A 55,660-nucleotide genomic window follows, 5' to 3' on the forward strand; every position below is an offset into this window, starting at 1 on the left:
GATGAGCCGAGCGTGGGCTCGGCTCTACAGGGGTCATCGGCGGCCATGCACATTCCCTGGTGGGTGCGGACCGTTGGTCCGCACGCCTTTGACTGTGTAGAGCCGAGCCCATGCTCGGCTGCTCTTCGTTCCGCGATCGGCAAACCCTCGCGCTGCGCGCGATGAGCCGAGCGTGGGCTCGGCTCTACAGGTATTCCGCCGCCCGATTCAACGCATCAGCCGGCAAGCAATGCGACAATCGCGGTCCTTTCCTGCAGCAACGAGGCCCACATGGCCAAACTGACCCTGGCCAGCGTGGATGCGCTGCGTGCCCGCTTCGCTGATGACGCTGCCTGCGATGCGGCCCTGGCCGCCTTCGCCGATACCGCTGCACTGCGCACGCCGCTGCGCGAACTGGTGGAAGCACAGCACCGCTACCTGCAGGCCGAATTCGAAGTGGCGCAGGTGGCCGACGTGCTGCGCCGCGACCAGAAGTACGCACCGGTGGGCCGGCCTTCGATCAACATCGTGCAGCTGCGCAAGCAGCAGGCCGCGACCAAGCAGGCGGCGCTGATCGCACGCCAGGTAGTGGCGCAGGCAGCGCAGACCTTCGTGCGCGTGAGCGGGATGACGGTGAAGGCCAAGCAGAGCCCGAGCGAGGCGTGCGTGGCATGGTTGGGCGCGTTGCGCTGAGGGATCGTGCGGACCAACGGTCCGCACCCACCAGATGCCGGTTGGCACCTACCGGGTAGTGCCGGCCGCTGGCCGGCAACCCCATCGGCATCGGGCACCTCGCATGCAGAGCCCAAAAAGAAGGCCCGCTCTTCAGCGGGCCTTCTGCCTTCTCACGACGAGTGAGCTGGGTGCATCAAGCGGCCGGCTTTTCGCCGGTGGCTTCGGTGGTGATGCGGATCTTCACTTCATCGCTGACGTTCGGGGCATACGCGCCGACGCCGAAATCGCTGCGCTTCAGGGTGGTGGTGGCATCGAAGCCAGCCGCCGGAACCTTGGCCATCGGGTGCTCGCCGCCGCCGTTGACGGTGACGTCCAGGGTGACCGGCTTGGTGATGCCCTTGATGGTCAGGTCGCCGGTGACGGTCAGCTTGTTGGTGCCGGCCGCTTCCACCTTGGTGCTCTTGAAGGTGGCATCGGCGAACTTGGCGGCGTCGAAGAAGTCGGCGCTCTTCAGGTGCTCGTCGAACTTGGCGGTGAAGCTGTTCAGGCCGCTCAGCGGCAGCTTCACTTCCACGGTGGACTTGGTCACGTCTTCGGCGTTGTACACCAGGGTGCCTTCAACATTGCCGAAGTGCGCGCTGGGGTTGGAGAAGCCGAAGTGGCTCCACTGCGCCAGCACGTCGGTGTGGCTCGGGTCCAGCTTGTAGGTGCCCGAAGCGATCTTGATCGCTTCGGCGGCCGGGGCAGCGGCAGCGGCGTCGGCAGCCGGGGTGGCGGCCTGTTCGGTGGTGGCCGGGGCGGCAGCATCGGCGGCCGGGGCAGCGGTGTCGGCCGGCTTCGAGCAGGCGGCGATGGCCAGGGTCAGGGCCAGCGGCAGCAGCAGTTTACGGGTGGCGCTCATCTGAGGAACTCTCCGGATCGTAGGGTGGGTACACGGTGCAGCAATGGCCCGCCGCGGAACAGCGGGCCCGAAACCGATACAGCGACTTACGCGATGCGCGCCGCTTCGTCGAACGACAGGCGCGGCAGGCGCGGGAACAGGCCCGCCGGATCACCGTAACCCAGGTTGACCAGGAAATTCGACTTGATGGAGGTGCCGGCGAAGAAGGCTTCGTCGACCTTGGCCGGGTCGAAGCCGGACATCGGGCCGGCATCCAGGCCCAGCGCGCGCGCAGCCAGGATCAGGTAGGCACCCTGCAGGCTGCCGTTGCGGATGGCGGCTTCGTGGCGGCCTTCCTGCGGGCCATCGAACCAGGCCTTGGCATCGGTGTGCGGGAACAGGTACGGCAGCTTCTCGTGGAAGTCCAGGTCGAAACCGATGATGACGGTGACCGGCGCAGCCATGGTCTTGGCCAGGTTGCCTTCGGACAGCGCCGGGGCCAGCTTGTCCTTGGCCTCCTTCGAGGTGACGAAGACGAAGCGCGCCGGCGTGGTGTTGGCCGCGGTGGGGCCCCACTTCACCAGGTCGTACAGTTCCTTCAGCAGGCTCTCGGGGACCGGCTTGTCGAGGAAGGCGTTCTGGGTGCGGGCCGTACGGAACAGCTGATCAAGGGCGGCGGCGTCGAGCGCGTGGGACATCGGTGGATCTCCAGGGCGGCGAAAGGAAGTCAGTGCCCGCGGGCGGCGCGGGGCGAAACGACGAGCCGCAGTGTAGAGTGTCGCGACTGTTGCAACACCCAGCAGGGCTGAAACGAATTAATGCCAATGGTGAAACGATCGAGCGCGCCATGGACGGTCACCGACGGCCGTGCGGGCAATGTCCGCCAGGCGGTCGCGCTGGCCTCGGCACTGCGCCAGGGCACCCACCGACCGCTGCTCCTGCAACCGCGCGCACCCTGGCGCTGGCTGTCGCCGCGGCGCCTGCCCGGCGATGTGAATGGCTATGGCGAGGCCTTCGCGACACTGGCTGCCGAGGCCCCGGCGCTGGCGATCGGCTGTGGCCGCCAGGCCGCCGGTGCCCTGCGCGTGCTGCGCGCACGCGGCAGCCAGGTGGTGCAGATCCTCGACCCGCGCATCAGCGCCCGCCATTGGGACGTGGTGGTGGTGCCCGAACACGATGCCCTGCGTGGCAGCAACGTGCTCACCCTGCTCGGCAGCCTCAACCCGGTGGACGACGACTGGCTGGCCTGGGGCCGCGCCGCGTTCGCCGGCTTCAGCACCCTGCCCGGCCCGCGCACCGCACTGCTGGTCGGTGGGCCGACGCCGCTGGCACCGTGGGACGAGACCGCGATGGTCGGCGTATTCCAGGCGCTGGCCGAGCAGATCCGCAATGAAGGCGGCAGCCTGCTGGCCACCACCTCGCGACGCACGCCGCCGGCCCTGGCCGAGATCCTGCGCGCGAAGTTCGCCAACCTGCCGCACGTGATCTGGGGCGATGGTGGCGACGGTACCAATCCCTATGGTGGCCTGCTCGGCTGGGCCAACCGCGTGGTGGTCTCGCCCGATTCGGTGAACCTGCTCTCTGAAGCCTGCGCCACGCGCATGCCGGTGATGGTGGCGCTGGCCGAGACCGCGCAGGGCCGGCTGGCCCGCTTCCAGCAGCAGCTGCGCGAGCGCGGGCGCCTGCAGCCGCACTGGCTGGACTGGCAGTACGACCGCATCGAGCCACTGCGCGAGACTGCGCGGGTAGCGGCGGAAGTGAAGCAGCGCCTGGCATTGGGGTAGTGCCGGCCGCTGGCCGGCAACGCTGTGCGCATTACCGAACACCGCCGATGCCGGCCAGTCGCCGGCATCTACCGGGATGCACAGCGATTTCTGAACATTTCAATCTGCCCATACCGTTAGAGTCCGGTGCCCCCCACCGGACCGAATGCCTTCATGCGTACCCTGCTCCTGCTGCCCTTGGCCCTGCTCGCCGCGTGTTCGACCGCGCCCACCGAGCTGGACCCGATCTCCTATCAGTGCCAGCAGCAGCTGGACGCGTACCGCGAGCAGCCGGCGCTGCGCGATCCGAAGACGGGCGAGCGCCCGCCGCTGCCGATCGCCCCGATCAGCGATGCCTGCGACAGGGAACTCCAGCGCAAGGGCGTGGATCGCCCGCTGCGCTGAGCAGCGTATGATCGGCGCGCGGGCCTGCCCGCCGCTGAAGGTACCGACATGGATCGTTTTGCCCGCCTGCCCCGTGCCGCGCTGCTGATCGCCAGCCTGCTGGCGACCGCACCGGCCTGGGCCGACAGCACCGCCTGCCGCGAGCGCTACCCGAGCGTGGCCTCGCAGGCGGCGATGCTGGACGTGGCCTGGACCACCGCCGAACGCCTGGACGCGCTGCCCGATGTGGACGTGGTGGTGGCCGCGCGCGGTGGCCAGGACCTGAGCCGCTACGGCCTGCGCCACAGCCACCTGGCCTTCCTGCTGCGCGAGGACGACGGCCGCTGGCGCGCGATGCACCTGCTCAACCGCTGCAAGACCGACAGCTCGCAGCTGTACCACGAGGGCCTCGGCAACTTCGTCGGCGAGAGCGGCGGCCATACCGACCTGCGCATCGGCGTGCCGTCGGCCCCCTTGCGTGCAGCGCTGCGCGCGATGCTGGTGCCGCCCTCGATCCAGCCCAAGGCGCTGCACGAAACCAGGTACAACGTGGTCGCCTACCCGTTCGCCACCGACTACCAGAACTCCAACCAGTGGGTGCTGGAGGTGCTGGCGGCGGCGATGGCGCAGGCCGAAGGCGCGCCGGCCATCGTCAAGCGCGAACAGGCACAGCAGTGGCTGCGCCAGCAGAAGTACCAGCCCAGCGTGCTGCATATCGGCCTCGGCAAGCGCGTGGGTGCGCGCCTGTTCGTAGCCAACGCCACCACCACCGACCATCCAGCCGGCGAACGCATCTCCGGCAACTATTCGGTGGTGACGGTGGAATCGGTGTTCGACTTCCTGCACCAGCGCAGCCAGCTGCAGCAGGAACTGGTGATCCCCCATGTGCCGGTGGCCGGTGCCACTGCCGCCACGCCCTGAATCCCGCAAGGAGAACGACATGCGTCCGCTGCTTACCTCTGTGTTGTCGATGGTGATCGTCACCGGCCTGGCCTGGTCCACGGCCGCCCACGCCGAACGCCGCATCGTGATCATCCACGACCCGGGTCCGCAGGGACCAAGCCTGGAAATGTCCACGCAGATGGTGGCCTCGGCCCGCGCTGCAGCGGCCAAGGAAGCGCAGGATGCCGCCGACGCAGGCCAGCCGCTGGCCCGCCCGCAGCAGATCAAGCTGCCGCAGATGGAGGTGAGTGCCATCTCCACTACCGTGGATGGCCGCCGCGAAGTGCTGCTGCGTGATGCCAACGATCCGCAGAACACCGCATCGATGCAGTATCCGCGCGGCGTCGGCGACCCGGCCGTGCAGTTCACCGTGGGCCAGACCGTGAATTTCGAGCCAACCGGCAACGACCAGGGCTGGCAGCTGAAGGACAACCAGGGCCGCCCGCTGGAGTACCTGCCCGAGGCCACCGGCCCGCGCGATATCTTCGATACCCGGCGCTGAGCCGCCGTCTCCCCCCCCTGACCAGGAGGTCTCCATGTTCCGTTGCCTGCGCGTTCCCGCTTCTGCATTGCTGCTCTCCGCGCTGCTGGTGCCCACCGTCCATGCCGGCGCCGCGCCGCAGTTGAACAGCAGCGAGGCCAGCGTGCTGATCACCTCGCTGATCGTGGTCTCGGTGCCGCTCGCTGCATCGGCGGGCCTGTCCGAACTGTCCAAGGCGCCGTTCAAGGCCAGCGAACGCAACGGCCGGGCCACGCGCACCAAGGCAGTGCCGCTGCCGCCGATGGAGGTGAAGAAGGTGGAGACCACGCCGGAGGGCGAGCGCCAGGTACAGCTGCAGGTGCCCGACAAGGCCGATCAGACCGCCACCCTGCGCTGGCCGGCGCGCGTACATGAAGACCAGACGGCGGCCTTCGTGGTCGGCCAGCGGGTGCATTTCGAGCCCACCGAGGCCGGTGCCGGCTGGACCGTGAAGAGCGCGCAGGGCCAGGCCCTGGCTTACGTCCCCACCGCCTACGCCGCCGGTGACGTGATGAGTGAAGCGCTGTAAAGCTGAACGACCGTTTTTGGTTTTGCCACGGCCGGGGCGGATAATGGGTGATCCCCTTTCTCCCTCTGGCTCGCCATGTCCGTGCGTCCTGCCCCTCTGTTTGCCCCGCTGACCCCGCGCGCCCTGGTGCTGGCGGTACTGGCGATGGGCGCGGTGGTGCTGCTGTCCAACGTGCTGGTGCAGTACCCGATCAACGATTGGCTGACCTGGGGTGCCTTCAGTTATCCGGTCGCGTTCCTGGTCAGCAACCTGATCAACCGCCGCTTCGGCCCGGGCCCGGCGCGCCGCGTGGCGTGGATCGGCTTCGCGGTGGCGGTGTTGTTGTCGATCTGGGTGGCCACCCCGCGCATCGCCATTGCCTCCTGCTCGGCGTTCATCGTGGCCCAACTGCTGGACATCACCGTGTTCGACCGCCTGCGCCGTGGCAGCTGGTGGCGCGCACCGATGGTGGCCACCACCTGCAGCGCGACGGTGGACACCACCATTTTCTGGTCGATCGCGTTTGCCGGCTCCGCGCTGCCGTGGGTGAGCTGGGCCGCCGGCGACCTGGCAGTGAAGCTGGCGATCGGCGTGTGCCTGCTGGCCCCGTTCCGCGCGCTGCTGTGGAAGATGGCGCCGCTGCGCGCCACCAGCTGACCGCCATTGCCCTGGTAGGTGCCAACCTTGGATGGCACATGAGCACGGTAGGTGCCGACCGTTGGTCGGCACGCTCCATCAGAGTTCATCACCGCTGACAGATTGTGCCGACCAGCGGTCGGCACCTACCAACAGCGGATCATCCCCGGGCAATTGCTCTAATGGGTGCACCCACTCACCCGAACGGCAACGCCGCCGCTCTGCACGCCGCCGTAATCGCCGCACACGCGTCTTCAATCGCGGGCGTGGTCGGTGCCAGTCGCGGGCGCCGGTCCAGCGTGCAGGCCAGGCCTACGTCGAGCAGCGTGGCATGCGCGGTATGCAGTGCCTGCGCGGTGGCACCGGGCAGGAAGCCCGCAACCGCCAGCGCATCTATCAACGACGGTGTATCGCGCGGCTGCAGCAGCGCGGGATGCTGCGCACTACGCGCCAGCACGCCGGTCTGCAGCAGGAACTCCAGGTCCACCACGCCACCGGCACCCTGCTTCAGGTCCAGTCGCGCAGCATCGCTGCGGTCCAGTTCGGTGCGCATGCGGCCACGCATCTTCAACACATCGGCATACAGCGTGGCCGGATCGCGTTCGCGGCCCAGCGTCTGTGCACGCACCTGTTCGAAATCGGCCAGCAGGCTGGCATCACCGGCCACGCCGCGTGCACGTACCAGGGCCTGGTGTTCCCAGGTCCACGCGCGTTCGCGCTGGTATTCGGTGTAGCTGGCCAACGAAGACACCAGTGAACCCTTGCCGCCATCCGGGCGCAGGCGCACGTCGATGTCGTACAGACGGCCGGCGGCGGTGACCGCACCGAGCAGCGCCATCACCTTCTGCGCCAGCCGCGCATACCAGCGCCCCGGTTCCAGCGGACGTGCGCCATCGCTGGCCTCCACGCCGGCCGGATTGTCGTGCAGGAATACCAGGTCCAGGTCGGAACCGAAGCCCAGCTCAAGCCCTCCGAGGCTGCCGTAGCCGATGATCGCGAAGCGCCCACCAGGAATCACGCCGTGTGCCGCGCGCATGTCCGCTTCGGCCATCGCCAGCACGGTGGTGACCACCGCCTGGGCCAGCTCGGCCAGTTGCCGCGTGCTGTCCACTGCGCCCTGTCGACCGTCCAGCGTGGCCATCGCCATGCGGAAGCTGAGCGCCAGCCGCGTCTCGTTGAGCCAGCGCAGTGCGGATTCGGGGTCTTCCACCGCCAGCACCTGCTGGCACTCGGCCAGCATGCCGGCCGCATCGGGCATCGGTCCGGACACGCGCACGTCCAGCAGTTCGTCCAGCAGCAGCGGGTACGCGGCCAGCCGCTCAGCCAGCAGCGCGCTGCGCGCCAGCACATCCACCAGCCGCGCCAACGCGCTCGGTTGTTCGTCCAGCAGCGCGAGATAGCTGGTCCGGCGCAGCACCGCCTGCAGCAGGCCAAGCACGCGCTTGAGCGCGGCATCGGGTTGCGGCGAGCGCGTGGCCGCATGCAGCAGCGCCGGCAGTACGCGATCCAGCCGTGCACGCGCGGCGTCGGACAGGGACTTCACGCCGGTGCCCTGGGCGAAATCGCGCAGCGACTGATCGGCGCCATTGGCATCGAGGAAACCGGCTTCCGCCAGCAACGGCGCGTTGCTGCCCTCGGGCAGGCTGCGCCAGTAGTTGGCCAGCGCGTCGGGCGCAGCCTGGCCCTTGCGCGGCGCCAGCAGCGCGGCGAATTCAGTACTGACCCGCTGCTGCTGTTCGGCCAATGCCGCGCGCAGCACGTCCCAGTCCGGGTAGCCGAGGCCGACGGCGATGCGCGCGCGGTCCAGCGCGTCGCTGGGCAGCACGTGGGTCTGCGCATCGCGCAGCATCTGCAGGCGGTTCTCCAGCCGGCGCAGGAACAGGTAGGCGTCACGCAGCGCGCTGCCATCCTCGGGCGCGATCTGCCCCGCGGCCACCAGCGCGTCCAGTGCCACCAGCAGGCGGCGCTCGCGCAGCGCCGGCTCACGGCCACCGCGGATCAGCTGCAGCGCCTGGCACAGGAACTCGATTTCGCGGATGCCACCGGCGCCGCGCTTGATGTCTTCGTGCAGCTCGCGGCGCGCGACTTCGGCGGTGATCGCCGCCTTCATCTCGCGCAGGCCGTCGAGCGCGGTGAAATCGAGGTAGCGGCGGTACACGAACGGGCGCAGGGTCTGCAGCCACGCCTCACCGGCGGCGATGTCGCCGGCTACCGCGCGCGCCTTCAGCCATGCGTAGCGCTCCCAGTCGCGGCCTTCGCGCTGGAAATACTGGTCCATCGCCGCGAACGACAGCGCGACGCGGCCGGCGCTGCCGAACGGCCGCAGGCGCAGGTCAACGCGGTGGCTGAAGCCATCGACGGTGGTTTCGTCCAGCAGCTTGGCCAGGCGCTGGCCGAGGCGGGCGAAATACTCTTCGGCGGCCAGCGCGCGCGGGCCGTCGGATTCGCCGCCGTGCGGGTAGGCGTAGACCAGGTCGATATCGGAACTGAAGTTGAGCTCGCCGCCGCCGAGCTTGCCGAGGCCGAACACCACCAGCTGCTGCGCGGCGCCTTCGCCATCGCGGACCACACCGTGGCGTTGGGCGAATTCCTGCTGCAGCGCGTCCAGCGCCAGCCGCAGGCAGTCCTCGGCCAGGGTGGTGGCGCCAGCCAGCGTCTGCGCCACGTCGTCCAGCCCAGCCAGGTCGCGCCAGATCAGCCGCGTCGACATGGCAGTACGCCAGCGCCGGATCTGCGCCGGCCAGTCGCTGGGCTGCAGCGGATCGAGCACCGGTGGTGGGATCGGCGGGCAGCCGGGGGTAGCCAGCTGCGCCAGCAGCGCCGGTTGCCGCACCAGGGTGTCCAGCGCGAAGTCGCTGGCCACCGCCAGTCGGGTCAGCAGCGGCAGCAGTTCGGCAGGAACGGGCTCGGGCAGGACCTGGGCCAGGCGCGCCAGGGCGCGGTCGACAAGGGGCTGCAGGGAGGCGGGCAGGTCAGCGGGGGCGAGGGTCATGGGCGGATTGTATCGACCCGGTCGGGACGCGACGGACCCGGTAGTGCCGGCCGCTGGCCGGCAGATCCCATGATCCTGCCGAAGGTTGCTCCAGTTGCCGGCCAGCGGCCGGCACTACCGATAATGGAGGCCGCGCATTCATACTGGGCGACAGGCAATAAAAAAGCCCGCTTGCAGCGAACTGCCAGCGGGCTCTGCTCCCTCCCCCACGTCGGGATGCAGGGCCATCGTGCGGGCTGCGAAAGCACTTTGCACGCTGCACTGCAAAACAGAACCGATGGGTATGGGTGAGCCCCTTGGGGGAAAAGCCATTCCACGAAGGTAGAACCCCCCGTACGGATGAGGATGGCCGATAATCGGGATTCCCCCCAGAAACACTGTCGTCATGTCTGTTGATCGCATCGCCAACGCGCGTCTCCGTGACCGCGTGGTCTCCGCCGAGGCCGCAGCCGCGCTGATCCAGCCCGGTGAAACCGTGGCCATGAGCGGCTTTACCGGCTCCGGGTATCCCAAGGCCGTTCCCGTGGAACTGGCCCGCCGCATCGAAGCGGTGCACGCCCAGGGCAATCCCTTCCAGATCAAGCTGATGACCGGCGCGTCGACCGCGCCGGAACTCGATGGCGCGCTGGCCAAGGCCGATGGCATCGCCATGCGCATGCCGTTCCAGAGCGACCCGGACGCGCGCAACCGCATCAACGAGGGCAAGCTGGATTACATCGACATCCACCTCAGCCACGTTGCGCAGCACGTGTGGTTCGGTTTCTACGGCGAGATCGACACCGCCGTGATCGAAGTCTCGGCCATCCGCGAAGACGGTTCGCTGGTGCCCTCCACCTCGGTCGGCAACAACAAGACCTGGCTGGACCTGGCCAGGAAGGTGATCGTCGAGGTCAACGAATGGCAGCCGGCCGGCGTCGACGGCATGCATGACATCTACTACGGCACCGCGCTGCCGCCGCACCGCAAGCCGATTCCGCTGGTGAACGCCAACGACCGCATCGGCGATACCGCGCTGCGCTGCGACCCGGACAAGATCGTGGCCGTGGTGCGTACCAACGGGCCGGACCGCAACAGCCCGTTCAGCCCGATCGATGCGACCAGCGAACAGATCGCCTCGCACCTGATCGAGTTCCTCAAGCACGAGGTGAAGAAGGGCCGCCTGCCGCCGAACCTGCTGCCGTTGCAGTCGGGCGTGGGCAACATCCCCAACGCCGTGCTGGCTGGCCTGGCCAAGAGCGGTTTCCGCGACCTGGCCGCGTTCACCGAAGTGATCCAGGACGGCATGCTCGACCTGCTGCGCGACGGCGTGCTGAGCTACGCCTCGTGCACCGGCTTCGCGCTGAGCCCGCAGGCGAATGAGACGTTCAAGGAGAACATCGATTTCTACCGCGAGCGCATCATCATGCGCACGCAGGAAATCTCCAACCACCCGGAACTGGTGCGCCGCCTGGGCTGCATCGGCATGAACGGCATGATCGAGGTGGACATCTACGGCAACGTCAATTCGACGCACGTGATGGGCACGCGGATCATGAACGGCATCGGCGGTTCCGGTGACTTTGCCCGCAACGGTTTCCTGTCGGCGTTCCTGAGCCCGTCCACCGCCAAGAACGGCACCATCTCGGCGATCGTGCCGATGGCCAGCCATGTCGACCACACCGAGCACGACGTGTCGGTGATCGTCACCGAACAGGGCCTGGCCGATCTGCGCGGCCTGACCCCGCGCAAGCGCGCGCAGGTGCTGATCGACAACTGCGCGCACCCGGACTTCCGCCCGCAGCTGCAGGATTACTTCGACCGTGCCAGCCGTGAGAGCTACGGCAAGCACACCCCGCACCTGCTGCCGGAAGCGTTGTCGTGGCACCAGCGCTGGCTGGATACCGGAACGATGAAGGGCTGAGGCCCGCGTCTGTAGAGTCGAGCCATGCTCGACTCTCCTTCCCTGTGCAGCCGAGCATGGCTCGGCTCTACAAAGGGGCCGCTCCGCAGAATCCCTGTAGAGCCGAGCCCACGCTCGGCTCCACGGCAAGCGGTTTACCCGCGCAGCGCCGCCAGCGATTCGGCCTGCAGCCGCTCGTAGATCTCGAACTCGTCGTTCACCGCCACGCCCAAGGCCTGCTCGAAGGCTTCGCGGTTGGCATGCGCGGCATAGGCGCGCTGTTCTTCGCCGCCCAGGTTCGACTGGAAGATGCCCGCGGCACTGACCGGCAGGAAATCCTCGTAGACGATCGGGTCAGCCGTGGCCAGGCCGGCGGCCACCAGCACTTCAGCGGGCAGATCGGCCACGCGCTCCGGCGCGGCGCGGCCAGCGTCGGTCAGCTGGTAGCGGTAATACCCCAGGCCTTCCTGGCGCAGGGTGTCATGGTCATCCGGGAAGCTGGCGAACACCGCCTGCAGGCGCTGGCCGTAGTCGCCGCCGGTGCTGCCTTCACCACCGGCGTCGCGGGCCTGCGACAACAGCTGGTCGTACAGCGCGCGGCCCTTCGGGGTCAGCGCCAGGCCGCGTTGTTCGATCTCGCCGAAGCGCGCGGTATGGGTGCCGGCATCACCACCTTCGGCATCCGGGAAATGCACGGCTTCTTCCAGCGCCTTGAAGCTGGTCTGGCGCAGCAGGATCGGGCAGGCACGGCGCGGCGGGCCTTCGATCACGGCCTTGGCCGCCATGCCATGCTCGATCATTGCCGCCTGTGCAGCGTCGATGTCCAGCGTGCGCGGGGTCAGGTGGTTGATGTGTGGGCCGCGGAAGCTGACCACGTCAGCCACCAGGCGGTGCGCGTTGTGCAGTGCGTGGTAGGTCGGCAGATCGACCGTGGCATCGCCGTGCCAGCGGAAGGTTTCCAGCGCCTGCTGGACGAAGCGCTCGGCATCGGCCTGCGACAGGCCACCGTCGCGCTCGGCCTGGTCGATCAGCGCCAGCGCGCCGTCAGTGAAGATGCGACGGCGCGCCAGGATCTTCGCCGACTCGGCACGCAGGGCTTCGTCTTCGATCAGCTCCAGGCGCAGCAGCGAGGTGAACACGCGAAACGGATTCTGCGCCAGCGCCGCGCCGGTCAGCGGGCGGAACGCGGTGGAGTGCACCGGCACGCCGGCCACCGACAGGTCGTAGTAGCCGACCGGGTACATGCCCATCACCGCGAACAGGCGGCGCAGCGTCGCCAGTTCCTGCACGGTACCGACGCGGATCGCGCCATGACGCTCTTCATCCAGCCGCGCACGCTCGTCGTTGCGCTGCAGCTGCGCGGCCAGCGCCAGGTCCTGGGCAAGCACCTGCGCGTTGATCCGCTCCACCAGTTCCACCAGCGTGCCGTACAGCGGCACTTCGGTGCGGTACATGCGGGACATGGCCTGCGCGAACAGGCGGCGGATCACATCAGGCGAAACGAAAGAGGCGCTCATCAGTCACTCGATTACGGGAACGGGGAACAGCTCGGACCCGTATTGTCGCCGGAGCGCCCGGCGGCGGCGATACGCAGAGCAACATGACCGGGTAGTGCCGGCCGCAACCTCCGGATGCCTGGAATGGTGCAGTTGCCGGCCAGCGGCCGGCACTACCGCTTGAGCTGGCGCTTCAGGGTGGCATCCAGCGTGATCGGCCGGTCCCAGTGCTGGTAGCTGGCCACGATGGCATGGCGCACAGCCCGGTAGTGCAGATTGTCCGGCTTGGTGGGCATGCGCTTGACCACCGCCTCCCAGCCGCCCTCCGCGTCCTGGCTGAAGGCACGCACGCTGTCGCGGCAGGTCTGGCCACTGGCCTTGGCCCAGAAGCAGGCGAAATAGATGTCTCCGGCCTGCCAGCCGTGGGTGGTGAACAGCGCGCTGATGTAGCCGCGCGGCACGTCGGCATAGCGCGACACTTCGTCGAGGAAGGCGTCGGGGTAGCGTTCGGCGTAATGGTTGATGTCCTGCAGCTGGGCATCGACCCAGCTGTCGCCGGTGTCCACGTCGTAGGCGCTTGAGCGCTCGGCGGTCTGCTGGGCCAGCACGGTGGCCGGCGCCAGCAACAGGAACAACATCAGCGCGCGCAGTCGGTGGTTCATGCCCCGATTCTGCCGCAGCCGACGGGCCCTGTCAGGCCGCAGCGGCCTTTGCCTCGATCGCCGCCAGTGCGGCCGGCCAGTCGTGGGCGGTATCGGCGGTGACCATGCGCGGCTCGTCGTCGGCCACGCCATGCTGGGTCTCGTGCGCCCACGTCACTGCGTACGGGGTATGCACGCCCCAGCCACCCAGGGTCACCACCGGCTCGATGTCCGAGCGCAGCGAGTTGCCGACCATCACGAAGCGCTGCATCGGCAGGTCGAATTCGGCCAGCACGCGGGCGTAGGTCTCCGGGTCCTTCTCGGAAACGATCTCGATGCGCGGGAACAGCTCGCCCAGGTTGGCGACCTTGATCTTCGCTTCCTGGTGGAACAGGTCGCCCTTGGTGATCAGCACCACCGGGTAGTGCTCGGCGATGGCCGCCACCGCTTCGCGTACACCATCGATCAGCTCGACCGGGTGGCGCAGGGTGTCGTGGCCGATCTCCAGGATGCGCTGGATGTCCTTGGCCTCGATGCGCTGGCCGGTGATGTCGATGGCCGCTTCGATCATCGACAGGGTCATGCTCTTGACGCCGTAGCCGAAGGTGCCCAGGTGGCGCTGCTGCACTTCCAGCAGGTGGCGGGCGGTCTGGGTGTCATGCACGTCGACATAGCGCGACAGCAGGTCAAGGTAATCCTGCTCGGCCTTGCGGTAGTAGTCCTCGCTCTTCCACAGCGTATCGTCACCGTCAAAACCGACCAGGCCGATGGCGCGCGACGGCGCAGGCGTGGGGGTGTTCATCGCGCAAGGATACAGGGGCCATGGTGACGAAAAAACCCGGGCGGCCGAAGCCGCCCGGGTTCCCATACGCCCCGACGCAGGACTTACCTGCCCTGTGCACCCTGCGCTGCGCCACCGGCGCCCGCCTGCTGGGCGGCCACGTAGGCCTTGTACTCATCGGCGCTCAACTCGCCGTCCTTGTTGGTATCGGCCTGGTCGAACACCTGGGCCAGGCCGGCGTTCACCTGCGCCTCGGTCTTGCTGATGGTGCCGTTGCCATCGGTATCGATGCTGGCCCAGGTCTGGCCACCGCCATTGGCCTGTGCCGATGCCGCTGCGGCCGCATTGGTCGCTTGGTCGGCGGCCTGGCCGGCCTGTGCAGCCGCCTGCTGGGCCTGAGCGGCCTCGTTCTGCGCGTGCGCGGCCTGCTGCTTGGCCGACTGGGCCATCGCCGGGATGGCCAGCACGCTGCCAGCGGCGACGATCAGGGCGATCAGGGGCTTGCGGTTGCGAATAGTCATCAGGGGTGTCTCCTACCGATTGGGTGGTGTTGCGCGGCGTGTTGATTCCGCACGGCACCTACCCTGCCACCGCGTTTCTGAATCGATTTTGCGCCGCGACCGGCCCGCACACATGCGATTAACCACTCGCCTCCACGCATGCTTTAGCGCGGTGGTTAGGGTGAAGTGAGTGGCTCATAAGGTGCGCATTCAGCGCCTCTGCATTTAACCGGCAGGCAACGAAAAACCTGCGTCAGTCGACGGTTTTTTCCGATGACCGCGAACTGAACAACACCCATGCAAGAGCAACACCGGCGAGCGCACCGGCGATTTCCAGAACGACACGGCTGCCAAGTTCGTTCGGATCGTGGATGGTGGCCAGGAAGATGCGCGCGTACAGCGGCGATTCCAGCCGCACGATGCCCATGTAGAACAGCTTCCACGCATCGATGCCGGCGGCGATGATCACGGCGATGACGCAGGACCAGCCGATCGCGTGCCCCATCGACCACCGCAGCAGGCGGCACAGCTGCGACCACAGGAGGTACACAAGCAGGCCGACCAGCAGGGCGATGGCGCCCGCTTCCAGGGTGCCGAGCAGGCCGAAGTGCAGGGGAAGGTTCATCGGGTGGGCAGGGATGAAGAGGCGGCCAGTGTAAGGGATCTGCTTCGGGCCCAATCCGGCAGCCACGGTAGATCCACGCATGCGTGGATGAGTCTCCATCGAGATCGAATAATTCGACGATTGAACAAGGAGCAGCCGAGCATGGGCTCGGCTCTACAACGGACCACGTGGGAAACTGTCAGAGGCGGGGCGGTGCCCTGCCGATACCCCTACCGTACCGGAACGTCGTACGCGGTACCGGAATCCGGTTCGGGCTGCAGGGTGTAATGCCACCACTCCTGCGGATAGTTCACGAAACCACGCCGTGCCATTGCCTGCACCAGCTGCTGGCGGTTCGCCTGCTGCACAGTGCTCAGCCCGCTCGTCTGCGTATGCGCACGTGGCCCGAAGAAGTCGAAGTCAGTGCCCATGTCCAACGGCGTGCATGCACCGCTGCGGCAATCCAGCAGGCCCAGATCCACCGTGGCACCGCGGCTGTGGCCGGAGCGTTCGGCGATGTAGCCATCGGCCAGCAGGCGCGGCTTGTCCAGGTCCGGATACTGCTGTGCCTTGCGCGAGAGCTCGCGCGGATCGTTCACCCAGGCCATGAAGGCCTGCACCGAACGCACCGGCCGGTAGCAGTCGTAGAGGCGCAGGCCGAAGCCATCGGCGCGCAGGTCCTGCTCCACCTCGGCCAGCGCCTTCGCCACCGGCGCCAGCAGGTAGCACGAAGGCGCCTCGTAGCCGGGCACGCGCGCGCCGGTGAAGTTGTTGGCGCCCGCATAGCGGATGTCCAGGTCGATGCGCGGCGACAACGTACGGATCTCCACCAGTCCGGCGCTGGCCGCGTCGGTGGCCGGTGAAACGCGCGGTGGCTCAGCGGCGCTGGTGGTCGCTGCCAGGGCAATCGCCAGTACGAGTGAAATGCAGGTCCTGGAAGTCATAGCTGAAGTCGATGTCCGGATCGATGGCGCGCAGGTCGAGTGTCGGTGCCAGGCCTTCACCCGGCTGCAGCCACGCCTGCGCGTCTTCGCCCAGCGTATCCCAGCGCAGCAGCCAGCGCCCCTGCAGCTGCAGCACAGCCCCTTCCAGCCGGGGCGACTTGTCCACGCTGAAGCGCAAGCCGTCCTTGCCCGGGCACAGCGAGGCCGGCCCCAGCCACGGATCGGTGTAGCGGCCCTGCCAGCGCGGCAGATCGGCGTCCGATGTCGGCCGTGCCTCCGACGTCGCCGGCCGCTGATGGCCGCCTGCCGCTCGCATGGCCTGGTCAGCCTTCAGTTCGGCCAGGTACGCCAGCGCCGGACGCGCCTCATCGGGGGCGGTGAAGCGCTTCAGCGCGGCCTGCATCAGGGCCGTGCGTGCGTCCTCGCCTTCGCCGTTGATCAGCATCACCACCCCCACCCGGCGTTCAGGCAGCAGCGCCAGCGACGAGTACATGCCCGACAGCGTGCCGGTGTGCGCCACCTTCCACTGGCCGTCCATGTCAGACACGCGCCAGCCATAGCCGTAGCCGTAGAAATGCGCGTTGTCCCAACGCCGCTGGCGTTCACCCAGCGGCATCGGCATGTGCAGGGTCCACAGCGTACGGCGCTGCTCAGCATCCAACCAGCCAGGTGCCAGAGCGGGATCGAGCAGCACCTGCATCCAGCGCGTCATGTCGCGCAGCGAACAACGGATGCCGCCGGCGGCCATCGACGGCAGGTCCGGGCTGATCGCACCATCGGCGTTCACCACCGTATTGTGGTCGCCACGCCAGGCATGTGGCTGCGCCACGTTGCCGACCCGCTTCACCGACCACGTCCCCACTTGGCAGCGGGTCATGCCCAGCGGCTCGAACACCTGCTCGCGCATCAACTGGTCATACGGTTTGCCACCCGTCGCAGCGGCCAGTTCGCCGGCCACCACGTACATCAGGTTGTCGTAGGCGTAGCGGCTGCGGAAACTGCTGACCGGCTTCAGGTGCGCCAGCCCCGCGATGATGTCGGCACGGGTGAACGCGTTCGGCTCCGGCCACAGCATCAGGTCACCGGCGCCCAGGCCCAGGCCGCTGTTGTGGATCAGCAGGTCGCGCACCTGCATCTGCTCGCCCACCCACGCATCGTGCATGCGGAAGCCCGGTAGATGCCGCCGCACCGGATCCTCCCAGCGCAGCTTGCCCTGCTGCACCAGCCGCGCCAGCAGCGCGGCGGTCATCGCCTTGCTGTTGGAGGCGATCTTGAACAGCGTGTCCTGGTCGATGCGGCCGCCGTCGCCGCGCGCGCCCTCGGCATGCTGGTACACCACACGCCCCTGCTCGACCACCGCCATGGCCAGCCCGGGCAGGTGCTCGTGCTGGACCACGGCGGCGACGTCGGCATCGAGGGAGGCGATGTCGGTCGCCGAAGCGGACGGTGCGGCCAGTGCCGCCGCGACGATCAGCAGGTGGTACATGCGCGCAGCCCCTCCATTGCCCGCGCCGTCACGGTGGACGGCGCGGATCGTGGCCTCAGAAGTTCCAGGTCACCACCAGCTGGGTGTAGCGCGGGGCCTGCCAGCGCGTCCCGGTGGCGAACGTCGCCTCGCGGTACTGGCCGGGCTGCGCTTCATAGCGCTGGTGCACGTTGATGGTCTTCTGGTTGTTGAACAGGTTGTACACCGACAGCCGTGCACTGAGGTCGATGCCCTCCACCGGCAAACGCCAGGTCACATTGGCGCCCATGGTCCAGGTCCACGGCAGGCGACCGAACGCACCGCGTGGGCTGTACTCGAACTGCCGCTGGTTGTACGGGCCGGAACAGTTGGCCACGCACAGCCAGCCGGTGCCACCACCGCTACCTTCGCTGGAGGTACTACCACCGGCGATGGAATCGTTTGGCCACATCACGCCGTAGGCCGTGATGGGACCACCGGACTGCACCTGCAGCGTGGTTCCGAACGACCATTGCTTGTTCAGCGCGTAAGCGGCACGCAGCTTGAACTGGTGGCGGAAGTCGTTGAACAGCACGCCATAGCGCTCGTTGGTGGCCGGATGGTCCCAGAACTGAACCATGCCCGTGTCGCCGTAGTTGGTATCGGAATTCACAGGGCCTTCGAAATTGCCCTCGCTTTTCGACCACAGGTAGGACGCGTTGAACATCCACTTCTCGTCCCATGCACGGTCGATCTGGAACTCCAGTGCCTTGTAGGTGCGCTTGGGCTTGGAGTAACCGATCACCTCACCGCTGCCACCCTTGCGATAACCGCTGTTGGCGGTATCGATGGTGATCCAGCCCTCGTTGGCGCAGCCGATGCTCTTATCACCCCAGATCGTCAGGCTCTCGCCCGGGTTGGCGATCGGCCACAGCGTGCTCGGGGTCGGGCCGCACGGGGTGTAATTGATACGGATGTCGTCCAGCGCACGGGTCATCCGTCGATAGGTGGCGTTGACGCCCCACGACCATGCCTGGTTGATCATGTTCTGGAAGCCCAGGATGTACTCGTCCTGGTAGACCGCCTTGAGGTCGCGATCCACACTCTGGCGCAGGTCGGCACCGCCGGTGTTCATGCGGGTGTCGGTCGGGCCGATCTGCTGGCCGACGATCGGTGCCATGTACGGTGAGCCTGTCGGCGAGGTTTTCCGCTCCCAGCCGTTGAGCACGTAGTAGCTGTATTCGTCAGTGAGGCCACCGGCGAAGTTCACGTTGATGTTGTTGGTAACCGGAAGGTAGTAGCGGCCGGCGTTGCCGAACAGCTTGGTGCTGGCATCACCACGCATGTCCCACGAGAAGCCGACGCGAGGTGCGATCAGGTCATCCATCTTGATGAACGCCTTGCCGGCGGCGGTACGGTTCTCGAAACGGTCCCAGCGCACGCCCAGGTTCAGCATCAGGTTCGGGGTGATGTTCCAGATGTCTTCCACGTACAGCGCATTGGCTTCGGTCTCGAACGTGCCGCCCGACTTGCGGTTGCGCGCACGCAGCATTTCGGTAACGCCAGCCGGTACGTAGGCATTGGCACCGTCCCAGACTTCATCGCCGGGGCGCGCCACGTAGGCGGTGTAGCTCAGTTCGGTCGGGCCGGGGTAGCGGGTGGACTGCTTTGTGGTCATCAGCTCACGGTCGACACCGAAGCGCAGCAGGTGGTCACCCAGCTGCCATTCGAAGTCCAGTCGCGCCACGTCACGGGTATCGTCACGCTCGGCCACTGCCGTGCCCGTGGGGTGGCAGCCTGCGCGCAGGCCCTGCAGCTTGCCCAGGCGCGGGCCGTAGGTACTGTCGGTGAACACGGGGCTGCAGGCCTGATCCAGCGATGAATTGGTGAACGCACGCTGGTTGTTCTGGCCGACCATGGCGCGCGCGGTGAAGTTCTGTCCGAAGTGGCCGGTGTAGGTGGCCGACCAGTTGCGGCCGCCGGTCTCGGTGACCGAATCGCCGCCCCAGGCGCCGAGCTGGTCGGCGTTCCAGTTGTAACCGTACGACGCATTGGTGACATCGCCCTCATCCGAGAACGCCAGCAGCGCCAGGCTGTGGTTGTCGTTGATGTTCCAGTCCAGCTTGGTGCCCCAGAAGCCGTTGCCGGAATCGTTCTTGAACCAGGTACTGCCATCGGACGAGGTGTTGTGTCCCTTGTCGCTGCGGTCTTCGTACATCGCGAACAGGAACAGCTTGTCCTTGACGATCGGGCCGGAGCCCCACACGTTGGTCTTCAGGAAGGAGTTGTTGTCGCGGCTGCCGTAGGAATGCGGGGTGCCGTCGCGGTGGAAATGATCGCCGCCACTGGCGCGCCACGCACTGGGCTCGGCGGTGACTTCAACACCGCCCTCGAATTCGTTGCTGCCCGAACGGGTCACCGCATTGATCACGCCACCGGTGGAGCGGCCGAACTCGACCGAGTAGCCACCGGTCTTGACCTGGAACTCCTTGAAGAAGGCGAACGGCGCGGTGCTGAAGCCGCGACGGGTATACATGTCGGTGACATTCAGGCCATTGATGAAGACCGCATTCTCGGCCACCGATGAACCAGCGAATGACAGGCCGCCGAATGACGAGTTGCCGCCGACCACGCCCGGCGCCATCAGCGCGACCGCAGACAGGTCCTGCGCCACCGGCAGCCGCGAGATCTCCTGGCGGTTGATGTTGAAGGATGTCTCGGTGGAGTAGACATCCACGCGGTTGACCACGCGGGTGCCGACCACCTGCAGCGCATCGAGATTGGTGACGCCGCCGCCACTGGCCAGGTTGACCGTGGTGGTTCCGCCTACTGCCACACTGACAGCAATCTGATCGCCCAGCTTCTGGCCATCGCGGCTGAGCTGCAGCTGGTAGTCACCTACCGGCAGCTGGCCGAGGCGGTAGCTGCCGTCGGCGCCGACGGTGACGGTACGGGTCAGACCCGTACTGTTGCTGACCACGGTCACCTGGTCGCCCGCGGTTGCACGGCCGGCAACTGCGCCGCTCACGTTCTGTGCCATCGCGATGCCGGGCAGCACTACGCCCAGACACGCCCCAAGGGCGACGCACAACGCCGCCCGCTTGATGCTGTAAGCCTTCATCCCCTGCTCTCTCCTGCAAGAATTGAATGGTGTGGAATGCGGTGTGTCGCGCTAGCGTTGCCTGGCTGGCAGTACCCGCCACTGGAAGTCGTAGCTCCATTGGTCGAAGTACAGGTTGCCGCCTGCCCACTCGGTCTCGCCGCGCTGCGAGTCGACCGTTTCCGAACGGAAGTGCTGCTTGGCCGGCACGAAGGGCTGGCCGAAATCGTCGTTGAAGGCGATGCGGTAGCCGTCGAGGCCACCCAGGTAGAAATCGCGCAGTGCAGGCACATCGCTGGCAAGCGCGCCGGTGGTCACGTCCATCGGCAGCCAGCCATACGGCGCCAGGTAGACCTGCCCCCAGTCATGCAGGTTGTTGTAGCCGCTGCCATCGCCGGAGAACACCATGCCCGACTGCCAGCGCGCGGGAATGCCGTTCATGCGCAGCAGCGCGATCAGCAGCAGGGTCTGTTGGCCGCAGTCGGCATGGCCGGCATGCAGCGCGTAATCGCTGATGTTGCTGAGCGTGGAGTATTCGCGCGCACCGGCCCAGGGAATGCGATCCACGGCAGCAAACAGCTTGCGCAGCACTTCATACGGACGTGTCTCGCCCTGCAGTACCTGGTCGGAGAACAGCTTCAGCGCCGGGGTGAAGCGCACATGCGGCAGCTGCTCGGCCAGATAGGGCTTCAAGGCCGGATCAGCCGGGGTTGGCTGTACCTTGGCCGGGTCGATCGCGGTATGCCGGGCGAGGATCGTGACCGCGTAGCGGATCTCGAAGCGCGTCGGCTGCCCAGCCACTGCCTTGGCTTCCAGGTACGCGGTGCGCTGCAGGGTACTGGCCGGTGCCACCCGCGCCTTGCCCGGGGTGCTGCCCAGCCACTGCACCTGTTCCTGCTGCCCGGGGATCTCGCGCGGGTACGGAATCCACGCGCGGATCGTTTCACCGGCGGGCACCACATCGGATTTCACCGTGAGCGACTGGGTGAATTCGTAGCGCTGCGGCAGTACCGACGCCTGGCCACTCTGTTCGGCCGCGGCAACCACGCCTGCGTGGTGGGCGTTGAGCACTTCGTTGGGGCCCGGAGGCGGCATCGGTGCATCCGTGCGGCGGCGCGCGCGTGCTTCGTCGCTGAGCAGGAACAGGTTCGACGGTGCGCGCTTGAAGTACCAACGCTCGCCATCGGTATCGAGATGCTCGATCAGGCCGAGTTGGTCCCAGCGCGCAAATTCCTCGTCGGTCAGATCGGGAATCCAGCGGCGCACGGCCGCCTTGGCCGCGGCCTCGTCGAGGGAAAAATCCAGGCGGATGCGGCGCATGCGCTCGCGCTGGAAGGTCCCCTCGGTGGTATCGCCTGCCGTTGCCAGCAGCGCTTCGGCATCGCTGAAGCGACCGCTGTCGATCAGGTCGATCACCTGCGTCTGGCGCGCCCGCTGCTGGCTGCTATGCCCATCCGTCGCGTGCGTGGCCGACACCCACAGCAGCAACACGGCACCCAGGCCGGCGGCGGCAGTCAGACGCGGTTTGCGAACGGCAGGATCCACAGCGACACTTCCCCAGCGCGGGTGGTAATGGCTGTGTAACACGGGCCGGGATGCCGGTCAATAATTTATTCTTGCTTTCCATGCCGAAAGGAATAAATATTCCAACAGGCATTCGAGGAGGGTGTTCACCGCATGAGCCTGGCTTTCCGCGAACGGCACCGGCATTGGCCGCGCCGCTTGACCCTGGCCCTGTGCCTGCTGGCCGCTCCGGCCTTTGCACAGGCGGCCCCACCGCCCGACCCGGGTGCGCCGCTGCCCTATGTGATCGGCCTGCACGAGGCCTATCTGACCCCGCAGTACTGGGCCGCGCGCCTGGACAACGCCGATGCGCCGATTCTGGATCGCGCGCAGATCGAAGCACAGAACGCGCGGATGCGGGCGCAGGACAGCCACATCCAGGACATCGCCGCACTGCCCGCCCAGCTTGATGCGGCGACGGTTCGCGCCAGCATCACCGCGCTGTCGAGCTGGCCCACCCGCGCCCTCTACAACGACAAGGGCCAGGCGATCGCACCCGCGCTGCGCAGCGCGATCGAAGCCAACCTCGGCCTCGATGCAATCCCTGCCAAGGTGGCACCGGCCTACGGGCTGGTGGTGAAGCGCGCGGCACTGCGTACCTTCCCCACCCGCGAGCGGGTCTTCAGCACTGCCGGTGACACCGACATCGACCGCTTCCAGGAATCGGCACTGTTCCCCGGCGACAAGGTCGCCGTGGTCCACCGCAGCGCCGACGGCCGTTGGCTGTTCGTGCACAGCGAGCGCTACAGCGCGTGGATCGAAGCCGACGCCATCGCCGGCGGCGACAAGGCCACGGTGCTCGGCTACGGCGCAAAGGGCCCGTACCGGATCGTCACCGGCGCCACCGCACAGACCGCCTATACCCCGGAGGAGCCGCGCGTGTCGCGCCTGCAGCTGGACATGGGCGTGCGCCTGCCGGTGCTGGCCGACTGGCCCGCTTCAGAACCCGTGAACGGCCAGCAGGCCCACGCCTCGTGGGTGGTGCAGTTGCCGGTGCGCGAAGCCGATGGCCGCCTGAAGCTGGTACCAGCGCTGCTGCCGCGCTCGCAGGACACCGCCGCCGACTACCTGCCAATGACCCCGCGCCTGCTGCTGCAGCAGGCCTTCAAGTTCCTCGGCGAGCGCTACGGTTGGGGCCACGACTACGACACGCGCGACTGCAGCGGTTTCGTTTCCGAGATCTACCGCAGCTTCGGCGTGCTGCTGCCGCGCAATACCAGTGCACAGGCGGTCAGCCCGGCACTGGATCGCCTGCCGTTCACCGACAAGGTCGGCAAGGCACTGCGCGACCGTGCCGTCACCGACCTGAAGGTCGGCGATCTGGTCTACATCCCCGGCCACGTAATGATGGCCATCGGCCACGTCGACGGCCGCACCTGGGTGATCCACGATACAGCGGGCGGCAGCTGGTTCGGTGCCGACGGCACGCGCGTGCAGGCCCATCTCAATGGTGTTTCGGTCACGCCGCTGGAGCCGATGATGGCCAGCGACACCGTCCGCTACATCGACCGCATCACCAACATCCAGCGCCTGCGGGCCAAGACTCCCGAATGAAGATCACCGCCATCGAACTGGGCATGCTGCGCGTGCCGTTGAAGACACCGTTCAAGACCGCGCTGCGCACGGTGGAAACCGTGGAAGACGTGGTGGTGCTGATCCGCACCGACAGCGGCAACACCGGCTATGGTGAAGCCCCGGCCACCGCCGTGATCACCGGCGATACGCACGGCTCGATCATCGAGGCGATCCGCCACTTCATCGCCCCACGCCTGATCGGCCAGGACGTGGTCAACCTCAACCACCTGTGCACGCTGGTGCAGACCGCGATGGAGCGCAACACCAGCGCCAAGGCCGCGGTGGAGATCGCGCTGTACGACCTGTGGGCGCAGCTGCACGGTGCGCCGCTGTACCAGATGCTCGGCGGCGGCGACCCGGTGATCACCACTGACATCACCATCAGCGTGGACTACATCGACAAGATGGTGGCCGATTCGCTGTCAGCGATCGAACGCGGCTTCGAGTCGTTGAAGATCAAGGTCGGCAAGGACATCGGGCTGGACATCGAACGGGTCAAGGCGATCCATGCCGCCGTGGAAGGCCGCGCCCTGCTGCGCCTGGATGCCAACCAGGGCTGGACCGCCAAGCAGGCGGTGCATGCGATGCGCACGCTGGAGGAAGCCGGCGTGGTACTGGAGCTGCTGGAGCAGCCGGTGAAGGCCGCGGACATCAGTGGCCTGAAGTACGTCACCGACCGCGTCAACACGCCGGTGATGGCCGACGAAAGCGTGTTCAGCCCCAGCCAGGTGATGGACCTGATCCAGCAGCGCGCGGCCGACATCATCAACATCAAGCTGATGAAGACCGGCGGCCTATCCAACGCGATCCGCATCGCCGACATCGCCGGCATCTACGGCGTGCCGTGCATGATCGGCTGCATGATCGAGTCGAGCATCAGCGTGGCCGCAGCCGTGCACCTGGCCGTGGCCAAGAGTGATGTGATCACCAAGGTTGACCTCGACGGTCCCTCGCTGGGCCAGTTCGACCCGGTCAGCGGCGGCGTGCATTTCAACGAATCGGAGATCAGCATCAGCGACGTGCCGGGGCTGGGCATTACTGAGGTGCGTGGGCTGGAGATGCTGGGGTGATTTCTGCCTTGCGGCTGACGTTGCGTGCCACTGGCGCTGGGTCGCGCGTTACTTTTCTTTTCGCGAAAAGAAAAGTAACCAGAAGAAACGCTCCGCCGGCCGCTAGCCGGTGCTACGCACCGGTTCCCTGCGCTCCTCGGCCCGTCGAGGGACGGCGCGGGAACTCGCTACGCTCAGACACCCGCGCCTCTTCGCCCTCGCCGGACCTGCGGTGCCCGGCTCGCTTGAAGGCGGACTCAACGTCAAAAGCAACAACCGCGCTCCGTAACCTCTTCGAGGCTGGAACCCGCTCGACCCATTCCATGACACGCTCTACGCTGCCAGCCGCAACGCGCCCACACATGCCCGGACACCCCGCATGCCGCCCCTGCTGAAGATCCGCACCGAGCGCGGGCAGATGTCGGCCATCGAGCGCCGCATCGCCGACTTCATCCTCGACAACGCCCACCTGCTGCGCGACTACTCGTCACAGCAGCTGGCCAGTGCGCTCGGCATCAGCCAGTCCAGCGTGGTGAAGTTCAGCCAGAAGCTCGGCTTCAAGGGCTACCCGGACCTGAAGTACTCCATCGGCCAGGACGTCGCCCGCGCCGGTGCCGATCCGCAGCAGGCGCCCGACGAACCCGACAGCGGCGATGACTACCTGCGCCTGGGCGAGGCGCTGCGCCGCAGCAAGGCGCAGGCCGAGGAGGAAACACGCCAGGCCAATCCACGCGCGGAGATCGAGCGCATCGTGCAGCTGCTCGACGGTGCGCCCAAGCTGTTCGTGTACGGCCTGGGAGACGACGGCCTGTTCGCCCGCGAGTTTGCCATGCGGCTGTCGCTGCTCGGGCTGCTGGTGGTACCCCACACCGACCCGATCCTGATGCTGGCCAACCTCTCGGCCGCGCGCCCGGGCGATGCGCTGCTGGTGTTCTCCGAATTCGGCAACCTGCCGCAGCTATCCCAGCTGTCGCGCCAGTTCCAGGACATGGGTGGCAAGATGATTTCCATCACCCGCCATACCGCCAACCCGCTGCGCGCGCATGCTGACGCAGCGCTGGTGGTGTGCGCGCACGATCGCACGCCGCAGGTCGCGCAGCTGCTGTACCGTAGCGCCATGCACGCCCTGCTCGATTTCCTGTTCGTGCTGCTCTGCCACACCAATCCGGACCGCCAGCAGCAGCTTGCGGTGAACCTGGAGCGGATCGACCACCTGCTGGATTCCTGACCGGAGCACCTGTTGATGAAATCACTGGTCCGTCTCGCTACCGCTGCACTGCTGCTTGCTACGGCGGTGTCCGTTCACGCGGCGCCGCTGGATGGCGCGCGCCAGCTGATCGTGGTCACCAGCGAAGGCTGGGACAGCACCCAGGGGCAACTGCAGGCCTATGTGCGCGACGGCAAGGGCTGGCACGCGCATGGACAGGCGTTCCCGGTGGCGCTCGGCCGCACCGGCAGTGCCTGGGGCCTGGGCCTGCACCCGGCGCAGGCCGACGGCCCGCAGAAGCAGGAAGGCGATGGCCGCAGCCCGGCCGGCATATTCGCGCTCGGCAGTGCGTTCGGCTATGCCGTCACCCGCCGCGGCACCGCCATGCCCTACCAGCCGATGCTGGACAGCAGCTACTGCATGGACGTGCCCGGTTCGCCGTTCTACAACCGCATCGTTGATGAAAAGAAGGTCGGCAATGCAGCGGTCAAGGGCTCCACCGAGCCGATGCGGCTGGATCTGCACAACAAGGGCGACGTGCGCTACCGGGAGGGCTTCGTGATCGCCCACAACCCGGACAACCAGCCCGGCAAGGGCAGCTGCATCTTCGCCCATCTGTGGCGCCAGCCCGGCGAGGCCACCGCCGGCTGCACGGCCATGCCGCAGGAACGCATGCAGGCACTGCTGGACTGGCTGCGGCCGCAGGACGCGCCGCGTTTCGTGCTGCTGCCGCGCGCCGAGTACAGGCGACTGCAGGCGCAATGGGAGCTGCCTTCATTGAATGGAGACGGCCATTGAGCGCACAGGACGAACCGCAGCTGCAACGCGCGGTCAGCCGCTGGCAGATCGTCGGCCTGTCGATCAACGATGTGATCGGCAGCGGCATCTACCTGCTGCCGGCCGCCACCGTCGCCCTGCTCGGCCCCTTCAGCCTGTGGGGCGTGGTCGCCGCCGGCATCGTCGTGGCCTTGCTGGTGCTGTGCTATGCGCAGGCCGCCAGCTACTTCGATGAACCCGGCGGCAGCTACCTGTATGCACGCGAGGCGTTCGGGCGCTTCGCCGGTTTCGAGATCGGCTGGATGATCTGGCTGACCCGCATCAGCTCGGCGGCCGCACTCAGCAACGCGCTGGCCGATGCCGTCGCACGCTTCTGGCCGTGGGCCGGCGCCGGCATGGGGCGCATCGCGGTGATCGTGGTGTCGCTGGGCTTCCTGACCGGCGTCAACATCATCGGCGTGCGCTCGGCCGCGCGTACCGGCGTGGTGCTGGTGATCGGCAAGATGCTGCCGCTGCTGCTGTTCGTGGCCATCGGTGCGTTCTACATCGACCCACAGCTGGCCTTCTCCGGCCAGCGTCCGGACCCGCATGACCTGCAGCGCATGGGCGAAGCCGCCTTGCTGCTGCTTTACGCCTACGCGGGCTTCGAGAACATCCCGGCCGCTGCCGGCGAGTACCGCAATCCGCGTCGCGATATTCCGTTCGCGCTGATCACCATGATCATCACCGTCACCGTCATCTACGGCGCGGTGCAGGTGGTGGCACAGGGCACGCTGGGCGGCCTGGCCAGCTCGGCCACGCCGCTGGCCGATGCCGCTGCCGGCTTCGGCGGCGAAGCACTGGCGCTGATCCTGACGGTCGGCGCCACCATCTCCATCCTCGGAACCAACAGCAACACGATGATGATGGGCCCGCGCTTCCTGTTCGCACTGGCCCGCGATGGCTATGGGCCGAAGATCCTGGCGCAGGTGCATCCGCGCTTCCACACGCCGGCCGCGTCGATCCTGTGCCAAGGCCTGATCGCGCTGGGCCTGGCCCTGTCCGGTTCGTTCGTGCAGCTGGCCCTGCTGTCGATGACCACGCGCCTGTTCGCCTACATCGGAACGGCCGCTGCGGTACTGGTGCTGGCCAAGCGCTATGCGGACCGGCCGGGCGCACTGAAACTGCCGGGTGGCCCGCTGATTCCGGTACTGGCGCTGCTGCTGTGCCTGGCCCTGTTCGCCAGTGCCAGCTGGCAGAACATCGCAGCTGCACTGATCGCGTTCGCCATCGGCGCGGTGATCTACACGCTGCCGCGCAAGGATGCCGACGCCGGATGACCGATAGCGCCGGGCCATGCCCGGCGGATTGATCTGGTGATCACGCTGCCGGACCGGGCCGTTAACCGCCACGCAGGCAGGATCAGGCTTCGTCCACAACGGAGCCTTCCATGACCGAGTACCAGATTCCCGGCCGCGTACCGGACGACAGCACGCCGCGCGATGCGGTCAGCAACTACTGGCGCGAGCGCTACACGGCCGAGCCGTACTACGACGACCAGCTGTTCTTCGAGGACTACGAGCCGGCCTACCGCATCGGCCACGCCGCGCGTGCGCAGGACACGATCCGCGCCTACGAACAGGTCGAAGCTGAACTGGAGTCGCGCTGGGCCAGCGAGCGTGGCCGCAGCCGGCTGGAATGGGCGCAGGCGCGCAATGCCGTGCGCCGTGGCTGGGACGAAGCGCACCTGGCGGACCCGCTGTTGAAGCGATAGCGCCATGCTTCTGTAGAGCCGGGCCTACGCTCGGCTCTCGCACCACGTCTGTAACGTCGAGCCATGCTCGACTGAGCCGAGCATGGCTCGGCTCTACACCGGATCGATCATTCCTGTTCCGGCAGCGGCGGCACGATCGCGCTGTGCTTGCTCCCGCCACCACCGGCGGCGATCAGGTCGCGGGTGTTCTTCTGCACGGCCACCGCGCCGAACAGCGACAGTGCATACGCCATGCCGTAGAAGCCCTTCTCGCTCGGTGCCAGCGTGGCATTCCACAGGCCAACCAGCAGCAGCATCAGCGCCGACAGCAACGCGAACCAGCACAGCGCGTAGTACAGGCCACTCACCGCAATGCCTTCGACGCGGTCGCGCACGCTCTTCTGCAGCGACACCGCCGCGAACAGGCCGAACAGCAGCAGGGTCAGGTAGTAGCCCTTTTCGTTGAGCGCCATCGTGGCGTTGAACAGACCGATCAGGTAGGCCGCCGCACCCAGCAGCAGGGCCACCCATGAGGCGGCGATGAAGGCGGTGGAGGGCTTGTGGGGCATGGCAGTGTTCATTGCAGATCCTTGGCAGGCAGACGGGCACGCTTTGCCCGGGCGTGCCCACCCTAGACGATCCCGCCGCGCTCGCACAGGGGTCGCAGGACCTTCGGGCCACGACGCTCACGGCGCCGGTGGTATACAAGGGACAGCCCGGCCATCCGCATCCCCGCACTGGAGATACCCATGACCCGCACGCCCCTGCTGCTCGCCCTCGGCCTTGTGCCGATCCTTGCCACCTCCGCCTGCAATGCCGCCGACCCGGCCGCCAACGGCGCCCAGACCGCAGCGCCCGCAGCCTCCACCACTGCCGACCAGCGCCCGTTCACCGCCACCGAAATCAGCCGCTTCGACCAGCCGTGGGCGATGACCTTCCTGCCGGACGGCAGCCTGCTGGTCACCGAAAAGCGCGGCAAGCTGCAGCACCTGGACCTGGCCAGCGGCCAGAAGCATGAGATCACCGGCGTTCCGAAGGTCGCTTACGGCGGCCAGGGTGGCTTCGGTGACGTGATCCTGCACCCGCAATTCGCGAGCAACCACGTGATCTACCTCAGCTATGCCGAGGAAGGCACGCTGGACACCCGCGGCGCTGCCGTGGCCCGTGCCACGCTGGCGCTGGACGCCAACGGTGCCGGCCAGCTGAAGGACCTGAAGGTGATCTGGCGACAGAGCCCGAAGGTGAGTGGTGAAGGTCACTACGGCCATCGCCTTGCTTTCGGCCCGGACGGCAAGCTGTGGATCAGCTCCAGCGAGCGCCAGAAGTTCGATCCGGCGCAGGACATGGGCGGCAACCTCGGCAAGATCATCCGCCTCAACGATGGTGGCAGCCTGCCCGCCGACAACCCGTTCGCCTCGCAGGGCGGCGTGGCCGCGCAGGTGTGGTCACTGGGCCACCGCAACATCCTCGGCATGGCCTTTGATGCCAACGGCAAGCTGTGGGCACACGAGATGGGCCCGGCCGGCGGTGACGAGCTGAACCTGATCGTGCGCGGCGCCAACTACGGCTACCCGATCGTTTCCAATGGTGACCATTACGACGGCCGGCCGATTCCCGACCACGACACGCGCCCGGAATTCGCCGCGCCGAAGGTGACCTGGACGCCGGTGATCTCGCCGGCCGGCTTCGTGATCTACAGCGGCAACCTGTTCCCGCAGTGGAAGGGCAGCGGCTTCATCGGCGGCCTGTCCTCCACCTCGCTGGTGCGCGTGGCCTTCGACGGCGACAGCGCGCGCGAAGCCGAACGCTTCAACATGGGCGAGCGCATCCGCGAAGTGGAACAGGGCCCGGATGGCGCCCTGTGGCTGCTGGAAGACGGCAGCAAGGCGCGCCTGCTGAAGCTCACCCCGAAGTCCTGATGCCCGCCGGTGCCGGCCGCTGGCCCGCACCTGGATCCTTCCGACATCCTGCGGTTGCCGGCCAGCGGCCGGCACCACCTTGCCAAACGGCCCCGCACGCGGGGCCGTCTGCGTTTACTGGATGGTGATGACCTTCACCTCGGTCTTCGTGCAGGCCTGGTCCAGGCACTGGCCGCTCAACCACACCTGGCCGCTGCCGATCATCACGCCCTGCTGGTTGACGAACACCTTGCCGAAGTCCTGCCCGGACACTGCCTTGACCACCTCCGGCGTGATGATCTTCTCGTAGTTGCGCTGGAACTCTCCGGGGCCGGAGATCTTCTTTCCGCCGCTGATGTTCAACGGGAATCGCACTTCCTCGACCACCGCAGCGCGATCCCCGCCGACCACGGCGGTCTTGAACGCATTGAAGACCTTCTCGAACTGCGCGGCATCGCCAAGCAGCGACTCGATGCGCGCACGCGCGTCCTCGGCGGGCGCCTCGGCTGCCGGTGCGGGCGGTGCTAAGTCGGCGGGTCCAGCAGCCGGCGCTGTCGGTTCAGCGGCAGGCGTCGCTGCCGCGCTGGCCTCCATCGGCGGCGGCGCATCCGCCGCAGGCTCGGCCGGCGGTGCCGCCGGCTGCGAACAGGCGGCCAGCATCAGGGCGGGAATCAGGTAGGCCATCCGGCGCATGCGCGCACTCCATCGAAACAGGAGGCCCGATGGTAGCGCCGCCACAGTGACGGCAACAAAAAGGGGACGGAGGGGATTAAGTCGTTTGTGCCACTAACGACTTAATCCCCTCCGTCCCCTTTTTCTTCAATCAGGCCTTCAGCAGTTCGAACTGCACCGCTTCGCCAGCCGCCGAGGACGCGCACACCCACAGGTCGAACAGGCCCGGCTCGGCACGCAGCACGCCATCGCGGCCGGTAAACGCCAGCTGCTCGCGGGTCAGGGTGAACACCACGTCGGTCGACTCGCCCGCCTGCAGTGCCACCTTGCGGAAGTCCTTCAGTTCGCGCACCGGACGCACGCGGCTGGCCACACGGTCGTGGATGTACAGCTGCACGACTTCCTCGCCAGCAACGCTGCCGGTGTTGGTCAGCGTGGTGGTGATGGTCAGGGTGTCGTCCCAGCCGAGCTGTGCAGTGCTCAGCTGCGGCACGCCGTAGGCGAAGGTGGTGTAGCCGATGCCATGGCCGAACGGGTACAGCGGTTCGTTCGGAATCTCGCGCCAGCGGGCCTTGAACTCCGACATCGTCGGCAGTTCCGGGCGACCGGTGCGCGGGTGGTTGTAGAAGTACGGCTGCTGGCCGGACACCTGCGGGAAGCTGACCGGCAGGCGGCCGGACGGGCTGTAGTCGCCGAACAGCACATCGGCCACGGCATGGCCGGTCTGCGTGCCCAGGTACCAGGTCACCGCCACAGCCTGTGCATTGCGCACCGCGCCCTGCAGCGCCAGCGCGCGGCCATTGCGCAGCAGCACCACCAGCGGCTTGCCGGTCATCGCCACGGCCTCGGCCAGCGCCTGCTGTGCCGGCGGCAGGGTGATCTCCACGCGCGACTGTGCTTCGCCGCTGTAGCGCTGCGGTTCGCCCAGCGCCAGCACCACCACATCGGCGCGCAGCGCGGCAGCCACCGCCGCTTCGGTACCGCCCGGAATGGCCGCTTCCAGTTCGCAGCCCGGCACGATTTCCAGCATCGCTTCGTCGCCGATGGCGGCACGCACGCCGGTCTCCAGGTCCACGTAACGCTGCTTGTCGCCGAACAGCGTCCAGCAGCCTTCGATGTTCTCGCGGTCCTGCACGAACGGGCCGATCAGCGCGATCTTCTGCCCGGTCTTCTGCAACGGCAGCACGTTGTCGCGGTTGTTCAGCAGCACGATCGAACGCCGCGCGGCGTCGCGCGACAGTTGGTCATGCGCGTCGAGGTACGAGGTATCGGCTTCGCGTGCCGGGTCAAGCGAACGGTACGGGTCGTCGAACAGGCCGATGGTTTCCTTCAGCCACAGGATGCGCCGCACGCCCTCATCCAGCACCGCCATCGGCACCTCGCCGCTCTCGACCAGGCCCGGCAGGTGCTCAGCATAGAAGCCGCTCTGCATGCTCAGGTCCAGGCCGGCGGTGAACGCCTTGGCGGTGGCATCGCGGTCGTCGGCGGCATAGCCGTGGGCGACCAGCTCCATGTCAGCGGTGTAGTCGGAGATCACCACGCCCGGGAACTTCCATTCGCCGCGCAGGATGTCGGTCAGCAGTTCAGCGTTGGCACTGGCCGGCACACCGTTGATGTCATTGAACGAGGACATCACGGTGATCGCGCCGGCGTCGAAGGCGGCCTTGAACGGTGGCAGGTGCACGTCGCGCAGGGTCTGCGGCGAGATGTCCACCATGTTGTATTCCATGCCGGCCATCACCGCGCCGTAGGCGGCGAAGTGCTTCGGCGTGGCCAGCAGCGAATCGGCGGCGCGCAGGTCGCTGCCCTGGAAGCCGCGCACGCGGGCGGCGGCGAACGCACAGCCCAGCACCACGTCCTCACCGGCCCCTTCGGCGCCACGGCCCCAGCGCTGGTCGCGGGCGATATCCACGGCCGGGGCGTAGGTCCAGTGCAGGCCAGCGGCCGTGGCCTCGATGGCGGTGGCGCGCGCGGTGCGCTCGGCCAGGTCCGGCTCGAAGCTGGCGGCCTCGCCCAGCGGAATCGGGAACACGGTGCGCATGCCGTGGATGACGTCGGCGGCCAGGATCACCGGGATGCCCAGGCGGCTCTCCTCGGTGGCGACCTGCTGGATGCGACGGCCCAGCTCGGCGCCCACGCCATTGAACAGCGAGCCGACCTTGCCCTCGCGCACCTGCTGCAGCACCTGGTCGGCATTGCGCACGTTGGCTTCCGGGTTCACGTCCGGGGCGAACGGGCGGACCATGTCCGCGAAGACACCCAGCTGGCCGACCTTTTCCTCGACGGTCATCTGGGCAATGAGGGATTCGATGCGTTCGGAGGCCACCGGCAGTCCTTGATGAAAACGTTTACAAGCCCGGCATTCTAGCGATCCCGAGCCATTTGGCGAGAGGTTTCTTCATTCAGTTTCAGCCACCAGCGGGGTCCGTATGGCTCCGCCGGGGCCACCGCAGCTTACTCCGAGCCGGCCAACCGGCGCTGCCCGGCCATCAACATGGCGTCGCTGGACGCCTGGAACACGCGCAGCCCGAAGGCTGGCAGGATCGCCAGCAGGTGGTCGAAGATGTCCGACTGCACGGCCTCGTACTCGCCCCAGGCGGTGCTGCGGGTGAAGCAGTACAGCTCCAGCGGCAGGCCCTCGGTGGTCGGCTGCAGCTGCCGCACCAGCAGGGTCATGTCGGTATGGATGCCCGGATGGCTGCGCAGGTAGCGCTCCACATACGCGCGGAACGTGCCCAGGTTGGTCACCCGGCGGCTGTTGACCTCGGCCATGCCCTGCTCGCGCAGGCGCCCGTTCCACTGCCCCAGTTCCTGTTCCTTGTCGCGCAGGTAGTCGCGCAGCAGCGCGAACTGGCCGAGGAAGGCCAGGTCGCCCTCGTCCAGGAAGCCGACGCTGTGCTGGTCCAGGTACAGCGCGCGCTTGATCCGGCGGCCACCAGCTTCCTGCATGCCGCGCCAGTTCTTGAACGACTCGGTCACCAGCTTCTTGGTCGGGATGGTGGTGATGGTCTTGTCGAAGTTCTGCACGGTGATGGTGTGCAGCGCGATGTCGATGACGTCGCCGTCGGCGTTCTGGCTGGGCATCTCGATCCAGTCGCCGATGCGCACCCGGCCATCGCCGCTGATCTGCACGCTGGCCACCAGCGACAGGATGGTGTCCTGGAAGATCAGCATCAGCACCGCCGTGGCCGCGCCCAGGCCGGTGACCAGATAGCGCAGGTCGACGCCCGCCAGGGTGGCAACGATCGACAGGCCGGCGATCACGAAGAGGACGATCTTGGCGACCTGCAGGTAGCCCTTGATCGGCTTGTTGCGTGCCTCGGGGCGGCGCTCGTACAAATCGTTGGCCGCATCCAGCGCATGCGAGATGGCCAGCACCACGGTCAGGATCGCCCACGCCTGGCAGGCGCCGATGATGAAGCTGACCAGGCCCGGCGGCAGGTCCGGCACGATGCGGATGCCCGAGGCGATCACCTGGCTGGGCACCACGTTGGACAGGCGCGAGATCACCCGCATCAGATGGCTGCCGCGGCCGGTGTCAGCGCCGGGGAGGCGGCTGAGCAGGCGCCGCAGGCCACGCAGCAGGATGCGCTTGGTCACCCAGTTGGCCAGGCCGGCCGCGATCAGCAGCGCCGAGATCATCAACGCCAGGTAGGCGCCGGGATAGGGTTCCAGTGTGTTCTGCAGCCGTTCCAGCCACTGTACCGCCACCACCGCATCCACCATCAGTTGTCTCCTGTCTGTTTCGTTGTTGCCAAGGTTGCTGGCCAGCGGCCGGCACTACCGGGGTTTCCCGCCGTCAGCCGGATTTACCGGGTCAGTCCCGCGAGCGTTCGATGATCACGCCCACCGCGCGCGCGCCGCGCACCGCGCCCGGTTTGCTCAGCTTCAGGCGCAGCCACTTCACGTCGAATTCGTCCAGCACGATCTGCGCGCAGCGCTCGGCCAGCGTCTCGACCAGGCCGAACTCCGACTCGCGCACGAACTGCTCCAGGCGCTTGCTCACCGCCTTGTAGTTCAGGGTATGGGCGATGTCGTCCGTGGCCGCGGGGCGACGGTTGTCGAAGCCCATTTCCAGGTCGAACACCAGGTCCTGGCGGATCCGTCGTTCCCAATCGTAGATACCGATCAGGGCGTCGATCGTCAGCCCTTCGATGAAAACCTTGTCCATTGCGCTTACCCGCCCGAATACAGGCGGCCATGGTAACGGCACGGCGGTGAGCCTGCCCGGAACGGGCGATGGATGGCCGGCACGGGGCGGGCCCGGAAAAGACAAAGGGCCCCGCTAGCGGGGCCCTTTGGTACTACCGTTTGTCCCCAGGGGGAGCTGGAATCCAGCCGCGAGTCCCGGTGGCGCAGGCACGCAGATTAGGCAAGGACCAGATCGCCGGTCAAGGCCAAATCCGACAGGACAGGTCAGGTATTCGTCCGAGGCAAAACGCAGAAAATCAGCCGCGCGGACAAGGACGTTCCCTGATGGTCGTCGCCGCCCACTCTCGCGAACATCGATCCCTCCTTCACCACCGCACATGACGATGGCTCCATACGATGTACTGCGGCGCGCGTTGTCAGCGGAGCGTCTGTCTACTTACGAGAGAATCGCATTGACCTGCGGCCCCGACGTCACAGCCGAATCCCTCTACCTCTGGAACATGCGGCTGTGCAGTGCACTGATGATGCCGGTCCATCTGTGCGAGGTGGTCACCCGCAACGCCGCGGCAATGGTTCTTGTTCGGCAGCACGGTCCACGTTGGCCCTGGAATGATGCCTTCAGACGCAGGCTGCCAACTTCGTCCAGTACTTCTCCACGCACGGCACTGGAACAACTTGCCAGTCGCGCAAGCGATACACCTGAAATCGTCGCCAACCTGCCTATGGTGTTCTGGCAGCAGCTATTCACATGTCGCTTCGATTCCACGCTGTGGATACCGGCACTCAGCGGAGTCCTGCGACATGCGCCTTGCGCCCACCCCAGTGTCATCCGGAAAGCCATCCACGCGGATATTGGCCGCATCCGCCACCTGCGCAACCGCATCGCCCATCACGAGCCCATCCTCGAGCGCGACATCGGCGCCGACCTGGCCGCGATCGGGCGGCTGATCCATGCCCGCTGCCCACACACCCTGGGCTGGCTGCAGCGCCATGAGCGGGCGACAACCGTGCTGGCGGCGTCGCCGTTGGCAGTGCATCGGTAATGCGTCCGCCGGGCATGGCCCGACGCTATCGGTTCACACCGCCGGCAGGGTCGCCATGTCCCAGCGCGGGGTCACATCCACCTTCGGCGGGCTGTGCTGGCCAGCCTGCAGCCGCAGCGCGCCAGCGAAGGCGATCATCGCGCCGTTGTCGGTGCACAGTGCAGGCCGCGGGAAGCAGGCGCGGCCGCCGAGGCGCTCGGCCATCTGCTGCAGGCGGGCGCGCAGGCGCTTGTTGGCACCTACACCGCCGGCAACCACGATCACGTTCGTCCCGGCCGCTTCCAGCGCGCGCTCGCACTTGATCGACAGGGTCTCGACCACCGCGTCCTCAAAGCCCCGGGCAATATCGGCGCGGGTCTGCTCGCTCTGGTCGCTGTCGCGCCAGGCCATCAGGACCTGGGTCTTCAGGCCGGAGAAGCTGAAATCCAGCCCCGGGCGGTCGGTCATCGGCCGCGCGAAGCGGTACGCGCCCGGCGTGCCCTGCTCGGCCAGCCTGGCCAGCTGCGGGCCGCCCGGGTACGGCAGGCCCATCAGCTTGGCGGTCTTGTCGAAGGCCTCGCCAGCCGCATCGTCCAGGGTTTCGCCCAGCAGCCGGTACTGGCCGATCGCATCCACCGCCACCAGCTGGGTATGGCCACCGGACACCAGCAGCGCAACGAACGGGGCCTGCGGCGGGTCGTCTTCCATCAGCGGTGCCAGCAGGTGCCCTTCCATATGGTGTACGCCGACGGCCGGGACCTCCAGCGCCCAAGCCAGTGATCGGGCCACGCCCGCACCCACCAGCAGCGCGCCGACCAGGCCGGGACCGGCCGTATAGGCGACGCCATCGATATCGCCTACACCCAGACCGGCGTCGGCCAGGGTCTGGCGCACCAGCGGCAGCAGCTTGCGGACGTGGTCGCGGCTGGCCAGCTCGGGCACCACGCCACCGTATTCGGCGTGCAGGGCGATCTGGCTGTAGACCGCATGGGCGCGCAGGGCCGCGCTGCCGGCCAGGTCGGTGTCATACACCGCCACGCCGGTCTCATCACAGGAAGATTCGATGCCAAGGACTCGCATGCCTGCTATTATGACGCCCCTGCCGGCCCCTCGGGGGACGTGCAGATCTCACTGCTTTCGAACCGCCGGCCCGTATTCAGGGTTGGCCGCTTGCAGTTTGTCGATTCGCCGCTATAATGTGCGGCTCGCCGGGCGTGACCCGGTTCTACTGTGTCCCGGAGATTCCATGCCCAGCGTCAAAGTCCGCGAGAACGAGCCCTTCGAGTTTGCTCTTCGCCGCTTCAAGCGCACTTGCGAAAAGGCCGGTGTGCTGGCCGAAACCCGCAAGCGCGAGTTCTACGAAAAGCCGACCCAGGAGCGCAAGCGCAAGGCCGCCGCTGCTGTGAAGCGTCAGCTGCGCCGCTCGTCGCGCGACGTCACCAAGCGTCAGCGCCTGTACTGATCGGACGCATCTTCATTGCGGCGGGCCTGCCTGTCGCGATGGAGCCGAAGCCGGCACGCGCGAGCGTCGCCGGCTTTTTGCGTTTCCGGGTTCGGGCAGCCGCCCCGCCCCACCTACCACCACGAGGTTCCTCATGAGCATGAAGCAGCAGCTCACCGAAGACATGAAGGCCGCCATGAAGGCGGGCGAGAAGCACAAGCTGGGCGTGATCCGCCTGATCAATGCCGCCATCAAGCAGCGCGAAGTGGACGAGCGCATCGAGCTGGACGACACCGCCGTGATCGCCGTGCTCGACAAGATGGTCAAGCAGCGCAAGGACTCGGTCAGCCAGTACGAAGCCGCCAACCGCGAAGACCTCGCCGAGATCGAGCGCGCCGAGATCGTGGTCATCGAAGCCTACCTGCCGGCCAAGATGGGCGAAGCCGAGATCGTGGCCGCCATCCAGGCCGCCATCGCCGAGACCGGCGCCTCCGGCCCGGCCGACATGGGCAAGCTGATGGGCGCCCTGAAGCCCAAGCTCGCTGGCCAGGCCGACATGGGCCTGGTGTCCAAGCTGGTCAAGCAGCAGCTGGCGTAATCCGGCAACGGGGTCGGATCCCTTTCGCAACGCGAAAGGGCTCTGACCCCATTGATGTACCCGTTTCACCGCACCTTCGTCGGTCGCCTGCTACAACCGCACCCATGGTTGAACCCGAGCCCAACGTTCCCGTGTCCCTGCACAAGTACCTCAAGCGCCTGCAGGACAGCTTTCCGATGGCGGTGGCCAAGCGCTTCATCGACGTCGACGTGCTGACCCAGGCAGCCTCCGTCTCGTTCTACGCCCTGCTGTCGATGGCACCGCTGCTGGTGCTGCTGCTGTGGTTGACCGCTTCGCTGTACCCGCCGGCACAGCAGGCGCTGGTCGACCAGATCAGCTCGGTGGCCGGCAGCAGTGCTGCGATCGTGGCCGAGACCGTCCTGAAGAACGCCGACAACCAGCCCGACGTCGGCTCGTTGGCAGGGCTGTGGAGCACGCTGCTGCTGTTCGTAGGCGCCACCGCCGTGTTCGCGCAGCTGCAGAACGCACTGAACCTCATCTTCCGCACCAGCGGCGAGCGCCTGGAGGGCCTCAAGGCCTGGCTGCGCAAGCGCGTGTTCTCGTTCGGCGTGGTGCTGGCCCTGGGCTTCCTGCTGATCCTGTCGATGACTGCCACCACGGTACTGCAGGTGGCCTTCGCGCAACTGCCCTCGATCCTCCCCGCGCTGGGTTACGTCACCAGCCTGCTGCTGTACGCGGTGGGGTTCGCTTTCATGTACCACTACCTGCCCGACCGCCGCGTGGCTTGGCGCCAGGCCTTCATCGGCGGTGCCATCACCTCGGCGTTGTTCGCACTGGGCCGCTACGGCATCGGCGTCTACATCGCCACCGTGGCCCCCGGCAGTGCCTACGGCTCGATGGGTGCGCTGGTGATCTCGCTGGTCTGGATCTACTACGCCACCGTCGTGTTCTTCGTTGGCGCCCTGATGACGGCGGTGATCGATGAGCGCCTGCGCGCGCGCCATCACCTGGCCGCAGCCGGCATCGATCCGGCAACCGCCAGCCAGGTGCCCGACAGGGGGTAAACTAGGCCGACCGCCCCCGGTTCCGTCGCGTGGTCCTGCACCGCGCCCTGCCCTGTTGCCCATGGCCCGTATCCCCGACGCTTTCATCGACGACCTGCTCGCCCGCACCGACATCGTCGAGGTGGTGGGCAGCCGCGTGCCGTTGAAGCGCCAGGGCAAGGAATACGCCGCACGCTGCCCGTTCCATGACGAGCGCTCGGCGTCGTTCACGGTCTCGCCCACCAAGCAGTTCTATCACTGCTTCGGCTGCGGCGCGCACGGCACCGCGATCAGCTTCCTGATGAACTACGACCGCCTCGAGTTCCTCGACGCGGTGGATGAGCTGGCCAAGCGTGCCGGCATGGAAGTACCGCGCAACGAAAACCCGCGCAGCCCCCAGCAGCAGGACGACAGCCGCGAGCTGTACTCGGCGCTGGACGCCGCCACCAAGTTCTTCCAGAAGAATCTGGAAGGCAGCGAGAAGGCACGCGCGTATCTGGAAAGCCGTGGCGTGGACGAAGCGAACCGCGCGCGCTTCCAGATCGGCTACGCACCGGATGGCTACAGCGGCCTGCGCGATGCGCTGGGCAAGGACGAGCGCCGCATGAAGCTGCTCGACCGCGCCGGCCTGTTCTCCAAGAACGATCGCGGCCACGTCTACGACAAGTTCCGCGACCGGGTGATGTTCCCGATCTTCGACCGTCGTGGCCGGGTGATCGCCTTCGGCGGGCGCGTGTTCGAGAAGGACGACGGCCCCAAGTACCTCAACTCGCCCGAAACCGCGCTCTTCCACAAGGGCCGCGAACTGTACGGCCTGTGGCAGGTGCGCCAGGCCAACCAGAAGATCGAGCGGTTGATCGTGGTCGAGGGCTACATGGACGTGGTCTCGCTGTTCCAGTTCGGGGTCACCCAGGCGGTGGCCACGCTGGGTACGGCGACCACGCCGGACCACGCCGAGCTGCTGTTCCGCAACGCACCGGACGTGTTCTTCTGCTTCGACGGCGACGCCGCCGGCCGCCGCGCCGGCTGGAAGGCCCTGGAGTCGGTGCTGCCGCGCATGAAGGATGGCCGCCAGGCCTTCTTCCTGTTCCTGCCCGATGGCGAGGATCCGGACACCATCGTGCGCAAGGAAGGCGCCGAGGCCTTCAACGAGCGCCTGAAGCAGGCCACGCCGCTGTCGCAGTTCTTCTTCGATGAACTGACCCGCGAGATCAACCTGGGCACGCTGGACGGCAAGGCGCGCCTGGCCGAACGCGCAAAGCCGATGCTGGCGCAGATTCCCGACGGTGCCTTCGGCGACCTGATGAAGCAGCAGCTGGCGCAGCTGACCGGCCTGGGCGGCACTGCCCAGGCCACGCGCGCGCCGATGCCGCAACGCCAGCCACAGCGGGCGATCCAGCCGGTGGCCAAGCGCAGCCTGGTGCGCGGCGCGATCGCCGTGCTGCTGCAGCAGCCGTCGCTGGCGCTGACCCTGGGCGGAAAGCATCACTTCCAGGGCCTGCGACTGCCGGGCGTGGAGCTGCTGCTGGAACTGCTGGGGCTGGTCGAACAGCGCCCGGACATCAGCACCGGCGCCCTGCTGGAACACTTCGACGGCCGCGAGGAACAGGCGTCGCTGCATACGCTGGCCGCTCAGACGCTGCCCGGCACCGAGGCCAGCTGGACCCAGGAACTGCACGACGCGGTGGCCCAGTTGGAGAAACAGCTGCTGGTGCAACGCCTGGAGGAGTTGTTGGCAAAGCAGCGCCAGCAGGGCCTGGATGATACTGACAAATACGAACTGCGCGAGCTGCTGAAGGCCCGCGCCGGGCTGCGCCTGTAGCGGCAGAATGTTTTCACGGAGAGGACCATGCTGCTGCGCCTGACCTGCCTGCTGTTGTTGTCGCTCTGCCTGCCACTGGCGGCCCTGGCCGCAGATGGCCCGCTCAGGGAAGTCCGGCCGGGCCTGTATGCCGGCGGCCAGCCCTCCGCCGCACAACTGGGCGAACTTGCCGCGCAGGGCGTGCGCACCGTGATCGACCTGCGCCAGCCCGGCGAGGACCGGGGGTTCGACGAAACGCGCGTTGCCGAATCATTGGGCCTGCGCTACGTGCGCATTCCGGTGGCCGGTGCCGACGGGCTCGATGCCGCCAACGTGCGCGCAGTGCACCAGGCCCTGCGGCAGAGCCAGGGGCCGGTGCTGCTGCACTGTGCGTCCGGCAACCGCGCCGGCGCCGTGCTCGGCCTGGTCAATGCACGTTACGAACACGCCAGCCCGGAACAGGCCCTGCAGCTCGGCCAGCGTGCCGGCCTGAAGTCGCTGGAAGCCGCCACCCGCCAGCGCCTGGCCACGCCATCCATTTCGCCCTGACTCCTCCGCACCAAGGACTCTGCCCACCATGACCCGCTGGTGGTCGCGCCTGCGACCGGACAACTTCACCCTCGCCCTGCTGTGCACCGTCGGCCTGGCCTCTCTGCTGCCGATGAAGGGCGCCGCCGCCATCGTCCTCGACGATGTCACCACCGTCGCCATCGCTGCACTGTTCTTCCTGCATGGCGCGCGCCTGCCGCGCGAGTCGATCATCGGCGGCCTGCTGCACTGGCGGCTGCACCTGACCATCCTGGCCTGCACCTTCCTCCTGTTCCCGCTGCTGGGGCTGATGTTCAAGCCACTGTCGGGCTGGCTGCTGACTCCGGAGCTGTACCTGGGCGTGCTGTTCCTGTGCACCCTGCCCTCCACCGTGCAGTCGTCCATCGCGTTCACCTCGATGGCGCATGGCAACGTGCCCGCAGCGGTGTGCAGTGCTTCGTTGTCGAGCATCCTCGGCGTATTCCTGACCCCGCTGCTGCTGACCGCGCTGGCCGGCACCTCCGGCGGCGTGCACGACCCGCTGCACGCGATCGGCGGCATCATGCTGCAGCTGCTGGTGCCGTTCGTGGCCGGCCACCTGCTGCGGCCGTGGATTGCCGGCTGGGTGGAAAAGCAGCGCGCGCTGCTGCGTTACACCGACCAGGGCACGATCCTGCTGGTGGTGTATTCGGCGTTCGGCGAGGCGGTGACCGAAGGACTGTGGAGCAAGACGCCGCTGCTCTCGTTGCTGGCCGTGGCGGTCGTGGCCGCCGTGCTGCTCGGCATCGCCATGCCGCTGATCACCTTCATCGCCCGCCGCCTGCGCTTCAACCGCGAGGACGAGATCGCCATCGTGTTCTGCGGCTCGAAGAAGAGCCTGGCCACCGGCGTGCCGATTGCCAAGGTGCTGTTCGCCGGCGGCAGCCTCGGCGCCATCGTGCTGCCGGTGATGATCTACCACCAGATCCAGCTCATCGTCTGCGGCGTGATCGCGCAGCGGTACGCGAAGCGCGCGCCCTGACCCGACGGGAGGACATCCACGCATGGCGTGGATCTACTGAACGCGCGGGCCGCTGCGGGAAATCATCCACGCATGGTGCGGATCTACTGTAGAGCCGAGCCCATGCTCGGCTGATGGTTGAACGGCGCCGGTAGATCCACGCCATGCGTGGATGCATCAGGCCCTTACAACCAGGGCAGGATCCAGTGGTCCACCAGCAGGAACGCGAACAGCGCCATCAGGTAGACGATGGAGTAATAGAACATCTTCATCGAGAACAATTCGTCCGGCGGGTTGAGCATGCGCCAGGCGTACCAGAGGAACACGGCGTTGAGCACGATCGCGCCGCCCAGGTAGAACGCACCGCTCATGCCCACCAGGTACGGCAGCAGGCAGACCAGCGCCAGCACCACCGAATACACCATGATCTGCTTGCGGGTGTGCGCCACGCCGTGGGTCACTGGCAGCATCGGGATCTCCGCCTTCGCGTAGTCCTCGCGGCGGAAGATCGCCAGCGCCCAGAAGTGCGGCGGGGTCCAGATGAAGATGATCAGCACCAGCAGCGACGAATACGCCCAGTCCGACGAACCCTGCATGCCGGTCACCGCGGCCCAGCCCAGCATCGGTGGCATCGCGCCGGCCAGGCCACCGATGACGATGTTCTGCGAGGTCGCACGCTTGAGGTACACGGTGTAGATCACCGCGTAGCCGATCAGCGAGGCGAAGGTCAGCACGGCGGTGATCAGGTTCACCCACAGCACCAGGATGGTCATCGACAGCACGATCAGCACGCCGGCAAACACCAGCACCTGCCATGGCTTGACCTTGCCCACCACCAGCGGACGCCACGAGGTGCGCGCCATCTGCGCATCGATGTGCGCGTCCAGCAGCTGGTTGATGGCGGCTGCGGCCGAGGCCGCCAGCCAGATGCCGAGGAAACCGAGCAGGCCGGCGCGCACCTGCTCCCAGCTGGGCACGCCCGGGATTGCCAGGACCATGCCGACCAGGGCGGTGAAGACGATCAGGGCAACGACCTTGGGCTTGGTCAGGTCCCAGTACTGGCGGTAATTGGAAAACATGGAGTCAGTCCGGGGCGCGCAGGCGGGCCAGCAGGCTGACCAGCACGAACAACAGGGCAACGGCCACGCCGTTGTGGGCCACCGCCACTTCCAGTGGCAGCGCCAGCTTCACATTGAGGATGCCGAGGGTGACCTGCAACACCAGCAGCGCGATCAGCGCGCTGGCCCAGCCGCGCATGCTCGGCAACCGGAACAGGCGCACGCCCAGCCACAGCAGGTAGATGGCCACCACCGCCGCGAACAGGCGGTGCGCCATCTGGATGGCGATACGCGAGGCGCCATCCAGCACGCCGCCTTCGTAGTCCACGCCGATGCCACGCCACAGGGTGAAGCCTTCGACGAAGTTGTGCTGCGGCCACCACTGGTTGGCACAGCGCGGGAAGTTGTCCAGCGATGCACTGCCGCCGCCGCAGGCCAGCGCCGCGTAGTTGGCACTGACCCAGCCGCCGAGTGCGATCTGGGTGACCAGCACCGCCAGGCCGATGCGCAGCAGCCACTTCAGCTTCGGTGCCTCGGCCAGAGTGATCGGCATGTGCGTCGCACGCCAGGCCATCCAGGCCAGCAGCGCGAACATCAGCATGCCGCCCAGCAGATGGCCCATCACCACGATGGGCTTGAGCAGCAGGGTCACCGTCCACATGCCCAGCAGGGCCTGGAAGATCACCACCGCCAGGGTCAGCAGTGCAGCGCGTGCCAGGTCGATGTTGCTCCAGCGCAGCGCGGCGATCAGCAGGATCGCCTCGCCGACCAGAGCCAAGGTACTGGCGGTGCCATGCCAGCCCATCATGTACAGCGGTATGCCGGCGGCCACCAGCACGCAGGCGGTCACCACCGCCGTGCTTCCGAATCGCCGCTTGCGCGTGGCCAGCAGCGCCAGGGTCAGGATCTCGATGCCCAGTGCGCCGGCCAGGAACCGGTGCACCTGTTCACGCCAGGCCTTGTGGGTCTCCAGCGGGCGGATCTCCGCCGCCGGGTGGCCGATGGTCTCTTCCACGTGCTGCGGCCAGGTGGCCTGGCCATAGCAGGTCGGCCAGTCCGGGCAGCTCAGGCCGGCATCGGACAGGCGCACGAAGGCGCCGAACATGATCGTGCTCGCCGTCATGATCATGGCGAACCACGCCAGGCGGTGGAAATTGCGGTGCAGCGCCGGACGCGCGGAAAGGCTCATCAAACGGGACTCACTTCAGTTTCAGCAACGTGGCCATGTCCTTGCGCAGGCCGCCCAGATCACTACCGGGGGCATGGCGCATGATCACGAAGCCGTTCGGATCGATCACGTAGACCGGCGGTCCAGCCGGATCATCGACGCCGGGCAGCGCCGCGCGCAGGGCTGGCGACGGAGCCAGCGGCCGCAGCGCGGGCAGCGAGGCGATCGACGCCGGTGGCGTTCCCAGCCACAGGATCTCGACATTATCGGCGTTATGGCCGAACAGCTGCCACACCTTGCCCAGTCCCTGCGACAAAGTGACGCACGGCGCGTCGCAGGCGCCGGACGGTGCCACCAGCAGGCGCCAGGTACGGGCTTCGGGGTTCCACGGGTAGGGCTGGCCGTTGGCCAGGGTTGGTGCCTGCTGGCGCAGGTCCACGGGCGGCTTCAGCAGTTGGCCGGCATTGCGGTGCCCGGTGGGCTGCCAGCCAGAGAAGCGCAGCACGGCGGCCAGCGCCATCGCCCCGAAGAACACGGCAAACAGCAGCACCAGGGTCCGGCGGCCGGAGCCGCGCGCCTGCGGGGACGTAGCAGTGTTCATGCGGGGCATTTTCTCATGGTTGGGTGAGGGATGCGGGTGTGACGCTGCGGTAGTGCCGGCCGCTGGCCGGCATCCAGGAATGCGGGGGTTGCCGGCCAGCGGGCGGCACTACCGGGCAGCACGGCGCCTGCGCCACTCCAGTACCAGCGCGACCACCAGCACGGTCAGGGCCAGGCCGAACCACTGCACGGCGTAGCCCAGGTGGCGTTGCGGCGGCAGCGTGTTCGGCAGCAGGTCCAGGTCGCGTTCTTCGCCGAAGGGCAGCGCCGGGTCCAGCCGCAGGACGCGATCGGGCAATGCCGGCAGGCCAAGCGCCGCCGCCAGGCCCTCGGCGGGCAAGCGGCTGGCCAGCCAACGCCCGGCCTCATCGGTAGCGGAGAACGCCGGGCCCAAGGCCAGTCCCGCCGACGGTGGCGGCGCGAGCAGCCCGCGCACGGCCACCGGCGAAGGCGGCGACGGCACCTCCGGAAGCGTGCGATCCGGCGGCAGCGCGCGCCAGCCCAGATCGACCAGCAGCACGCTGCCCTCGTCACTGCGGAACGGGCGATAGATCTTCACGCCGGCGCGGCCATGCCGGATCTGGTTGTCCAGCAGCACCACGCCGGGCAGGAAGCGGCCATGGTCGGCCACGCCATGCAACGCGCCCGGTGCGGCCAGCGCCTGGGCCAGCGACAGCGTCTGAGCCACGGCTGGACCCTGTGCATCCAACATTGCCTGTTTGGCATGCATGCGCTGCAGCTGCCACAGCCCCAATGCGGTGAATCCGGCCATCGCCAGCACGGCCAGCAGCCATCCGAACACGCGCGTGTGCTGGCGCATCATGACAAGTCCGCGCAAACGCGGTCAGATAGGCACATCCACCCTGCCCTCGAGCCGCGCATGAGTGATTCGCTGAAGACCCTGCTGGTAATCGCGTTTCTGATCGTCATCGTCTGGAATCTGGGCGCCGGCCTGTACTACCTGCTGGTCGACCGCGGCCAGACCAAGCGCACGGTCAACGCGCTGACACGCCGCATCGGGGTGTCGGTCGCGTTGATCCTGCTGGTGATCGTGAGCATCTACATGGGCTGGATCAAGCCGCACGGCGTCGGCGGCTGAGGCCACCGATGCGTGCGCGGTCAAAGCACGTAGACGAACAGGAACAGCATCAGCCACACCACGTCGACGAAGTGCCAGTACCACGCGGCGGCTTCGAAACCGAAATGGTTGTCGCGGGTGAAGTGTCCCTTGGCCGAACGCAGCCACATCACGATCAGCATGATCGTGCCCAGCAGCACGTGCGCGCCGTGGAAGCCGGTCAGCATGAAAAAGGTTGAACCGTAGATGCCCGAGCCGAGCGTCAGGTTCAGTTCCTTGTAGGCGTGGATGTACTCCTCCGCCTGCAGGGTCAGGAAGCCCAGGCCAAGCACCACGGTCAGGCCCAGCCAGATCAGCAGCTGGCGGCGGTTGCCGGCCTTCAGCGCGTGGTGGGCGATGGTCAAGGTCACGCCGGAGGTCAGCAGGATCAGCGTATTGATCAGCGGCAGGCCCCAGGCCGGGATGGTCTGGAACGCGCCACCGATCGCCGCCGGCCCGTTGGTCGGCCAGCCGGCGGAATAACCCTGCCAGAGCAGCTCGTTGGTCATCACCCCGCGGCCTTCGCCGCTCAGCCACGACAGGCCCAGGTTGCGGGTGTAGAACAGCGCGCCAAAGAAGGCGCCGAAGAACATCACTTCGGAGAAGATGAACCAGATCATCCCCATCCGGAACGAGCCATCGACCTGGTGGTTGTAGTTGCCCGCCTGCGATTCGCGCACCACGTCGCTGAACCACCAGAACAACGTCAGCACCAGCATCGCGATACCGATGTAGAACGTCCAGCGCCCCCAGCTGGCATCGTTGAGCCAGCTGGCTACGCCCACCATGGTCACCATCATCGCGATGGACCCCACGAAGGGCCATTTGCTCTGGGCCGGGACGAAGTACACGTTGGCGTCGGTCGGTGTCTGGGCCATGTCGGTATCCGGGTCAGGGTGCGGCGTGCGCGCCGTTCGAGGTGGCGGCCGGGGCCAGCCGATCGGACAGCGCGTCGTTGCGGTAGAAGGTGTAGGACAAGGTGATCGTCTTGATCTCCGGCGGCAGGTCCGGATCGACGATGAAACGCACCGGCATGTCGCGCTTCTCGCCGGCCTGCAGCGTCTGCGCGGTGAAACAGAAACATTCGGTCTTGCTGAAGAAGCCCGAGGCACGCGCCGGCGCCACCGAAGGCACCGCACTGCCGACCACCGCCTGCTGGCTGTCGTTGCGGGCGAAGTACAGCGCTTCGTTGAGTTCGCCCGGCACCACATCCATGGTCAGCTGTTCGGGATGGAACGACCACGGCAGGCGCGAATTGACGCCGCCATCGAATTCCACGCGCACGGTGCGCTTGCCGGCCGCCGCGCCTGCACTGGCTTCGCCACCGGGGCCGCGTTCCAGGCGCACACCGAACACCTTCTCGCAGGCAATGCGGTACAGCGGCACCAGCGAGAAGGTCAGCAGGAACACCGCCACCGCCACACCGATCAGGCGCGGCAGCCCCGCACTGCGAGACGGTGTGCTGGCTGGCGCCTCGCTCATCGGCCGATCACCCCGCTGAGGATGAAGCCGACGTAGACCAGCACCGCGATGGCGCCGACCCACATCGCCGTGCGCCTGGCGCGCTGGCGCTGCTGTTCGATGCCGTTTTCCGGGGCGTCGCCCGGGCTGTTGTAGAGCCGAGCCATGCTCGGCTGCTCCACGTCAGCCGAGCATGGCTCGGCTCTACAGGTCTGCAGTGGGCTCTCGTTATGCATGCCCCACCTCAATGCGTGATGTCGTCATGCGCCAGATCCCCCGGGCGGATGGTCGGCGGCGTGGTGAAGGTATGCGCCGGTGCCGGCGACGGCAGCGTCCACTCCAGCCCGCGTGCACCTTCCCAGCTGCGTGCTTCGGCCTTCTCACCGTTGCGCAGCGACGACAGCAGGATCGCGGCCATCATGAACGGGGTGACGAACATGCCGAACGCACCGATCGAGCTGATCAGGTTCCAGTCGGCAAACGCCACGCTGTAGTCGGGAATGCGCCGCGGCATGCCGGCCAGGCCGAGGAAATGCTGCGGGAAGAACAACAGGTTGACGAATACGATCGACCACCAGAAGTGCACCTTGGCCCACTTCTCGCTGTACATCCGCCCGGTCCACTTCGGCCACCAGTAGTACACCGCGGCGATCAGCGCGAACACCGCACCGGTCACCAGCACGTAGTGGAAGTGGGCGACCACGAAGTAGGTGTCGTGGTACTGGAAGTCGGCGGCGACGATCGCCAGCATCAGGCCGGAGAAGCCACCGATGGTGAACAGGATGACGAAGGCCACCGACCACAGCATCGGTGCCTCGAACGTCAGCGAGCCACGCCACATGGTGCTGACCCAGTTGAACACCTTCACGCCGGTCGGGATCGAGATCAGCATGGTGGCGAACATGAAGTAGATCTCGCCGCCCAGCGGCATGCCCACGGTGAACATGTGGTGGGCCCAGACGATGAACGACAGGAACGCGATCGCGGCGGTGGCGTACACCATCGCCTGGTAGCCGAACAGCGGCTTGCGGCTGAAGGTCGGGATGATCTCGCTGACCACGCCGAAGGCGGGCAGGATCATGATGTAGACCTCGGGGTGCCCGAAGAACCAGAAGATGTGCTGGTACATCACCGGGTCACCGCCACCGGCGGCGTTGAAGAAGCTGGTGCCGAAGAACTTGTCGGTCAGCAGCATGGTCACCGCACCGGCCAGCACCGGCATCACCGCGATCAGCAGGAAGGCGGTGATCAGCCAGGCCCAGCAGAAGATCGGCATCTTCAGCAGGTCGATGCCCGGCGCGCGCATGTTCAGCACAGTGGCGATGATGTTGATCGCACCCATGATCGAACTGATGCCGGCCACGTGGATGGCGAACACGCTGAAGGCCACGTTGTAGCCGCCCTGCAGCGACAGCGGCGGATACAGCGTCCAGCCACCCGCCGGCGCACCACCGGGTAGGAACAGGGTCAGCAGCAGCAGGCTGAAAGCCACCGGCAGCAACCAGAACGACCAGTTGTTCATGCGCGGCAGCGCCATGTCCGGCGCGCCGATCTGCAGCGGGATCATCCAGTTGGCCAGGCCGACGAAGGCCGGCATCACGCCACCGAAGATCATCACCAGCGCATGCACGGTGGTCATCTGGTTGAAGAACTCGGGCTTGACGAACTGCAGGCCCGGCTGCGCCAGCTCGGCGCGGATCACCACGCTCATCGCCGCGCCGACGATGAACATGATGAAGCTGAAACCGAGGTACAGCGTGCCGATGTCCTTGTGGTTGGTCGAGAAGAACCAACGCTCGAAGAAGCTCTGGTGGTGATGGTGATCGTCGTGCCCAACTGCCGAGTGCGCCATTGCAAAACACCTCTCAGAATCGGTTGTCACCACGGCCGCGAGCGGCCGCGGGCTTTACATCACGCTCCGCTGGCCGCGCTGGCAGGCGCGCTGCCCGCTTCGGCAGCAGCAGGCGCAGCCGGTGCCTCGCCCGCCGGTGCAGCCGGTTCGGCAGGTGCCGCAGGCGTGGCGGGCTCGGCGGGCGGCGCCGGCTTGCGCTGCGCCAGCCACTTCCTGAAGTCCTCCTTGGACACCGCCTCGACCACGATCGGCATGAAGCCGTGGTCCTTGCCGCACAGCTCGGCGCACTGGCCGCGATACACCCCGGGCTGCTCGATGCTGGTCCAGGCTTCATTGATGAAACCGGGGATCGCGTCCTGCTTCCAGCCCAGCGCCGGCACCCACCAGGCGTGGATCACATCATCGGAAGTGATGACGAAGCGGACCTTGGTATCGACCGGCAACACCAGCCGGTTGTCGACGTCCAGCAGGTAGTGCGGATGACTTTCGCGGGTCGGCACGATGCCACTTTGCCGCACGCGGTCGGATTCCCGGTCCAGGCGACTGGTGAAGGTGACGTTCTCCCCGAGGTATTCGTACTTCCACATCCACTGGTAGCCGGTGACCTTGACCGTCATCTCAGCATCGCGGGTGTCGTACATCTTGATCAGGTTGGCCGTGGCCGGCCACGCCATCACGATCAGGATGATCACCGGGATCACCGTCCAGATGATCTCGGCCTTGGTGTTATGGCTGAAGGTGGCGGCGACCGCGCCCTTGGATTTGCGGAACTTGAAGATGGCGTAGGCCATCGCGCCGAACACGATGACGCCGATCACCGTGCAGATGATCAACGAAAGGTTGTTCGATTCCCAGGCCAGGCGCGAGGTCTGGGTCACCCCCTTGCCCATGTTCAGCTGCCACGGCTTGGGATCGGCCGCCTGGGCCCAGGCCGACGCCGGCATCAGTCCCCCGGTCGCCAGCACTGCGGCAACCGCGTTCACGCACTTCGTGCCCCACCTGCTGCTTTGCTTCATTGCCTAGACCCTTAGCGTCGTCGGTTGCCGCCATCGCTGGCGGCGAGCAAGCTTTCAAGTGTCTCTGCGAGCGTCTGACGTTCGGCCGGCGCGAGGAAACTCCCCACCTCCACCTGCCGGCCGCTGGATGCCAGCCGGACCCTCTCATCGTCGGTGAGCAGGCGCACCCAATGCGGGTGGGCCCGGAACACCGGCGATCCACCGGGTACGGGAATGACCTCCACGTACGCCGGCACTACCCGGATCTCCTCCTGCCGTTCACCGCTGCGCCACAAGGCACGCAGCGCCGCCGCCAGCACCAGGCTGTACAGCAGCGCGAACAGGGGGGCGAATGCATTGCCGGCCCACCACCCGAGGGCGGACACCAGCCACATCGCACCCGACAACACGGTAAACAACAGGACGAACTGCCGGGCATCGAGCGCCCGTGGGGGACGCAGCCGCAGCTGCGTACCTGACCCATCCGGAGCTGGAAGCACCTCGATCATGTCGCAACCGCGTTCCTGCCGCGGGAAACGTCTCGATGTTAGCCCCGCCCTCTCGCCAGTAGCAAGGGTGCATTCACACTTTTTCCGATGCTGCAACACAGCATGCGGTCGGCGGCACGGATGACGAATTCAGCACAAATATCGCCGGGTTTGCTGAACACGCCGAATCCACCACCGTTAGTGGCTATCAGCCCTTCATGAAGGTGTCTGCGTGGCGCTTCCGAAGGCCGCAAAAATGATTAAAATCGCCAAGTTTTCCACTGGCCGGACCGGCATGAACGCACCTTCCTCCTCCCCTGCCGCCCACGACGCCCCGCGTCCGGGCGCGCTGCTGTCGCCGGAACTGCCGGCGCCCCCCAACCCGTTCCGCCAGGCCATCACCGATGCCTGGTTGAAGGACGAGGCCAGCCACGTCCGCGAGCTGCTGGCGCAGGCGCGCCTGCCCGCCGAGGAACAGGCCAGGGTGCAGGCGCTGGCCGCCGACCTGGTCGGCCGCGTGCGCGTGCGTGCCAAGGACCAGGGCGCGATCGAAGCCTTCATGCGCCAGTACGACCTGGGCAGCGAGGAAGGCGTGCTGCTGATGTGCGTGGCCGAAGCGCTGCTGCGTATTCCGGACCAGGACACCGCCGACAAGCTGATCCGCGACAAGCTGGCCGATGCCGACTGGGAAAAGCACCTGGGCGGCAGCGACTCGGTGCTGGTCAATGCCTCCACCTGGGGCCTGATGCTGACCGGCAAGCTGGTGCAGATGAACGACGCCACGCGCGCCGATGCGCCCAGCGCATTCAAGCGCCTGGTCGGCCGCGTCGGTGAGCCGGTGGTGCGCCTGGCCGTGCGCCAGGCGATGAAGATCATGGGCCACCAGTTCGTCATGGGCCGCACCATCAGCGAAGCGCTGGCGCGCTCGCACAAGGGCGACAACGCCAGCTACCGCTACTCGTTCGACATGCTCGGCGAAGGCGCGCTGACCATGAAGGACGCGCTGCGCTACCTGGAAGACTACCGTCGTGCGATCCACGCCATCGGCGGCGATCACAAGGCCCGCGGTGGCCGTCCGGACGGCGACGTCAACAACGCGCCGGGCATCTCGATCAAGCTGTCGGCGCTGTACCCGCGCTACGAGCACGCCAAGCGCGAGCGCGTGCTGAAGGACCTGGTGCCGGGCGTGCTGGAACTGGCACAGCTGGCCAAGAGCTACGGCATCGGCTGCACCGTCGACGCCGAGGAGTCCGACCGCCTGGAACTGTCGCTGGACATCATCGAGCAGGTGTTCTCCGACGCCTCGCTGGCTGGCTGGGATGGCTTCGGCGTGGTCGTGCAGGCCTACCAGAAGCGCACGCCGTACACGATCGACCACCTGGCCGACATGGCACGCCGTGCCGGTCGCCGCCTGCAGGTGCGCCTGGTCAAGGGCGCCTACTGGGATGCCGAGATCAAGCGCGCGCAGATCGAAGGCTACCCGGGCTACCCGGTGTTCACCCGCAAGCAGAACACCGATGTGTCCTACCTGGCCTGCGCCAAGCGGCTGTTCACCCATGCGGACGCGATCTACCCGATGTTCGCCACGCACAACGCGCACACCATCGCGGCCGTGCGCAGCATCGCCAACGGCGGCGTGTACGAGCACCAGAAGCTGCACGGCATGGGCGACGACCTGTACGCCGAAGTGGTGCCGGCCGACCGCTTGAACCTGCCCTGCCGCGTGTACGCCCCGGTCGGTTCGCACGAAGACCTGCTGCCGTACCTGGTGCGCCGCCTGCTGGAAAACGGTGCCAACTCCAGCTTCGTCAACCGCATCACCGACGAGCGCGTGCCGATCGCCGACCTGATCCGCGATCCGGTCGAGATGGTCGCCTCGTTCGAATCGATTCCGCATCCCAAGATCCCGCTGCCGGTTGACCTGCTGCGCAGCCAGAACCACGACAGGAAGAACTCCATGGGCGCCAACCTCGCCAACGACAACGAACTGCGCGCCCTGGCCGAGCAGCTCAACGCCGCCGTGAAGCCGTGGCAGGCCTCGCCGCTGGTACCGGGTGCCAACCCGGCCGGCGCCGCGCTGCCGGTGACCAACCCGGCCGACACCCGCGAAGTAGTCGGCCAGTGGCTGGCCGCCGATGCCGCCACCGTGCAGAAGGCCCTGGCCAACGCCGTGGCCGGACAACCGGCCTGGAACCGCACCCCGGCCGCCAGCCGCGCCGCCATCCTCGAACACGCCGCTGACCAGCTGGAAGCGCGCATGCCGGAGTTCATGGCGCTGTGCGTGAAGGAAGCCGGCAAGAGCCTGCCCGACAGCATCGCCGAAGTGCGCGAAGCCGTGGATTTCCTGCGCTACTACGCCAAGCAGGCGCGCGAGCAGTTCAGCCACGCCGAGAAGCTGCCCAGCCCGACCGGTGAATCCAACGAGCTGCAGCTGCACGGCCGCGGCGTGTTCGTCTGCATCAGCCCGTGGAACTTCCCGCTGGCGATCTTCCTGGGCCAGGTCGCCGCCGCACTGGCCGCCGGCAACAGCGTCATCGCCAAGCCGGCCGAGCAGACCAACCTGATCGGCTACTACGCGGTGAAGCTGCTGCACGATGCCGGCGTGCCGGCCGAGGTGGTGCAGTTCCTGCCGGGCGACGGCGCCACCGTGGGTGCAGCGCTGACCGCCGACCCGCGCGTGGCCGGCGTGGCCTTCACCGGCTCCACCGAGACCGCCCGTGCGATCAACCGTGCGATGGCCGCGCGTGACGCCGCCATCGGCGTGCTGATCGCCGAGACCGGTGGCCAGAACGCCTTCATCGCCGACTCCTCGGCACTGCCGGAACAGCTGGTCAAGGACGCGATCGGTTCGGCCTTCACCTCCGCCGGCCAGCGTTGCTCGGCCGCGCGCGTGCTGTTCGTGCAGGACGACATCGCCGACAAGGTGATGACCATGCTGGCCGGTGCGATGAAGGAACTGAAGGTCGGCAACCCGGGCCTGCTGTCTACCGACGTCGGCCCGGTGATCGACGCCGACGCGCTGAAGATCCTGCAGGAACACGCCGAACGCATGGACCGCGAAGCGCGCCTGATCGCCGCCGCCCAGCTGTCCGCCGAAACCGCCAACGGCACCTTCTTCGCACCGCGCGCGTATGAACTGAAGGACCTGGGCCAGCTGCACAAGGAAGTCTTCGGTCCGGTCCTGCACGTGATCCGCTGGAAGGGCGACCAGCTCGACGCGGTGATCGACCAGATCAACGCCACTGGCTACGGCCTGACCCTGGGCGTGCATTCGCGCATCGACGAAACCGTTGACCGCATCAGCAACGGCGTCCACGTCGGCAATGTGTACGTCAACCGCAACCAGATCGGTGCAGTGGTCGGCGTGCAGCCGTTCGGTGGCCAGGGCCTGTCCGGCACCGGCCCGAAGGCCGGCGGCCCGCACTACCTGCTGCGCTTTGCCACCGAAAAGACGGTGACGGTGAACACCACCGCCGCCGGCGGCAACGCCTCGCTGCTGACCCTGGGCGACTGATCGCCCGGTTGATGCGGCAAACGAGAAACCCCGCGAAAGCGGGGTTTTTTGTACTTTGCCTGTAGAGCCGAGCCCACGCTCGGCTTTCCTGGCGCAGCCGAGCGTGGGCTCGGCTCTACAGGAATTCAGGTGCCGTCGTGGCCTCGGCCCGCATCAGATTGCGCCAGTGCCGGAGGGCGACCAGTGCATTGACCCAGAAACCGATGTACAGGATCGAGGTCAGGTGCAGGCCACGGCTGTAGTACAGCGGCACTGCAACGGTGTTTACCAGCAGCCAGACCCACCACGACTCCAGCTTGCGCCGCATCATCAGGATCTGCGCGATGACGCTCAGCACCAGTACCGCCGAATCGATGTACGGCGCATAGGCATTGGTCAGTCGGGTCAGCATCCAGCCGTAGCCGAAGGTGGCCACTACCGCCAGCGGCGCCAGCCAGGCCCAGGCACGCGGCCGCAATGAAGTAATCGGCAACGGCGCTCCATGATCGCCGCGCAGCCACTGCCACCAGCCCAGCACGCTGATGGCGATGAAGAAGAACTGCAGCACCATGTCCGCGTACAGGTGCGAGCGTTCGAACACGGCAGCAAACAATGCACAGCCGACGATGCCCAGCCACCAGGTGTGCACGTTGTTGCGGCCGGCCAACAGGATCGAGCCGGCGACGGCGATGTTGGCGGCCAGCTCCAGCTGGAAGCTCGGGTCGGACAGGTTCATCGCAC

53 protein-coding genes are annotated in these 55,660 nt (G+C 67.1%); 24 read left to right on the forward strand and 29 right to left on the reverse strand.

Features of this window, described 5'->3' with window-relative positions; genetic code table 11:
* The first annotated feature begins 270 nt into the window (after positions 1-270).
* Positions 271-672, forward strand: a complete 402-nt coding sequence (locus AC5P8J_RS18550) for a hypothetical protein (RefSeq protein ID WP_262212246.1) — start codon at positions 271-273, stop codon at positions 670-672.
* A 175-nt stretch (positions 673-847) separates the two neighbouring features.
* Here the strand turns inward: AC5P8J_RS18550 and AC5P8J_RS18555 are convergent, their stop codons facing one another.
* Entirely contained in the window at positions 848-1,555 is a 708-nt protein-coding gene (locus AC5P8J_RS18555) for a YceI family protein (protein WP_005415047.1), read from the reverse strand.
* Between the two features lie 86 nt (positions 1,556-1,641).
* Positions 1,642-2,232 carry a malonic semialdehyde reductase gene (locus AC5P8J_RS18560; RefSeq protein ID WP_005415046.1) on the reverse strand — a complete coding sequence of 197 codons (591 nt, stop codon included), beginning with the start codon at positions 2,230-2,232 and terminating at the stop codon, positions 1,642-1,644.
* Positions 2,233-2,358: 126 nt separating this feature from the next.
* Here AC5P8J_RS18560 and AC5P8J_RS18565 point away from each other — a divergent pair, with 126 nt between their 5' ends.
* The 6 genes from AC5P8J_RS18565 to AC5P8J_RS18590 all read left to right on the forward strand — a co-directional run bounded on the left by AC5P8J_RS18565 (position 2,359) and on the right by AC5P8J_RS18590 (position 6,308).
* Positions 2,359-3,318: a mitochondrial fission ELM1 family protein gene (locus AC5P8J_RS18565; protein ID WP_155028860.1), complete on the forward strand. Its 960-nt coding sequence runs from the start codon at positions 2,359-2,361 to the stop codon at positions 3,316-3,318.
* 153 nt (positions 3,319-3,471) lie between these two features.
* Positions 3,472-3,702, forward strand: coding sequence for a hypothetical protein (locus AC5P8J_RS18570; protein WP_005415044.1), 231 nt, complete (start codon positions 3,472-3,474; stop codon positions 3,700-3,702).
* 48 nt (positions 3,703-3,750) lie between these two features.
* A complete protein-coding gene (locus tag AC5P8J_RS18575) occupies positions 3,751-4,602 on the forward strand; it encodes a DUF2145 domain-containing protein (RefSeq protein WP_111102259.1) in 852 nt (283 codons plus the stop codon).
* A gap of 19 nt (positions 4,603-4,621) precedes the next feature.
* Entirely contained in the window at positions 4,622-5,125 is a 504-nt protein-coding gene (locus tag AC5P8J_RS18580) for a hypothetical protein (protein ID WP_031269949.1), read from the forward strand.
* A gap of 34 nt (positions 5,126-5,159) precedes the next feature.
* A complete protein-coding gene (locus AC5P8J_RS18585; protein ID WP_019662190.1) occupies positions 5,160-5,672 on the forward strand; it encodes a hypothetical protein in 513 nt (170 codons plus the stop codon).
* A gap of 75 nt (positions 5,673-5,747) precedes the next feature.
* Entirely contained in the window at positions 5,748-6,308 is a 561-nt protein-coding gene (locus AC5P8J_RS18590) for a queuosine precursor transporter (RefSeq protein ID WP_019662191.1), read from the forward strand.
* Between the two features lie 175 nt (positions 6,309-6,483).
* Here AC5P8J_RS18590 and glnE read toward each other — a convergent pair whose 3' ends face one another.
* Positions 6,484-9,279 carry a bifunctional [glutamate--ammonia ligase]-adenylyl-L-tyrosine phosphorylase/[glutamate--ammonia-ligase] adenylyltransferase gene (gene glnE / locus AC5P8J_RS18595; protein WP_494540319.1) on the reverse strand — a complete coding sequence of 932 codons (2,796 nt, stop codon included), beginning with the start codon at positions 9,277-9,279 and terminating at the stop codon, positions 6,484-6,486.
* A gap of 385 nt (positions 9,280-9,664) precedes the next feature.
* On the opposite strand from glnE, the gene scpC reads away from it, so the two are divergent.
* Positions 9,665-11,179 (forward strand): succinyl-CoA:acetate CoA-transferase ScpC, encoded by a 1,515-nt coding sequence (gene scpC / locus AC5P8J_RS18600; RefSeq protein WP_021202957.1) that lies wholly within the window; start codon positions 9,665-9,667, stop codon positions 11,177-11,179.
* Positions 11,180-11,313: 134 nt separating this feature from the next.
* Here scpC and hglS read toward each other — a convergent pair whose 3' ends face one another.
* The 9 genes from hglS to AC5P8J_RS18645 form a co-directional block, all read right to left on the reverse strand.
* Positions 11,314-12,675 (reverse strand): 2-oxoadipate dioxygenase/decarboxylase HglS, encoded by a 1,362-nt coding sequence (hglS, locus tag AC5P8J_RS18605; RefSeq protein WP_495217030.1) that lies wholly within the window; start codon positions 12,673-12,675, stop codon positions 11,314-11,316.
* Positions 12,676-12,827: 152 nt separating this feature from the next.
* Positions 12,828-13,316, reverse strand: a complete 489-nt coding sequence (locus tag AC5P8J_RS18610; protein ID WP_495217032.1) for a hypothetical protein — start codon at positions 13,314-13,316, stop codon at positions 12,828-12,830.
* A gap of 31 nt (positions 13,317-13,347) precedes the next feature.
* Complete coding sequence (locus AC5P8J_RS18615; RefSeq protein ID WP_053499038.1) at positions 13,348-14,097, reverse strand: HAD family hydrolase; 750 nt, start codon at positions 14,095-14,097, stop codon at positions 13,348-13,350.
* 83 nt (positions 14,098-14,180) lie between these two features.
* Complete coding sequence (locus AC5P8J_RS18620) at positions 14,181-14,597, reverse strand: EF-hand domain-containing protein (RefSeq protein ID WP_005407824.1); 417 nt, start codon at positions 14,595-14,597, stop codon at positions 14,181-14,183.
* A 232-nt stretch (positions 14,598-14,829) separates the two neighbouring features.
* Positions 14,830-15,201 (reverse strand): hypothetical protein, encoded by a 372-nt coding sequence (locus tag AC5P8J_RS18625; RefSeq protein ID WP_049413267.1) that lies wholly within the window; start codon positions 15,199-15,201, stop codon positions 14,830-14,832.
* A gap of 209 nt (positions 15,202-15,410) precedes the next feature.
* Complete coding sequence (locus tag AC5P8J_RS18630; RefSeq protein WP_495217033.1) at positions 15,411-16,124, reverse strand: M15 family metallopeptidase; 714 nt, start codon at positions 16,122-16,124, stop codon at positions 15,411-15,413.
* Positions 16,057-17,610, reverse strand: coding sequence for a serine hydrolase domain-containing protein (locus tag AC5P8J_RS18635; RefSeq protein ID WP_447901386.1), 1,554 nt, complete (start codon positions 17,608-17,610; stop codon positions 16,057-16,059). The genes AC5P8J_RS18630 and AC5P8J_RS18635 overlap by 68 nt, the downstream gene beginning before the upstream one ends.
* A 55-nt stretch (positions 17,611-17,665) precedes the next feature.
* The gene (locus tag AC5P8J_RS18640) at positions 17,666-20,689 is read right to left on the reverse strand and encodes a TonB-dependent receptor (RefSeq protein WP_495217034.1); all 3,024 of its coding nucleotides are present in this window, start codon (positions 20,687-20,689) and stop codon (positions 17,666-17,668) included.
* A gap of 51 nt (positions 20,690-20,740) precedes the next feature.
* Positions 20,741-22,213: a transglutaminase-like domain-containing protein gene (locus tag AC5P8J_RS18645; RefSeq protein WP_227854380.1), complete on the reverse strand. Its 1,473-nt coding sequence runs from the start codon at positions 22,211-22,213 to the stop codon at positions 20,741-20,743.
* A 132-nt stretch (positions 22,214-22,345) separates the two neighbouring features.
* Between AC5P8J_RS18645 and AC5P8J_RS18650 the strand changes: the two genes are divergently transcribed.
* The 6 genes from AC5P8J_RS18650 to AC5P8J_RS18675 all read left to right on the forward strand — a co-directional run bounded on the left by AC5P8J_RS18650 (position 22,346) and on the right by AC5P8J_RS18675 (position 28,592).
* Complete coding sequence (locus AC5P8J_RS18650) at positions 22,346-23,785, forward strand: C40 family peptidase (protein ID WP_483017508.1); 1,440 nt, start codon at positions 22,346-22,348, stop codon at positions 23,783-23,785.
* Positions 23,782-24,876: a dipeptide epimerase gene (locus AC5P8J_RS18655; protein ID WP_005415027.1), complete on the forward strand. Its 1,095-nt coding sequence runs from the start codon at positions 23,782-23,784 to the stop codon at positions 24,874-24,876. Before AC5P8J_RS18650 ends, AC5P8J_RS18655 begins: the two co-directional genes overlap by 4 nt.
* 358 nt (positions 24,877-25,234) lie before the next feature.
* On the forward strand, positions 25,235-26,083 hold the full coding sequence (locus tag AC5P8J_RS18660) for a MurR/RpiR family transcriptional regulator (RefSeq protein WP_019662204.1): 849 nt from the start codon (positions 25,235-25,237) through the stop codon (positions 26,081-26,083).
* A gap of 15 nt (positions 26,084-26,098) precedes the next feature.
* A complete protein-coding gene (locus tag AC5P8J_RS18665) occupies positions 26,099-26,860 on the forward strand; it encodes a L,D-transpeptidase family protein (protein ID WP_134731188.1) in 762 nt (253 codons plus the stop codon).
* Positions 26,857-28,158: an amino acid permease gene (locus tag AC5P8J_RS18670; RefSeq protein ID WP_134735023.1), complete on the forward strand. Its 1,302-nt coding sequence runs from the start codon at positions 26,857-26,859 to the stop codon at positions 28,156-28,158. Before AC5P8J_RS18665 ends, AC5P8J_RS18670 begins: the two co-directional genes overlap by 4 nt.
* Before the next feature lie 110 nt (positions 28,159-28,268).
* On the forward strand, positions 28,269-28,592 hold the full coding sequence (locus tag AC5P8J_RS18675) for a hypothetical protein (protein WP_494540284.1): 324 nt from the start codon (positions 28,269-28,271) through the stop codon (positions 28,590-28,592).
* Between the two features lie 107 nt (positions 28,593-28,699).
* Here the strand turns inward: AC5P8J_RS18675 and yiaA are convergent, their stop codons facing one another.
* Positions 28,700-29,152 carry an inner membrane protein YiaA gene (gene yiaA, locus AC5P8J_RS18680; RefSeq protein WP_171953321.1) on the reverse strand — a complete coding sequence of 151 codons (453 nt, stop codon included), beginning with the start codon at positions 29,150-29,152 and terminating at the stop codon, positions 28,700-28,702.
* A gap of 168 nt (positions 29,153-29,320) precedes the next feature.
* Here yiaA and AC5P8J_RS18685 point away from each other — a divergent pair, with 168 nt between their 5' ends.
* Positions 29,321-30,490, forward strand: a complete 1,170-nt coding sequence (locus AC5P8J_RS18685; RefSeq protein ID WP_134735024.1) for a PQQ-dependent sugar dehydrogenase — start codon at positions 29,321-29,323, stop codon at positions 30,488-30,490.
* A 114-nt stretch (positions 30,491-30,604) separates the two neighbouring features.
* On the opposite strand, the gene AC5P8J_RS18690 is transcribed toward AC5P8J_RS18685, so the two are convergent.
* From AC5P8J_RS18690 to folB, 4 genes are all read right to left on the reverse strand, one after another.
* On the reverse strand, positions 30,605-31,162 hold the full coding sequence (locus tag AC5P8J_RS18690; RefSeq protein WP_134731193.1) for a hypothetical protein: 558 nt from the start codon (positions 31,160-31,162) through the stop codon (positions 30,605-30,607).
* Between the two features lie 130 nt (positions 31,163-31,292).
* Entirely contained in the window at positions 31,293-33,467 is a 2,175-nt protein-coding gene (locus AC5P8J_RS18695) for a glycoside hydrolase family 3 N-terminal domain-containing protein (RefSeq protein ID WP_134731195.1), read from the reverse strand.
* Positions 33,468-33,595: 128 nt separating this feature from the next.
* A complete protein-coding gene (locus tag AC5P8J_RS18700; RefSeq protein WP_494540283.1) occupies positions 33,596-34,867 on the reverse strand; it encodes a mechanosensitive ion channel family protein in 1,272 nt (423 codons plus the stop codon).
* Positions 34,868-34,958: 91 nt separating this feature from the next.
* Positions 34,959-35,312 carry a dihydroneopterin aldolase gene (gene folB / locus AC5P8J_RS18705; RefSeq protein ID WP_005415016.1) on the reverse strand — a complete coding sequence of 118 codons (354 nt, stop codon included), beginning with the start codon at positions 35,310-35,312 and terminating at the stop codon, positions 34,959-34,961.
* Positions 35,313-35,670: 358 nt separating this feature from the next.
* Here folB and AC5P8J_RS18710 point away from each other — a divergent pair, with 358 nt between their 5' ends.
* Positions 35,671-36,336 carry a hypothetical protein gene (locus AC5P8J_RS18710; RefSeq protein ID WP_494540282.1) on the forward strand — a complete coding sequence of 222 codons (666 nt, stop codon included), beginning with the start codon at positions 35,671-35,673 and terminating at the stop codon, positions 36,334-36,336.
* Positions 36,337-36,369: 33 nt separating this feature from the next.
* On the opposite strand, the gene tsaD is transcribed toward AC5P8J_RS18710, so the two are convergent.
* Entirely contained in the window at positions 36,370-37,395 is a 1,026-nt protein-coding gene (tsaD, locus tag AC5P8J_RS18715; protein WP_058981476.1) for a tRNA (adenosine(37)-N6)-threonylcarbamoyltransferase complex transferase subunit TsaD, read from the reverse strand.
* Between the two features lie 166 nt (positions 37,396-37,561).
* Here tsaD and rpsU point away from each other — a divergent pair, with 166 nt between their 5' ends.
* The 6 genes from rpsU (at position 37,562) to AC5P8J_RS18745 (ending at position 42,708) form a co-directional block, all read left to right on the forward strand.
* On the forward strand, positions 37,562-37,777 hold the full coding sequence (rpsU, locus tag AC5P8J_RS18720) for a 30S ribosomal protein S21 (RefSeq protein ID WP_002808376.1): 216 nt from the start codon (positions 37,562-37,564) through the stop codon (positions 37,775-37,777).
* A 133-nt stretch (positions 37,778-37,910) separates the two neighbouring features.
* Positions 37,911-38,354: a GatB/YqeY domain-containing protein gene (locus AC5P8J_RS18725; protein WP_005415013.1), complete on the forward strand. Its 444-nt coding sequence runs from the start codon at positions 37,911-37,913 to the stop codon at positions 38,352-38,354.
* A gap of 104 nt (positions 38,355-38,458) precedes the next feature.
* Positions 38,459-39,379 carry a YihY/virulence factor BrkB family protein gene (locus tag AC5P8J_RS18730; protein WP_164144983.1) on the forward strand — a complete coding sequence of 307 codons (921 nt, stop codon included), beginning with the start codon at positions 38,459-38,461 and terminating at the stop codon, positions 39,377-39,379.
* 61 nt (positions 39,380-39,440) lie between these two features.
* Positions 39,441-41,180, forward strand: a complete 1,740-nt coding sequence (dnaG, locus tag AC5P8J_RS18735; protein WP_494533847.1) for a DNA primase — start codon at positions 39,441-39,443, stop codon at positions 41,178-41,180.
* Between the two features lie 27 nt (positions 41,181-41,207).
* Positions 41,208-41,708 (forward strand): protein tyrosine phosphatase family protein, encoded by a 501-nt coding sequence (locus AC5P8J_RS18740; RefSeq protein WP_483017512.1) that lies wholly within the window; start codon positions 41,208-41,210, stop codon positions 41,706-41,708.
* 28 nt (positions 41,709-41,736) lie between these two features.
* Positions 41,737-42,708, forward strand: a complete 972-nt coding sequence (locus tag AC5P8J_RS18745) for a bile acid:sodium symporter family protein (protein WP_483017513.1) — start codon at positions 41,737-41,739, stop codon at positions 42,706-42,708.
* A 164-nt stretch (positions 42,709-42,872) separates the two neighbouring features.
* Here AC5P8J_RS18745 and cyoE read toward each other — a convergent pair whose 3' ends face one another.
* The 4 genes from cyoE to AC5P8J_RS18765 form a co-directional block, all read right to left on the reverse strand.
* A complete protein-coding gene (cyoE, locus tag AC5P8J_RS18750; RefSeq protein WP_111127774.1) occupies positions 42,873-43,766 on the reverse strand; it encodes a heme o synthase in 894 nt (297 codons plus the stop codon).
* A 4-nt stretch (positions 43,767-43,770) separates the two neighbouring features.
* Positions 43,771-44,934 (reverse strand): COX15/CtaA family protein, encoded by a 1,164-nt coding sequence (locus AC5P8J_RS18755; protein WP_227854387.1) that lies wholly within the window; start codon positions 44,932-44,934, stop codon positions 43,771-43,773.
* Between the two features lie 10 nt (positions 44,935-44,944).
* Positions 44,945-45,514 carry a redox-active disulfide-containing membrane protein gene (locus AC5P8J_RS18760; RefSeq protein WP_134735030.1) on the reverse strand — a complete coding sequence of 190 codons (570 nt, stop codon included), beginning with the start codon at positions 45,512-45,514 and terminating at the stop codon, positions 44,945-44,947.
* A gap of 108 nt (positions 45,515-45,622) precedes the next feature.
* On the reverse strand, positions 45,623-46,336 hold the full coding sequence (locus AC5P8J_RS18765) for an SURF1 family protein (protein WP_171953313.1): 714 nt from the start codon (positions 46,334-46,336) through the stop codon (positions 45,623-45,625).
* Between the two features lie 57 nt (positions 46,337-46,393).
* On the opposite strand from AC5P8J_RS18765, the gene AC5P8J_RS18770 reads away from it, so the two are divergent.
* Positions 46,394-46,612: a twin transmembrane helix small protein gene (locus AC5P8J_RS18770; RefSeq protein ID WP_021202930.1), complete on the forward strand. Its 219-nt coding sequence runs from the start codon at positions 46,394-46,396 to the stop codon at positions 46,610-46,612.
* Between the two features lie 20 nt (positions 46,613-46,632).
* On the opposite strand, the gene AC5P8J_RS18775 is transcribed toward AC5P8J_RS18770, so the two are convergent.
* Genes AC5P8J_RS18775 through AC5P8J_RS18800 form a run of 6 tightly spaced genes read right to left on the reverse strand, consistent with a single transcriptional unit; the run spans position 46,633 to position 51,447 of the window.
* On the reverse strand, positions 46,633-47,508 hold the full coding sequence (locus AC5P8J_RS18775; RefSeq protein ID WP_005407793.1) for a cytochrome c oxidase subunit 3: 876 nt from the start codon (positions 47,506-47,508) through the stop codon (positions 46,633-46,635).
* Between the two features lie 13 nt (positions 47,509-47,521).
* Positions 47,522-48,112 carry a cytochrome c oxidase assembly protein gene (locus AC5P8J_RS18780; protein ID WP_134731207.1) on the reverse strand — a complete coding sequence of 197 codons (591 nt, stop codon included), beginning with the start codon at positions 48,110-48,112 and terminating at the stop codon, positions 47,522-47,524.
* Positions 48,109-48,327 carry a hypothetical protein gene (locus AC5P8J_RS18785; protein ID WP_053498719.1) on the reverse strand — a complete coding sequence of 73 codons (219 nt, stop codon included), beginning with the start codon at positions 48,325-48,327 and terminating at the stop codon, positions 48,109-48,111. Before AC5P8J_RS18785 ends, AC5P8J_RS18780 begins: the two co-directional genes overlap by 4 nt.
* A gap of 8 nt (positions 48,328-48,335) precedes the next feature.
* Positions 48,336-49,943: a cytochrome c oxidase subunit I gene (gene ctaD / locus AC5P8J_RS18790; protein ID WP_072169019.1), complete on the reverse strand. Its 1,608-nt coding sequence runs from the start codon at positions 49,941-49,943 to the stop codon at positions 48,336-48,338.
* A gap of 59 nt (positions 49,944-50,002) precedes the next feature.
* The gene (gene coxB, locus AC5P8J_RS18795; protein ID WP_495217035.1) at positions 50,003-50,959 is read right to left on the reverse strand and encodes a cytochrome c oxidase subunit II; all 957 of its coding nucleotides are present in this window, start codon (positions 50,957-50,959) and stop codon (positions 50,003-50,005) included.
* 11 nt (positions 50,960-50,970) lie between these two features.
* On the reverse strand, positions 50,971-51,447 hold the full coding sequence (locus tag AC5P8J_RS18800) for a DUF2244 domain-containing protein (protein WP_021202927.1): 477 nt from the start codon (positions 51,445-51,447) through the stop codon (positions 50,971-50,973).
* A gap of 274 nt (positions 51,448-51,721) precedes the next feature.
* Here AC5P8J_RS18800 and putA point away from each other — a divergent pair, with 274 nt between their 5' ends.
* Positions 51,722-54,940 carry a bifunctional proline dehydrogenase/L-glutamate gamma-semialdehyde dehydrogenase PutA gene (gene putA / locus AC5P8J_RS18805; protein ID WP_495217036.1) on the forward strand — a complete coding sequence of 1,073 codons (3,219 nt, stop codon included), beginning with the start codon at positions 51,722-51,724 and terminating at the stop codon, positions 54,938-54,940.
* Positions 54,941-55,055: 115 nt separating this feature from the next.
* Here the strand turns inward: putA and pnuC are convergent, their stop codons facing one another.
* Positions 55,056-55,655 (reverse strand): nicotinamide riboside transporter PnuC, encoded by a 600-nt coding sequence (gene pnuC, locus AC5P8J_RS18810; RefSeq protein ID WP_021202925.1) that lies wholly within the window; start codon positions 55,653-55,655, stop codon positions 55,056-55,058.
* Between the last annotated feature and the right edge of the window lie 5 nt (positions 55,656-55,660).

It is taken from the genome of Stenotrophomonas sp. YJH_SMC_37, from assembly GCF_059370035.1.

What these genes read in the sequence shown, in the direction of transcription:
- AC5P8J_RS18800 (WP_021202927.1), bottom strand. Translation starts at nt 51,447, where the DNA reads ATGATCGAGGTGCTTCCAGCTCCGGATGGGTCAGGTACGCAGCTGCGG.
- AC5P8J_RS18710 (WP_494540282.1), top strand. Translation starts at nt 35,671, where the DNA reads ATGACGATGGCTCCATACGATGTACTGCGGCGCGCGTTGTCAGCGGAG.
- AC5P8J_RS18610 (WP_495217032.1), bottom strand. Translation starts at nt 13,316, where the DNA reads ATGAACCACCGACTGCGCGCGCTGATGTTGTTCCTGTTGCTGGCGCCG.
- AC5P8J_RS18760 (WP_134735030.1), bottom strand. Translation starts at nt 45,514, where the DNA reads ATGAACACTGCTACGTCCCCGCAGGCGCGCGGCTCCGGCCGCCGGACC.
- scpC (WP_021202957.1), top strand. Translation starts at nt 9,665, where the DNA reads ATGTCTGTTGATCGCATCGCCAACGCGCGTCTCCGTGACCGCGTGGTC.
- AC5P8J_RS18635 (WP_447901386.1), bottom strand. Translation starts at nt 17,610, where the DNA reads ATGTACCACCTGCTGATCGTCGCGGCGGCACTGGCCGCACCGTCCGCT.
- AC5P8J_RS18685 (WP_134735024.1), top strand. Translation starts at nt 29,321, where the DNA reads ATGACCCGCACGCCCCTGCTGCTCGCCCTCGGCCTTGTGCCGATCCTT.
- glnE (WP_494540319.1), bottom strand. Translation starts at nt 9,279, where the DNA reads ATGACCCTCGCCCCCGCTGACCTGCCCGCCTCCCTGCAGCCCCTTGTC.
- AC5P8J_RS18665 (WP_134731188.1), top strand. Translation starts at nt 26,099, where the DNA reads ATGAAATCACTGGTCCGTCTCGCTACCGCTGCACTGCTGCTTGCTACG.
- AC5P8J_RS18580 (WP_031269949.1), top strand. Translation starts at nt 4,622, where the DNA reads ATGCGTCCGCTGCTTACCTCTGTGTTGTCGATGGTGATCGTCACCGGC.
- AC5P8J_RS18620 (WP_005407824.1), bottom strand. Translation starts at nt 14,597, where the DNA reads ATGACTATTCGCAACCGCAAGCCCCTGATCGCCCTGATCGTCGCCGCT.
- AC5P8J_RS18660 (WP_019662204.1), top strand. Translation starts at nt 25,235, where the DNA reads ATGCCGCCCCTGCTGAAGATCCGCACCGAGCGCGGGCAGATGTCGGCC.
- putA (WP_495217036.1), top strand. Translation starts at nt 51,722, where the DNA reads ATGAACGCACCTTCCTCCTCCCCTGCCGCCCACGACGCCCCGCGTCCG.
- AC5P8J_RS18765 (WP_171953313.1), bottom strand. Translation starts at nt 46,336, where the DNA reads ATGATGCGCCAGCACACGCGCGTGTTCGGATGGCTGCTGGCCGTGCTG.
- AC5P8J_RS18625 (WP_049413267.1), bottom strand. Translation starts at nt 15,201, where the DNA reads ATGAACCTTCCCCTGCACTTCGGCCTGCTCGGCACCCTGGAAGCGGGC.
- AC5P8J_RS18700 (WP_494540283.1), bottom strand. Translation starts at nt 34,867, where the DNA reads ATGGTGGATGCGGTGGTGGCGGTACAGTGGCTGGAACGGCTGCAGAAC.
- AC5P8J_RS18675 (WP_494540284.1), top strand. Translation starts at nt 28,269, where the DNA reads ATGACCGAGTACCAGATTCCCGGCCGCGTACCGGACGACAGCACGCCG.
- AC5P8J_RS18585 (WP_019662190.1), top strand. Translation starts at nt 5,160, where the DNA reads ATGTTCCGTTGCCTGCGCGTTCCCGCTTCTGCATTGCTGCTCTCCGCG.
- AC5P8J_RS18780 (WP_134731207.1), bottom strand. Translation starts at nt 48,112, where the DNA reads ATGAGCGAGGCGCCAGCCAGCACACCGTCTCGCAGTGCGGGGCTGCCG.
- rpsU (WP_002808376.1), top strand. Translation starts at nt 37,562, where the DNA reads ATGCCCAGCGTCAAAGTCCGCGAGAACGAGCCCTTCGAGTTTGCTCTT.
- AC5P8J_RS18575 (WP_111102259.1), top strand. Translation starts at nt 3,751, where the DNA reads ATGGATCGTTTTGCCCGCCTGCCCCGTGCCGCGCTGCTGATCGCCAGC.
- hglS (WP_495217030.1), bottom strand. Translation starts at nt 12,675, where the DNA reads ATGAGCGCCTCTTTCGTTTCGCCTGATGTGATCCGCCGCCTGTTCGCG.
- AC5P8J_RS18655 (WP_005415027.1), top strand. Translation starts at nt 23,782, where the DNA reads ATGAAGATCACCGCCATCGAACTGGGCATGCTGCGCGTGCCGTTGAAG.
- AC5P8J_RS18615 (WP_053499038.1), bottom strand. Translation starts at nt 14,097, where the DNA reads ATGAACACCCCCACGCCTGCGCCGTCGCGCGCCATCGGCCTGGTCGGT.
- AC5P8J_RS18730 (WP_164144983.1), top strand. Translation starts at nt 38,459, where the DNA reads ATGGTTGAACCCGAGCCCAACGTTCCCGTGTCCCTGCACAAGTACCTC.
- ctaD (WP_072169019.1), bottom strand. Translation starts at nt 49,943, where the DNA reads ATGGCGCACTCGGCAGTTGGGCACGACGATCACCATCACCACCAGAGC.
- AC5P8J_RS18650 (WP_483017508.1), top strand. Translation starts at nt 22,346, where the DNA reads ATGAGCCTGGCTTTCCGCGAACGGCACCGGCATTGGCCGCGCCGCTTG.
- AC5P8J_RS18740 (WP_483017512.1), top strand. Translation starts at nt 41,208, where the DNA reads ATGCTGCTGCGCCTGACCTGCCTGCTGTTGTTGTCGCTCTGCCTGCCA.
- AC5P8J_RS18725 (WP_005415013.1), top strand. Translation starts at nt 37,911, where the DNA reads ATGAGCATGAAGCAGCAGCTCACCGAAGACATGAAGGCCGCCATGAAG.
- tsaD (WP_058981476.1), bottom strand. Translation starts at nt 37,395, where the DNA reads ATGCGAGTCCTTGGCATCGAATCTTCCTGTGATGAGACCGGCGTGGCG.
- AC5P8J_RS18770 (WP_021202930.1), top strand. Translation starts at nt 46,394, where the DNA reads ATGAGTGATTCGCTGAAGACCCTGCTGGTAATCGCGTTTCTGATCGTC.
- AC5P8J_RS18550 (WP_262212246.1), top strand. Translation starts at nt 271, where the DNA reads ATGGCCAAACTGACCCTGGCCAGCGTGGATGCGCTGCGTGCCCGCTTC.
- AC5P8J_RS18630 (WP_495217033.1), bottom strand. Translation starts at nt 16,124, where the DNA reads ATGACTTCCAGGACCTGCATTTCACTCGTACTGGCGATTGCCCTGGCA.
- AC5P8J_RS18590 (WP_019662191.1), top strand. Translation starts at nt 5,748, where the DNA reads ATGTCCGTGCGTCCTGCCCCTCTGTTTGCCCCGCTGACCCCGCGCGCC.
- AC5P8J_RS18775 (WP_005407793.1), bottom strand. Translation starts at nt 47,508, where the DNA reads ATGGCCCAGACACCGACCGACGCCAACGTGTACTTCGTCCCGGCCCAG.
- AC5P8J_RS18745 (WP_483017513.1), top strand. Translation starts at nt 41,737, where the DNA reads ATGACCCGCTGGTGGTCGCGCCTGCGACCGGACAACTTCACCCTCGCC.
- pnuC (WP_021202925.1), bottom strand. Translation starts at nt 55,655, where the DNA reads ATGAACCTGTCCGACCCGAGCTTCCAGCTGGAGCTGGCCGCCAACATC.
- AC5P8J_RS18755 (WP_227854387.1), bottom strand. Translation starts at nt 44,934, where the DNA reads ATGAGCCTTTCCGCGCGTCCGGCGCTGCACCGCAATTTCCACCGCCTG.
- AC5P8J_RS18560 (WP_005415046.1), bottom strand. Translation starts at nt 2,232, where the DNA reads ATGTCCCACGCGCTCGACGCCGCCGCCCTTGATCAGCTGTTCCGTACG.
- AC5P8J_RS18785 (WP_053498719.1), bottom strand. Translation starts at nt 48,327, where the DNA reads ATGCATAACGAGAGCCCACTGCAGACCTGTAGAGCCGAGCCATGCTCG.
- AC5P8J_RS18565 (WP_155028860.1), top strand. Translation starts at nt 2,359, where the DNA reads ATGGTGAAACGATCGAGCGCGCCATGGACGGTCACCGACGGCCGTGCG.
- coxB (WP_495217035.1), bottom strand. Translation starts at nt 50,959, where the DNA reads ATGAAGCAAAGCAGCAGGTGGGGCACGAAGTGCGTGAACGCGGTTGCC.
- AC5P8J_RS18640 (WP_495217034.1), bottom strand. Translation starts at nt 20,689, where the DNA reads ATGAAGGCTTACAGCATCAAGCGGGCGGCGTTGTGCGTCGCCCTTGGG.
- AC5P8J_RS18570 (WP_005415044.1), top strand. Translation starts at nt 3,472, where the DNA reads ATGCGTACCCTGCTCCTGCTGCCCTTGGCCCTGCTCGCCGCGTGTTCG.
- cyoE (WP_111127774.1), bottom strand. Translation starts at nt 43,766, where the DNA reads ATGTTTTCCAATTACCGCCAGTACTGGGACCTGACCAAGCCCAAGGTC.
- dnaG (WP_494533847.1), top strand. Translation starts at nt 39,441, where the DNA reads ATGGCCCGTATCCCCGACGCTTTCATCGACGACCTGCTCGCCCGCACC.
- AC5P8J_RS18555 (WP_005415047.1), bottom strand. Translation starts at nt 1,555, where the DNA reads ATGAGCGCCACCCGTAAACTGCTGCTGCCGCTGGCCCTGACCCTGGCC.
- AC5P8J_RS18690 (WP_134731193.1), bottom strand. Translation starts at nt 31,162, where the DNA reads ATGCGCCGGATGGCCTACCTGATTCCCGCCCTGATGCTGGCCGCCTGT.
- yiaA (WP_171953321.1), bottom strand. Translation starts at nt 29,152, where the DNA reads ATGAACACTGCCATGCCCCACAAGCCCTCCACCGCCTTCATCGCCGCC.
- folB (WP_005415016.1), bottom strand. Translation starts at nt 35,312, where the DNA reads ATGGACAAGGTTTTCATCGAAGGGCTGACGATCGACGCCCTGATCGGT.